Origin of the sequence: Mesorhizobium sp. B2-1-3 (genome assembly GCF_006442495.1) — a bacterium.
Taxonomy (GTDB): domain Bacteria; phylum Pseudomonadota; class Alphaproteobacteria; order Rhizobiales; family Rhizobiaceae; genus Mesorhizobium.
In genome coordinates, this window is record NZ_VFWL01000005.1 from 110,786 (window position 1) to 167,154 (window position 56,369).

The following is a 56,369-nucleotide window of genomic DNA, read 5'->3' on the forward strand; positions in this document are numbered from 1 at the left end:
GCGGATGATCTCCACCTCGTCGCCATTCTTCAGCTCCGTCATCAGCGGCATGATGCGGCCGTTGACCTTGGCGCCGACGCAGGTGTCGCCGACATCGGTGTGAACCGCATAGGCGAAGTCGATCGGCGTGGCACCTTTCGGCAGCGCGATCAGCATGCCCTTGGGGGTGAAGCAGAACACCTGATCCTGGAACAGTTCCAGCTTGGTGTTCTCGAGAAAATCCTCGGGATTGTCGCCCTCGGCGAGTTGTTCGATCGTGCGCCTCAGCCAGGCATAGGCATTGGTTTCCTTCGAGATCGAATGGGCCGTGCCGTTCGCCTTGCCGCCGGTATCCTTGTAGATCGAATGGGCGGCGACGCCATATTCGGCGATCTTGTTCATCTCGCGGGTGCGGATCTGAAGCTCGACGCGCTGACGCGACGGCCCGACGATGGTGGTGTGGATCGAGCGGTAATCGTTCTGCTTCGGTGTTGAGATGTAGTCCTTGAAACGGCCGGGCACCATCGACCAGGCGGTGTGGATGGCGCCAAGCGCGCGATAGCAGTCCTCGACATTGTCGACGACGACGCGAAAGCCGAAAATGTCGGACAATTGCTCGAAGGAGAGCGCCTTGGCCTCCATCTTGCGGAACACCGACCACGGCTTCTTCTGCCGGCTTTTGACGCCTGCATTGATCGCATGCTTCTCGAACAGAGCCGACAGCGCTTTCTCGATCTCGGACAGCACGCCCTTGTTGCGCTCGAAAATCTCGGCGAGCCTGGCGGTGACGGCGCGATAGGCTTCCGGATTGATGTAGCGGAAGGCGATCTCCTCCAGCTCCTCGCGCATGCCTTGCATGCCCATGCGCCCGGCCAGTGGCGCATAGATATCCATCGTCTCCTCGGCGATGCGCAGGCGCTTGGCTTCCGGCACATGGTCGAGGGTGCGCATATTGTGCAAGCGGTCGGCGAGCTTGACCAGAAGCACGCGCACGTCTTCCGAGATCGCCAGCAGAAGCTTGCGCAGGTTCTCGGCCTGCTCGGCCTTCTTGGAGACGAGGTCGAGCTTCTTCAGCTTGGTCAGACCCTCGACCAGCTTGCCCATTTCGGGCCCGAACAGTTCGTCGATCTCGGCCCTGGTCGCCGTGGTGTCCTCGATCGTGTCATGCAGCAGGGCGACGGCGATCGTCGCCTCGTCCATGTGCATTTCGGTGAGGATGGCGGCGACTTCGAGCGGATGCGAGAAATAGGGGTCGCCGGAAGCGCGCTTCTGGTGGCCATGCTTCTGCATGGCATAGACATAGGCCTTGTTGAGCAACGCCTCGTTGACGTCAGGCTTGTAGCGCTGGACGCGCTCGACAAGCTCATACTGACGCATCATGGGCGGAATCTCTCGGCGATGAAATGAATCATGCGCCGCACTGCTGCACGGCGCATGTCATAGATAGCCACGAAACTGCCGGGACGGAAGTGCCGGAAGATTGTTCCAGGCGCCTCCGCAAAGCAGTCTTAGTAGTCGTCGCTCTTTTCCGGCGGCACCAGGCCTTCGATGCCGGCCAGCAGGTCTTCCTCGGTCATGCGATCGAAGGCGATGTTGTCCTCGGCATCATCGGTATCGGCGGCCGTGACGGCGGCGCCGGTCTGATCGGCGATCGCCTCGCCATCGGCTTCGGGCTCGTCGACCTCGACATGCTTCTGCAGCGAATGGATCAGGTCTTCCTTGAGGTCGTCCGGCGACAACGTCTCATCGGCGATCTCGCGCAGTGCGATGACCGGGTTCTTGTCATTGTCGCGCGGGACGGTGATCTGCGCGCCCTGGCTGATCTGACGAGCACGGTGGCCGGCCAGAAGCACCAGTTCGAAGCGGTTGTCGACCTTGTCGATGCAGTCTTCAACGGTTACGCGGGCCATGGATTGCCCCTTTCATGCCTGGATTTAATGGAAAACAGGCGCGGTCAATAACCCGAACGCCGCGGAAATACAAGCATTATGGAATGCCGGGGCCGGAGAACGGACGATCTGTCATTGCTTTGTCGGATTTCCCCCGAAACCGGTTTCGGTCGAGCTCCGGTGCGCCCGGTACCAAGCCGGCGATCACAATTGCTTGCAGTGCGGCAACGAACCCTTGGATTGCCACAAAACTGGCGTTATTTCGAAAAGCGTAAGGTCAGCCGGTTTATTGCGAACCCTACTGATAGTCGCATTTCGTTTTGACGGCCGCTTATTTCGAAAAGGAATTTTTCCATGTTCGACCCCCGTGAAAAGATCGCCCTGTTCATCGACGGCGCCAATCTCTACGCCACGTCGCGCGCGCTCGGTTTCGACATCGATTATCGCAAGCTCCTGTCGAGCTTCCAGAAACGCGGTTACCTGCTGCGCGCCTACTATTACACCGCCCTGGTCGAGGATCAGGAATATTCCTCGATCCGGCCGCTGATCGACTGGCTCGACTATAACGGCTTCAAGGTCGTCACCAAACCGGCCAAGGAATTCACCGATTCGACCGGCCGCCGCAAGATCAAGGGCAACATGGACATCGAATTGACCGTCGATGCGCTGGAACTGGCCGATGTCGTCGACCACTATGTCATCTTCTCCGGGGACGGCGATTTCCGCACGCTGGTCGAGGCGCTGCAGCGGCGCGGGCGCAAGGTGTCGATCGTCTCGACCATGGCCTCGCAGCCGCCGATGATCTCCGACGATCTGCGTCGCCAGGCCGACCATTTCATCGACCTGATGACGTTGAAGAACGAGGTGGGCCGCGATCCCTCCGAAAGGCCGGTGCGCCGACCCGAACCGGCCGAGACGGAAGAGGACGAGTACTGAGGGCGGCTGCGTTGGCCGCACATCTGGCCGCCTCCCCGGAACCCGATCGCGATTGCCCGCTCTGTCCGCGGCTGCACGGTTTCATTGCCGAGTGGCGGCAACGCGAGCCATCGTGGTTCAACGCGCCGGTTCCGACCTTCCTGCCGCCCGAAGGCGACGATTCGGTCCGGCTGCTGATCGTCGGGCTTGCGCCCGGCCTGCGCGGAGCGAACCGCACGGGCCGGCCTTTCACGGGCGACTATGCCGGCGACCTGCTCTACGGCACGTTGATCGCGCACGGCTTGGCGCGCGGCGAGTTCAAGGCACGGCCTGACGATGGGTTGGAGCTCGTTGGAACGGCAATCACCAACGCCGTCCGCTGCGTGCCTCCCGAGAACAAGCCTGTGGGCGCCGAGATCGCCACCTGCCGGACTTTCCTTGTGCCGACGATCGCACGGTTTCCCAATTTGCGGGCCGTGCTGACACTTGGTTCGATCGCGCACCAGTCGACCGTGCGGGCACTGGGCCAGCGCGTCGCCGCCTATCCCTTCAAGCATGGCGGGCGGCAGGAGGCCGATGGCATTACGCTGTTTTCCAGCTATCACTGCTCGCGCTACAACACCAACACCGGCGTGCTGACCGAAGCGATGTTCGTCAGCGTTTTCAGGGAAATTGCGGCGTTCCTGGATTCGTAGGGTCTGGAATTGCCTTACAACGCCGGCGCGAACAACGCGGCCAGCGTCTCCTGACCGCCTTGCAGGACGTTCAGGTCGACGTCACCGACGATGCCCTCGACGCGGCCCCTGTTGTGGTACTGCCAGTAGACCCAATCGTCGCGACCCGGCTCGAGCAGCAGTGAGCGAAGCCAGAGCGGACGGGCGGCGATCTGTCCTGCATAGGCCGTTGCTGCATCGTCGGTCAGATAGATGATGGCTTTCTTGCCAAAGGCGGCTTCAACGGGACCGAGGAAGGCCTGGAGTTCGGTGTCGAGTTGTTCGGGCGAAGGACGCTGCGGGCAATTGCCGCCGAACTCGATGTCGACAACCGGCGGCAGCAAAGGCTGGTCGTGCGGCACCACGGCGATGAAATTCTTCGCCTGGTCGGCGCCCGGCCGGCAGAAGGTGAAAAAGTGATAGGCGCCGACAGCGAGCCCGGCAGCACGAGCCTCGCGCAGATTGGTAGCAAAGGCATCGTCGACATGATCGCCGCCCTCGGTCGCCTTGATGACCGCAAAGGCGATATCGGCGGCGGCAACGCGTCGCCAGTCGATCCGGCCCTGATGATGCGAAACGTCGATGCCCCTGACAGGATATTTGCCGCGATCCGGAGAAAACGCATGGAAATAGAAGAAGCCGCCAGCGACCATGAGCATTGCAAAAACCAGGCTGACCGATCCCCAGAGGATGATCCGGTTCTTCAAGACTGTCCCCTCCGGTATTCTGGCTCCTTGGCTAGAACCCTGAAAGCCAAACACTTATCCGCTTGGCTACCGCCTGATGGCTGTCACCCGCGCTCTTTCAAGAGCCTGCCCTTCTCACGCGACCAGTCGCGCTGCTTTTCCGTCTCGCGCTTGTCGTGCAGCTTCTTGCCGCGACCTACGGCGAGCAGCAGCTTGGCCCGGCCCTGGTCGTTGAAATAGATCTTCAGCGGCACCAGGGTCATGCCTTCGCGGTCGACGCTCTGCGACAGCCTGGCCATCTCGCGCTTGTTGAGCAGCAGTTTGCGGCGCCGGCGCGGCTCGTGGTTGAAGCGGTTGGCCTGCAGATATTCTGGTAGATAGGAGTTGATCAGCCAAATCTCGCCGCCCTCGACCGAGGCATAGCTGTCCTGGATGTTGGCCTGGCCCTGGCGCAGCGACTTGACCTCGGTGCCGGTCAGCACCAGGCCGGCCTCGATCGTGTCGAGCACCTCATAGGAAAACCGCGCCTTGCGGTTTTCCGCAACGGTCTTGTTGTTGGGATCGGCTTTTCTGACTTGATTCATAATGCGGAGAGGTGGCGCCTCATCCCTAATTTATCAAGCCGGCGTGCTTCATCGCCGCGTCGATCTTTTCGGCCGTCGATTGTTCGACCGTGACCAGCGGCGAGCGCAGCACGTTCTCGACCTTGCCGAGCTTTGAAAGCGCATATTTGGCGCCGGACACGCCGGGTTCGATAAAGATCGCCTTGTGCAGCGGCAGCAAGCGATCCTGCAATTCCAGCGCCTTGGCGCTGTCGCCGGACAGCGTCGCCTCCTGGAATTCGGCACAAAGCCGCGGCGCGACGTTGGCCGTCACCGAGATACAGCCGACACCGCCATGCGCGTTGAAGCCGAGCGCGGATGCATCTTCGCCGGAAAGCTGGATGAAATCCTTGCCGCAGGTCATACGCTGCTCGGAAACCCGTTCGACCTTGCCGGTCGCGTCCTTGACGCCGACGATATTCTTGAAGTCGTGCGCCAGCCGGCCCATCGTCTCCGGCATCATGTCGATGACCGAGCGCGGCGGGATGTTGTAGATGATGATCGGCAGCTTGGTTGCCCTGGCGACGGCGGCGAAGTGCTCATAGAGGCCGCGCTGCGTCGGCTTGTTGTAGTAGGGAGTGACGACAAGTGCAGCATCGGCGCCTGCCTGTTCGGCATATTGGACCAGGCCGATCGCTTCCGCGGTGTTGTTGGAGCCAGCGCCGGCGACGACCGGGGCGCGGCCCCTGGCCGCCTCGATGCAGACCTTGACCACCTGACGATGCTCGTCATGCGACAGCGTCGGCGACTCGCCGGTGGTGCCAACGGGAACAAGGCCTGTCGTGCCCTCCGCAAGTTGCCAGTCGACAAAGGCGCGAAAGGCTTTCTCGTCGAAACGCCCGCTCTTTTCGAACGGTGTCACGAGCGCGGTCAGCGAGCCTCTCAGCATGTTCGTCCAACTCCTTGGGACTTCTTGTTCACGCATATCGTTATCCCGAAACCGGTAGCCACTTCTGGGCGATATGCATGGGTGTTTTCGTCTCTGGTCTTAATGTCGCGCCTTCTAACCGAAAGCGAGGCGGCGCACCATAGTCTCGACATGGTTGCGCGGCAAGCATTGCCATGCTGCCAGCAAAGGCAATTCGAACGGCCTCGATAACCTTTTGTTAACTGGCCCTTCATGACCTAAGCTTACGGTCTGGTCCAGGTCGCGAAGCTTCCGCGCCTGCTGGTGATGTGTAAAGGCTGAACGATGCCGACTAGGCGGCCTCATCTTTTCGCGCTCCTGGGCGCGGTCGTCGCGCTGATGCCGGAGATGGCGATCGGCGGCAGCGTCGACGTGCAGTTGACATCGGCCATTCCGATACCCGGCATGCAAGGCTCGCAAGATGCGGGTCCACGCGATACGGCCCCCTCTCCCAGCATCGTGCAGTTGAAGAGCGGTCTGGACGCACTGGCGGCGGGCGACATTCCCGGTGCCCGCGCCGCACGCGATGCCCTTCCCGCCCGTTCGCTCGACCAGCACATCCTTGCCTGGGCAATCGCGCTTTATGGCGGCGACAAGGTGCCGAGCGGCGACATTGCGGCCGCAGCGAAAATGCTGCCCAACTGGCCGGGGACAACCGCGCTGCGCAAGAACAGCGAACGCGCACTCTATCGCGAGAACCCCGCCCCCGACATCGTTGTGCAAGCGTTCGACGGCAGCCAGCCGCAGACATTCGAAGGCGTGATGCTTCTTGCCCGCGCCTATGTGGCCCTGGGCAAGGCAGAGGCGGCGCGTTCGGTGCTGGTGCCGTTCTGGCGCACCGCGATCCTGGAGGCCAAGGACGAGACAGCGCTGATCAAGGAGTTCGGCGGGCTGATCCCGGCCACCGATCACCGATTCCGCATGGAGCGCATGTTCTACGCCGACCGGGTCGGCGCGGCGCAGCGCGTCGCCGGCCCGGCGCAAGCGCAGCAACTGGCCACCGCCTGGGCGGCGGCCGACAAGGGCGACAAGAACACCCCCAAGCTGCTCAAGGCGGTGCCGGCTTCACAGCGTTCGGCCGGCTATTTCTTCGCGAAAGCCGAATATCTGCGCAAGCAAGACAATATTGCCGACGCCGCCGCCATCGTGATGAAGGCGCCGACGGATCGCGAAGCGCTGGTCGACCCGGATGCCTGGTGGGTGGAGCGCCGGGTACTGTCGCGCGAGCTGGTCGACAAGGGTGACATGAAGGCTGCCTACAAGATCGTCGCCATGCATGCGGCCGAAAGCACCGCGAACGCCGCCGAAGCCGAATTCCATGCCGGCTGGTACGCTCTGCGCGGCCTGAACGATCCCAGGCTTGCGGCAACCCATTTCGCGCGCATCGCCGACCTTGCCCAGGGACCGATGACATTGTCGCGCGCCTATTACTGGCTCGGCCGCGCCGCCGAAGTTGGTGGCCCGGGTAACGCAAAGGATTATTTTGCGCGCGCGGCGGCCTACGGCACGACATTCTACGGCCAGCTCGCCGCCGAGCGCATTGGTCGCCCGGCGCTGAACATCGCCTATCCCACGCCGAGCGCCGCCGATCGCCAGAGTTTCGTCGGCCGCGAAGCCGTCGCCGCCATCAAGCGGTTGCAGGAGGCGGGCTACGACCGCTATGCCGAGACGCTCTATCGTGACCTTGCAGGACAGTTGACCAGCCCGGGCGAACTGGCGCTGCTGGCCGTGCTGGCGGAAAAGCAGGGCAACCACTTCATGTCGCTCAAGATCGGCAAGATCGCCGGCGCGCGTGGCATCGACGTCGGCGCGCTGTCGCATCCTTTGGGGGTCATCCCCGATAGCGCCGATATTTCCGGTTCGGGCAAGGCGCTGGCCTATGCCATCGCCCGCCAGGAAAGCGAATTCAACATCGCCGCCATATCGAGCGCCGGCGCGCGCGGGCTGCTGCAGCTGATGCCGGCAACCGCCAAGCAACTGGCGAAGAAGGCCGGGCTGCAATTCTCTCAGGCACGCCTGACCACCGATGCCGGCTACAATGCGACGCTGGGCTCAGCCTTCCTCGGCCAGCAGCTCGACCGCTTCAACGGCTCCTATGTGCTGACCTTCGCCGGCTACAATGCCGGCCCCAGCCGCGCTGCCCAATGGGTGGCGAAATACGGCGATCCGCGCGGCAAGGACATCGACGCTGTCGTCGACTGGATCGAACGGATTCCTTACACGGAAACAAGAAGTTACGTACAGCGCGTGATGGAGAACTACGAGGTCTACAAAATGCGCATTTCCGGCAAGTATGACATTGTGGGAGATCTTGTGAACGGGCGAAGTTGACGGCTTTCGTTTCCTTGCGAGAGGAGTTGGCCTCGCGCGGATCTACTCGCCTTGGCTGAGTGAAGGGCCTCGCCACCTTCGGCCCGCAAGAGGAGAAGTAACTGCTCCATTTGACCATCCCTTCCCTCGCCTGTAGCAGACGGACCATCCGGCGAGAGCAAGGGGCAGCATTCCAATGGCGAGCGAAGGTTTCTCCGATTTCTTCTACGCGGGACCCAATGGGCTGAAGCTCCATGCCCGGATCTATGGCGACGCAAATTCGCGACATTGGCCAGTCGTCTGTCTGCCCGGGCTCACCCGCAATGCACGCGACTTCCACGAACTCGCGCTCTATTTGGCCGGCAAAGCGGGAAGCCCACGCAAGGTCGTCGCCTTTGACTATCGCGGCCGCGGGCAGTCCGATTATGATCCCGATGTCAGCCGCTACAATGTCGGCGTCGAAGCCGGCGACATTCTTGCCGGACTGGCGGCATTGGGAATCGAGGAAGCCGCCTTCGTCGGCACCTCGCGCGGCGGCCTGATCATTCACGTCCTGGGTGCGCTGCGGCCGGCCATATTGAAAGCGATCGTGCTGAACGATATCGGACCGGTGATCGAGCCGGCCGGCCTTGCCCATATCCAGTCGTATCTCGAACGCAAACCGAAGCCGAAGACCTTCGCCGAAGCAGTGGCAGCCCAGCGCCGCGTTCACGGCCGGAATTTTTCAGCGCTCGCCGATGCGGACTGGGAGCGCATGGTGCTGGCGCTCTACCGCGAAACGGATCAGGGCCTGCTGCCGGATTTCGACCCGAAGCTGGTCGACACGGTTGCAAATCTCGACCTGACGCAGCCGCGGCCGGCGCTGTGGCCGCAATTCGACGCGCTGTCAGCCCTTCCCATGCTCGCCATACGCGGCGCCAATTCGAGTTTGCTGTCGGTGGGCACACAGCGGCAGATGCGGGAGCGCCATCCGGCAATGCAGACGATCACCGTCGAAGGCCAGGGTCACGCCCCTTTTCTCGAAACCGGAACCTTGCCGGGCGACATCGCCGCTTTCCTCGACAGAGCCGAGCGGCTGCCGACTCGCCTTTTTAAAAACCGTTGCCGGCGAGGCAAACGACAGTAGGGCGACCAAGGTAGGTTCCGAAGCCGGAATAGCATGCCTGAAATAACCCGCGGATCGGGGGGGATCCGCGGGATTGATTGTCCACAGCCTCTTCAAAGCGTGAACTTATCGGGACTTTGAGGCCTTCTTCATTGCCTTAGCCGTGGTCTTCACGGTTGCCGGCTGGTCTGCCGCACCGCGCGCGGCGGCGCGAGGGGACGGTTCGGGCGCTGCCTTCACGCTGTCGGCGCCGCCAGACCGGGGTACTTCCAGCACGGTGACGCAGCCGTCGAGGTCATTGGTGGCCAGATGCGCATAGCGCATCGTCATCGACAGGGTCTGGTGGCCGAGCCACATCTGCACGCGCCTGATGTCGATACCGCCCTGAACAAGACGCGAGGCGCAGGTATGGCGCAGAATGTGCGGCACCACCTGGTCGTCGGCGGCCAGACCGACTTCGGCCTTCGCATCGTTCCAGATGGCACGGTATTGAGCCTGGCTGAATGTAGTGAACGGGCCTTTCGGCCGACGGCCTTCGCCGGGAGGCAGCTTGATCACTTCCTTGACACGCTCGGTCATCGGAATGGTGCGGCTTCGGCCGGACTTGGTGATCCAGAAGGAGACGCGATGCTCCTGGATGTCGTTCCAGATCAGCCCGAGCGCCTCGCCAAGGCGGCAGCCAGTGTCGACCAGGAAGACGGAAAGCCGGTAGGCATCCTCGCTGCGGCTCCTGATGGCAGCAAACAGCCTGGCCTCCTCGTCCCTTTCAAGGAAACGAATCCGTCCCGACCGCTCCTTCTGGCGGCGGAACTCGGGCAGGCTGTGGATATCTCCCATCTTGTAGGCCTTGCGCAGCAGTTTGCTGAGGGCAGCCATCTTCCGATTGATGGTTGCGTTGCTGTTGCCGCGCTGGCGCAAGGTGCCGATAAGGTTGTCCAGGGTACTCTGGTCAAAGGCGCTGAAACGCTCCCCGAGCAGAATCTCGTCTATCTCGCCGATGAACGAGCTGACATTGTATTTATGTCGCCCATCATCCCACAATATATCTCGATATGCTGAAAAAAGATCTCCAACCCTATGCGATTTTACTTCTCGTATCCTATTGTAGGTGTAGTTAAACTTTGAGTTCTGAGAAGAAAACATCGAAAAATGATCGGAGGGCTCGCCCTCTTGAATCGCTTCGGTCGTCATCATTTGCCACACCCCCGAGTGGGATAGATTCAGCCCTATCCGCTTGGGAGCGTCCTTTCAAGAGATTTGAATCACGCAGTTGTGATTTCATCCGCCATCAGCGGATCCCACGAAACCATCCCACGGACTCTATTCAGCTACCGTTACCCCCTGTTCCTTCTGTTTGCCTTGATCCAGTCACGAAACAAAAACAGCCCGGGCGTTGATGCGCCCGGGCTGGATTTCACCTGTATGGAACCAGCCCTTAGAACGAGCGCTGGAAGCGGAGGATACCGCCGATGCTGCTCTTCTTGTCGGCGCCGGTCCAGTTCGAGAAGTCGGCGTCGTCGAACCTGCCTGCATTGAGGTAGTCGACTTCGGCCGTGACCGTGAAGCCCGGGACGACGTCGTAGGCGATGTTCGCCGCGATGCCCAGGTTCTTCCAATCGTCATACGACACCTGCGCGTTGAACGAGGTCTTCTCGTTGAACTTGTAGGTACCGCCGCCCCAGACAGCCCAGTTGCCGCCCCACTGCTTGTAGAAACCGCGACCATGAGCGTCGATAACATTGCCCGCGTCGTCGTTGAGGTTGTCATCAGTGCCGTAGCCGCCCATGACCCACAGCGACAGTGCGTCGTTGACGTTCACGTCCAAGCGAACCTTGCCGGCAACTTCTTCGTAGTTGCTGTCATAAGCGACGACACCGCTGATGGCGCCCCAGCCCTGCGTCCACTTCAGACCGCCGACGACATGCGGAACGTAGCTGTCGATCGTGCCGACAACGCCCGCGCCTTCTTCGAGCGAGACCACGGCCGAGAAGCCATTGCCCGCGTCGAAGTAGTACTGGACGACGTTGGTGTCGAAGTCACCATAAGGAACCAGCGTATCCTGGATGACGTTGCCGGCGTAGCCGACGAACGTATCGAAGGCCGATTCGTCCTTACCGACGCGCAGGCCACCGAGCTGGATCCAGGCGAAGTTCAGCGAGACGTCCTTGTTGTGGGCGGTGTTGGCGAACTCGATGGCGTTGTCGTTGCCGAAGTTGAAGCGGGTCTCGGTGTAGGTCTTCAAGGTGCCGAGCTCGGTTTCCTGGCCGGTCCAGGTCTTCAGCGTGAAGCGGGCATTTTTGTGCCAGGTGTCATTTACCGAGCCGTCCTGGTGGTCCGCAGTCTTCGAACCGTTGAACGTGCCGACGTCGCCGCCGCCGATGTCATAACGGATGTAGCCGCCGATGCGCAGGCAGGTCTCGGTGCCGGGGATGTAGAAGTAGCCAGCGCCGTAGACGTCGCAAATCTTGACGTATTCAGCGGGCTCCGGCTCGGCGACGACGACGGCGTCGGCGGCGCGCGCACCGGAAACTGCGATCAGGGCCGCAGCGGAGCCGAGAAGAAGGCTCTTGATGTTCATTTTCTGACCTCCAGTCAAAAGTTAAAAAACGGGTCTGGGTATTCTTTGCTGAAGGACAGCGTTCCCTGCCCCATCCCCACTACCGAAAAAGATGCGCACCGCGCCGCTCCTTCGAAATCGACATTACCCATGAGCAGACGGGGTTCAACCACGATCGTACCGGCGAAAGGGCTGTGCGGCTGCTATCCCCCAGCGTTGTTGCACAAATGACACGATTTGGCCTCACTCAGAAAGCTCTCATTAACCTTCGGCCCGCCCCAGCCCCTTGTTTACGGGCGAATCCGGCGATCGGCTGACGGAATCATGGCGAGGCCTTGAGCCGCCAGCCAGGGAATCGCCGCAGAACCGCCGCATCGCGGAAGGCCGCAGGCCGGTGCGTTCTTATTTTTCCGTATAATGGCTTCTTTTTCCGAGATATTGGCTGGGGCTTGTTGATTGTGCCGGCGCTTTTCTTTATCCAGCGGCGCAACGGAGAGGTGGCCGAGTGGTCGAAGGCGCTCCCCTGCTAAGGGAGTAGAGGTCAAAAGCTTCTCGTGGGTTCGAATCCCATCCTCTCCGCCATCCTGCTTCGCTCTTCGAGCTTCGCAGGACAAGCCCAGACCAGACCTCAGCGCGAAGCAGGATGCCCTCCGAAGCCTTGGCAAAGGAGGGCCGGTCGTGTGGTATGTATACCTGCTGGAAAGCAAGACTGCCGACGGTGAGCGTTATGTCGGCATCACGTCCGACTTGAAGCGACGGCTTGCCGAGCACAATCACGGAAAATCCAGTCACACATCCAAGTTCCTGCCATGGCAGATCGTCACCTATGTGGCGTTCTCGAATCAAGCCAAGGCGACTTCATTGAGCGTTATCTCAAATCCGGTTCCGGGCACGCCTTCGCCAGCAAACGTCTGTGGTGAATGCCCCTTCCTTGTGAAAAAACCCAGGGATTCCCGGAAAAACGCAGCAATACCAATTGTTTGCTGCAAAAACACGCACCACCAAAACGGTTGTTTCGTTCGATTCTGACTGGAGGTCAGAAAATGAACATCAAGAGCCTTCTTCTCGGCTCCGCTGCGGCCCTGATCGCAGTTTCCGGTGCGCGCGCCGCCGACGCCGTCGTCGTCGCCGAGCCGGAGCCCGCTGAATACGTCAAGATTTGCGACGTCTACGGCGCTGGCTACTTCTACATCCCCGGCACCGAGACCTGCCTGCGCGTCGGCGGCTATGTCCGTTACGACATCGGCGTGGGCGACACCGGCTCGTTCGACGGTGCGAAGGCTGCCGATCACCAGGATGGCGACGACCACAACACCTACTACAAGAACACGCGCTTCACGCTGAAGACCTGGACCGGCCAGGAAACCGAACTCGGCACGTTGAAGACCTACACCGAGACCCGCTTCAACTTCGGCGACGACAATGCCTTCGACGAGCCGATCAACGCCGCCCACAACCGGGACGTCTCGCTGAACTTCGCCTGGATCCAGCTCGGTGGTCTCCGGGTTGGTAAGGACGAATCGGCCTTCGATACGTTCGTCGGCTACGCCGGCAACGTCATCCAGGATACGCTGGTTCCTTACGGCGATTTCGACACCAACGTCGTCCAGTACTACTTCGACGCGGGCAATGGCTTCTCGGCCGTGGTCTCGCTCGAAGAAGGCACCGGTACCGACACGATCGACAGCTATGTTCCGCATGTCGTCGGCGGCGTGAAGTATACGCAGGGTTGGGGCGCCATCACCGGCGTCGTCGCTTATGACAGCAATTACGAGGAAGTCGCCGGCAAGGTTCGCTTGGACGTCAATGTCAGCGACGCACTGTCGCTGTTCATCATGGGCGGCTACGGCACCGATGACAACCTCAACGACGACGCCGGCAATTTTGTCGAAGCCCATGGTCGCGGCTTCTACAAGGCGTGGGGCGGCAACTGGGCAGTCTGGGGCGGCGGCACCTACAAGTTCAACGAGAAGACCTCGTTCAACCTTCAGGTGTCTGCTGACGACTGGAAGAACGTCGGCGTTGCGGCGAACGTTGCTTATGACGTCGTTCCCGGCTTCACCGTCACGGCCGAAGTCGACTACCTCCATGCCGGCCGGTTTGACGATGCTGGCTTCGTCAACCCATCGTTTACGCCTGCCGATAAGAAGAACAGCGTCGGCGGCATGCTCCGCTTCCAGCGCTCGTTCTAACAGCTATCGCTTCGAATATAGAAACCCGGCGGGCAACCGCCGGGTTTTTTCATTGGGAGTTTCGACTGCGCGATTCCGCAGCGGACGATGATTGCTCTGGGATGCATCAGGTGTTTGGATCAGGCGGGCGGCAACGATTGCTCATTGCGCGCAACTTGCACCCGCCTACTGACCGCGCTAGCAAGAAGCCCCTTCCCTCACGCGAGCTTTTGCCATGCGTCTGCGCCCTCCCCTTATGCCGCTCGTTGCAGCGCTTCCGTCGACCGTGCCGTTTGTCGGCCCCGAAGCGCAGGAGCGCGAGCGCGGGCGTGCATTCCGCGCCCGCATCGGCGCCAATGAGAGCAGCTTCGGACCCTCGCCGCGCGTCATCGCCCGGATGGCCGAGATCGCGCGCGACATGTGGATGTATTGCGATCCGGACAATCACGACCTGAAGGTGGCCGCGGCAGCGCATCATAATCTCAAGGTCGAGAACGTCGTGGTCGGCGAAGGCATCGATGGCCTGCTTGGTCTGGTGGCGCGCATGTATGTTGCGCCTGGCGATGCGGTGGTCACCTCGCTCGGCGCCTATCCCACCTTCAACTTCCACATTGCCGGTGTCGGCGGAAGGCTTGTCACCGTGCCCTATGCGAACGACCACGAGGATTTGGAAGGGCTGCTGGCTGCGGCCGCCAGGGAGAAAGCGCCGCTGGTCTATCTGTCCAATCCGGACAACCCCATGGGGAGCTGGTGGGAAGCGGCCGAGCTGACGCGCTTCATCGAAGCGCTGCCGGAAACCACCATGCTCGTGCTCGATGAAGCCTATGGAGAATTGGGGCCGGCCTCCGCACTGCCGCCCATCGACGTCTCGCGGCCGAACGTCATCCGCATGCGCACCTTTTCGAAAGCTTACGGGCTTGCCGGCATACGCTGCGGCTATGCGGTCGCCGAGGCCCAGGTGATCAGCGATTTCGAGAAGATCCGCAACCACTACGGCGTCAGCCGCATGGCGCAGGTGGCGGGCGTCGAGGCGCTCGCCGACCAGGATTATCTGGATTCAGTGGTGGCGCGGGTGGCGGCAGGGCGCCGGCGCATCGCGCAGATAGCCGAACAGAACGGGCTGACGCCCCTGCCGTCGGCGACCAATTTCGTCACCATCGATTGCTGCCGCGACGGCGCTTTCGCGCTGAAGATCCTGCAAGGCCTGTTGTCGCGCGACGTCTTCATCCGCAAGCCGATGGCGCCGGGGCTCGATCGTTGCATCCGCGTCAGCGTCGGACTGGACCACGAGCTTGACATTTTTGCCGAGGAACTGCCCGGCGCACTGGCCGCCGCCCGTGGAAACTAAACGAGCGTTGCCATCGCGGCGACACTTGCCGGCCGGTTAGAGATCGAGCTCCCAGTTCTGGCCGGTGAGTTCCTTGCCGAAACTGTGATGGCGCTCCTGTGAAACCAGTCTGAACCCGGCGCGCTCATAAATCGCGCGGGCGGCGACCAGAATGTCATTCGTCCACAGAACGAGCTTGATGTAGCCGCAGGCGCGCGCCTGGTTCACGCATTCCGCAACCAGGCGCTTGCCGATGCCCAACCCGCGCGCCGCAGCCTCGACATGCAGCAGCCGCAGTTTCGCGACCTCGTCGTCCTGGTGAACCAGAAACACCGCGCCAAGCGGGAGGCCGGCGCGTTCGGCGATCCAGCAGAAATCGCGCCCTGGCTTGAAATTGCGGATGAAGTCGGCTCCGATTTCGGCAACCAAGGCTTCGAACTCGATGCTCCAGCCATATTCCTCGGCATAGAGCTGGGCCTGACGCTGAACCACCCAGCCAATGTCGCCGACGCGATGCGGACGCAACGTCACGACGGGGGGCGCCGCCTGGCCTTCAGCCGCCGGATCGCCCAGCAGCTCCGCTGCCTTGCGCAAGGCGTCGCCGAGTTCGGCCAAGCGGTGGTCGGGCAGGTTCTCGATAAGCCGGGAAGTGTCGCGGTCCGCCGCGGCCTGCAGACCGGCAAGGGCGTCCCGCCCCCTTGCCGTCAGCGACAGGATACGCCTTCGCCGGTCGACCGGATCGGTCCGGGTCTCGGTCAGGCCTTCGCCGGCGAATTTTCGCAGGATCCGCGTCAGATAGGCCGCGTCGAGACGCAGTTGCCTGGCGATGTCGGAGGCGGCCGGGCCGACATCGATGTCGAATGTCTCCGAAAGGAAGCCTCGCTCGCCGGCGATTTCCGCCGCCGCCGGGCGATCCCGATGACCAAGCTCGAACAGGACGCGCGCCTCGGTGAGCGTGAACGGGCTCTGCGTCAAGGTCTCGTCGAGAAGGCCGACAGTGCGGGTGTAGAAACGGTTGAAGTGCCTGATATCGGCCACCAAAGCACTGCGTTGGTCCAGCATCTGCGTTCAGCCCTTGGGTGATGATAGCCACAGTGTTAGAAATTTAGTGGACTGAGTCAATTAAATTCGAGTTCGACTCGGGCCCCCTCCATCCTCGTTCGACCGGCCTGTTGCATTCCCCGTCGCCTGCGCCAGATTCCAGCAGACGAGCCTCGGGAGAGACGCAATGGCTGACGATCGCAAGGCAGTGCGTGTGCGGGCCCACGGCAAGGTGCAAGGCGTCGGCTACAGGATCTGGGTCCGAAGCCAGGCCGCCAGCCTTGGGCTTGCGGGCTGGGTGCGCAATGAAGCGGATGGCTCGGTGACCGCTGAGATTGCCGGCACAGGCGAAGCCGTCTCGACCATGATCGGCCGGCTTTGGAAAGGACCGCCGGGAGCGTCCGTTTCCGGGGTTGACGTCGAGGATGCGGTATCCAGCAATCCTGTTACCGGCTTCCGGATCGATGCCTGATGCGGCTTCGGCATACCTCTTGAATTAATTGAACGTTCGTTTTATTAATTCGCAACAAGGGAGGCTCTTTTGGCGCGCACGACAGGATCCGATGGCGGGAAGACCGAGGCGGCAGCCCGCGAGGCGGCGGTCAACCTGATCGCGCGGCTCGGCTATGAGGCGATGTCGATGCGCCAGCTGGCATCCGAAGTAGGCGTGCAGGCAGCCGCGCTTTACCGCTATTTCCCGACCAAGGAGGATTTGCTGTTCACGCTGATGCGCGAGCATATGGAAGAGCTGATCGCAGCCTGGAACGCCGCACGGCCCGCCGATGCCGATCCGGCAAGCCGGCTTTCGGCCTATGTCGAGAACCACATCGCCTTCCACATCGCCCGCCGCCATGCGACGCATGTTTCGAACATGGAGCTGCGCAGCCTGTCGCCCGAAAGACTGACCCAGATACTGCGGATGCGCACGGCCTATGAGAAGGAACTGCGCGCCATTCTGCGTGACGGCGCCGAGGCAGGCGTGTTCGTCGTCGAAGACACCGGCCTCACCGCCATGGCGCTGATCCAGATGATGACCGGTGTCATCGTCTGGTTCCGGCCGGGCGAGCGGCTGTCGATCGCAGAAGTCACAGCGACATATCTTTCGATGACGATGCGGCTCGTCGGCGCGAGGATCGACACGTACAGCGCCGCACGTCCGTTTGGACGCGCAAACGACGCCGTGGGATTTTAGTTTCGCGCATGATCTTTTCCGAAAATCCAAGTCGATTTTCGGGGGTCATGCGGCAGGAGGAACCGGATGTACACGAACACGCTCAGCTTCGGGCATGACGAGGATGTCGAGGCATTGCGCGAGCTGGTGCGGCGCTTCGCCCAGGACAGGATCGCGCCGATCGCGGCGGAAATCGACCGCTCGAACGAATTCCCGGCGCATCTGTGGGCGGAGCTCGGCAATCTCGGCCTCCTCGGCATCACCGCCGATCCGGAGTTCGGCGGCAGCGGCATGGGTTATCTCGCCCACGTGATCGCGGTCGAGGAGATCTCAAGGGCCTCGGCCTCGGTCGGCCTGTCCTACGGCGCCCACTCCAATCTCTGCGTCAACCAGATCAACCGCTGGGCAACGCCGGCGCAGAAGGAGAAATTCCTGCCGCCGCTTTGCTCGGGCGAGCGCGTCGGCGCGCTAGCCATGTCGGAGCCCGGCGCCGGCTCCGACGTCGTCTCGCTCAGGCTGCGCGCCGAAAAGCGCAACGACCGGTACGTGCTCAACGGCACCAAGATGTGGATCACCAACGGCCCGGACGCCGAGACGCTGGTGGTCTATGCCAAGACCGATCCGGAGCGCCATGCCCGCGGTATCACCGCCTTCATCGTCGAAAAGGCCTTTGCCGGATTTTCGGTCGCGCAAAAGCTCGACAAGCTCGGCATGCGCGGCTCCAACACCGGCGAACTGGTTTTCGATAATGTGGAGGTGCCGTTCGACAACGTGCTGCACGAGGAAGGGTGTGGCGTCGAGGTGCTGATGTCTGGTCTCGACTATGAGCGCACGGTGCTGGCCGGTGGCCCGATCGGCCTGATGGCCGCGTGTCTCGACGTCGCGGTGCCCTATGTGCATGAGCGCAAGCAGTTCGGCCAGGCGATCGGGGAATTCCAGTTGGTGCAAGGCAAGCTCGCCGACATGTACACGACGATGAACGCCGCGCGCGCCTATGTCTACGCGGTCGCCGCCGCCTGCGACCGCGGCCAGACCACCCGCAAGGACGCCGCAGGCTGCATTCTGTTTGCCGCCGAAAAAGCAACGCAGATGACGCTTGACGCACTCCAGCTTCTGGGTGGCAACGGATACATCAACGACTATCCGACCGGCCGGCTGCTACGCGACGCCAAGCTCTACGAAATCGGTGCCGGCACCAGCGAAATCCGGCGATGGCTGATCGGCCGCGAGATCATGGCGGAGGGGGTATAGCATGGCCGTCCTGCAGACCCAGATATCCTCCTCTTCCGATACCTTCCATGCCAATGCCGAACGCATGCGGGCGCTGGTCGCCGATATCGCGGAAAAGGCCGCGACCGTCGAGCGCGGTGGCTCGGAGGAGGCGCGCGAGCGGCACGCCGCGCGCGGCAAGCTATTGCCACGCGAGCGGCTGGCGCAATTGCTCGACACCGGCTCGCCCTTCCTCGAGATCGGCCAATTCGCCGCATGGTCGATGTATGGCGAGGACATTCCCTCCGCCGGCATCATCGCCGGTATCGGGCGCGTCGAAGGCACGGAAGTGATGGTCGTCGTCAATGACGCCACGGTGAAGGGCGGCACCTATTACCCGATGACGGTGAAGAAGCATCTGCGCGCGCAGGAGATCGCGCTGCAGAACAATCTGCCTTGCGTCTACCTGGTCGACAGCGGCGGCGCCAACCTGCCCAACCAGGACGAGGTGTTTCCCGACCGCGAGCATTTCGGGCGCATATTCTACAACCAGGCCAACATGTCCGCCTCAGGCATCCCGCAGATCGCCTGCGTCATGGGTTCGTGTACGGCGGGCGGCGCCTATGTGCCGGCAATGTCGGACGAGACGATCATGGTGCGCAACCAGGCGACCATCTTCCTCGGCGGTCCCCCGCTGGTGAAGGCCGCCACCGGCGAGGACGTCAGCGCCGAGGATCTCGGCGGCGCCGACGTCCATACACGGCTCTCCGGCGTCGCCGACCACTACGCGCTCGACGACGAGCATGCGCTGGCCATCTGCCGGCGCATCATCAAGAACCTCAATCGGAACAAGACCGTAAGCCTTGCCGTCCAGAAACCGATTCCGCCGCTTCATCCGGCAGATGAGATCTACGGCATCGTGCCGACGGATCTGCGCCAGCCCTATGACGTGCGCGAGGTGATCGCGCGCCTCGTCGACGGTTCGGAGTTCGATGAGTTCAAGCAGAATTACGGCACCACGCTCGTCACCGGCTTTGCCCATCTCCACGGCATGCCGGTCGGCATCATCGCCAACAATGGCGTGCTGTTTTCCGAAAGCGCGCTGAAGGGCGCGCATTTCATCGAACTGTGCTGCCAACGCAAGATTCCACTGGTGTTCCTGCAGAACATCACCGGCTTCATGGTGGGGCGCAAATATGAGGCAGGCGGCATCGCCAAGGACGGCGCCAAGCTGGTGATGGCAGTCGCCACCGCCCGCGTGCCCAAGGTCACCGTGATCATCGGCGGCTCGTTCGGCGCCGGCAACTACGGCATGTGCGGGCGCGCCTACTCGCCCCGCTTCCTGTGGATGTGGCCGAACGCCCGCATTTCGGTGATGGGCGGCGAGCAGGCGGCGACGGTGCTGGCCATGGTCAAGCGCGAGGGTATCGAGCGCAAGGGCGGCGAATGGAGCGCTGAGGAAGAAGCGAAGTTCAGGAAGCCGATCCTGATGAAATACGAGCATGAAGGCCACCCGCTCTATTCCTCCGCAAGGCTATGGGACGACGGCATCATCGATCCGGCCAAGACGCGCGAGGTGCTGGCGCTCAGCCTCTCGGCCGCGCTCAACGCGGAGATCGAGGAAACGCGCTTCGGCGTGTTCAGGATGTGAAATGGGCGAGGTGCAGGACAGGATCCGCATTAACGTCGGCGACATCACCAAGTTGGATGTCGACGCCATTGTCAACGCGGCCAATTCCTCGCTGCTCGGCGGCGGCGGGGTCGACGGCGCCATTCACCGGGCGGCGGGGCCGGAACTCCTCGCCGAATGCCGCACGCTCAACGGCTGCAAGACCGGCGATGCAAAGTTGACCAAGGGCTATCGGCTGCCGGCCCGCTACGTCATCCATACGGTCGGTCCAGTCTGGCAGGGCGGCGGCAAGGGCGAGGCGGAGTTGCTCGCCTCCTGCTATCGGCGTTCGCTCGAAATCGCCGCCGAGAAGGAATGCCGCTCGGTCGCCTTTCCGGCGATCTCGACGGGCATCTACCGCTATCCGAGGGATGAGGCGGCAGCAATTGCAGTCGGCGCCGTAAATAGCTTCTTGAGCGGAAATACGACGCCGCAGACCGTCATCTTCTGCTGCTTCGACGAACAAATGGCCGAACTATACCGTGAGGCCGTTGCTTCCTCGAGGCGAACGCAGTCTACGGAGGTTTCATGTTCACAAAGATCCTGATCGCCAACCGAGGCGAGATCGCATGCCGGGTGATCCGCACGGCGCGCAGGATGGGGGTGCGCACGGTTGCCGTCTATTCCGATGCCGATGCGAAATCCCTGCATGTCGAGATGGCCGACGAGGCGGTACATATCGGTGCCTCGCCTGTCAGCGACAGCTATCTGCGCGGCGACAAGATCGTCGCGGCCGCCTTGGCGACAGGCTCGCAAGCCGTTCATCCCGGCTATGGCTTCCTGTCGGAAAATCCTGATTTCGTCGACCAGGTGGCGGCCGCGGGGCTCACCTTCATCGGCCCGTCGGCGGCCTCTATCCGCGCCATGGGGCTGAAGGATGCCGCCAAACGGCTGATGGAAAAGGCCGGCGTGCCCGTCGTGCCGGGCTACCATGGCGAGGCACAGGAGATCGTGGTCCTGGCCTCTAAGGCACGCGAAATCGGCTACCCCGTGCTGATCAAGGCGCGGGCCGGCGGCGGTGGCAAGGGCATGCGCCGGGTCGAGCACCCCGACGAGTTTTCCGAAGCGCTGTCGAGCGCACGACGCGAGGCGAAATCCGCTTTTGGCGACGACCGTGTACTGGTGGAAAAATATATCGACAAACCGCGCCACATCGAGGTGCAGGTTTTCGGCGACAATTTCGGCAATGCCGTCCATCTGTTCGAACGCGACTGCTCGGTGCAGCGACGCCATCAGAAGGTTATCGAGGAAGCCCCCGCCCCCGGCATGACGGAGGCGTTACGCAAGGCGATGACCGAGGCGGCGGTGAAGGCCGCCAAGGCGATCAGCTACTGCGGTGCCGGGACCATCGAATTCATCGTCGATGCCTCGCAAGGCCTGACGCCTGACCGCTTCTGGTTCATGGAGATGAACACGAGGTTGCAGGTCGAGCACCCGGTCACCGAGATGGTCACCGGCACTGATCTGGTAGAATGGCAGTTGCGGGTCGCATCCGGCGAGAAGCTGCCGAAAACGCAAGGCGAGATAAAGCTAGCCGGCCACGCCTTCGAGGCGCGCCTCTATGCCGAGGATGCCGCAAGGGAGTTTCTGCCTGCGACCGGCACGCTGCATCATCTGAAATTTCCCGACATGGTTCCCCAAGGGGCCGCCATGCGTGTCGAAACCGGGGTGCGGGCCGGCGACGCCATTTCTCCCTATTATGATCCGATGATCGCCAAGCTGGTGGTGCATGGCGGGGACAGGCCGGCTGCGCTGGAGGCACTCGGCGCGGCGCTTGCGCGAACCGAAATCGCCGGTTCGATCGTCAATACCGCCTTCCTCGCCGCGCTGGTGACCGATCCGGACTTTTCGGCGGGCGACGTCGATACCGGCCTGATAGGCCGCCACCAGCAGGCGCTGACCGAGATTGCGCCGCCGAGCGGCGAAACGGTCGCGGCCGCGGCCATAGCGGCCTCCGGGGCGGGCGCGCTGCCGGCATCGGATGATCCATGGTCGTCGCTTGCCGGCTACACGCATTTCCATGGCATGGCACGACAGATCCGGCTGAAGTTTGGCGAGGACGATATTCTGGCAAGGGTTTCGGTACGACCAGACCGGCGTTCCCAGGTGACGCTCCATGCACCCTATGACAGCGCCAATTCGCATGACCTTCGCGCCGTTCCTCGCCTCGCCCGCTGGCCAGGCCACATCACGATATTCGAAGGCGCGGCCGGCTATACGTTCGCGGTGCCGGACCCGTTGGCCAGAGGCGATGATGCGGCGGCGGCGTCAGGCAGTTTGCGCGCGCCGATGCCGGGACTGGTCAAGCTTGTGCGGGCGACAAAGGGCGATACGGTGATGAAGGGGCAACCGCTGCTTATTCTCGAGGCGATGAAGATGGAGCACACCATCGCCGCGCCCCATGATGGCGTGATCGCCGAGATCGCCACCGAGGGCGCGCAGGTTACCGACGGCACTGTGCTGGTGCGGTTCGAGGATATGCAAGGCTGACAGCCTCGCTGCCGGACGCCAAGCGTCCCTGTCCTGCCGGACAGAGAGAGGCGCCGTAGAATGTCGACCGCCGTTATATGTCCATGGCAAGACACACAGGCAGAAATGAAATGGCCGGGACGAGCCCGGCCATTTCATCGATATAGGCAGCGATTACGGCTGGATCGGCGCATACTTGCCGTCGTGCCACTGGTTGATGTCGTAGCTGGCGTTCTTGAGGTCGCCCTTCTCGTCGAAGGTGACATTGCCGACAACCGTGCTGATTGGCTGCCCGTTCTTCAGCGCCTCGGCGACCTTGGCCGGATCATCGCTGCCGGCACGCTTGATGCCTTCCGCAAAGGCCTGGATCGTGGCGTAGGAGAATAGCGTGAAGCCTTCCGGCACGAAACCGCCGGCTTTGATCTTCTCGACGGCTGCCTTGGCTTCCGGCTTTGCCTGAGGATCCGACGGGAAGACGAACATGGTCCCTTCGCCGGCCGGGCCGGCAACCTGCCAGAATTCCGGCGAGGCTATCGAATCCGGCATGATCAGCTGGAACTTGATGCCCTGTTCCGCCGACTGGCGCAGGATCAGGCCAGCCTCCGGGTGGTAACCGCCGAAATAGACAACGTCGGCCTTGAGGTCCTTGAGCTTGGTGACGAGCGCCGAATAGTCCTTTTCGCCGGCATTGATGCCTTCATAGTCCACTTCCTTCAGGCCGCCGGCATTCATCGTGGCCTTGACCGCATCGGCAACGCCCTGACCGTAGGCACTCTTGTCATGCAGGATGACGACGTTCTTGCCGGCATACTTCTTCGCGATCCAGGGGCCGATGAAGGCACCCTGCGCATCGTCACGCGTATAGAGGCGCATGATCGTCGGCCAGCCGGCCTTCGCTGCGGCGTCGGTCAGCACCGGGTTCGAGGAGGCCGGGCTCATCATCAGGGCACCGGCTTCGGCATAGACGGCGGAAGCCGGAATGCTCGAACCCGAGCAAGCGTGGCCGTCGATGAACTTGACGCCATTGGCGACGATACGGTTGGCGACCGAAACCGCCTGCTTCGGGTCGCACTGGTCATCCTCGATATCGAGCTTGATCTGGCGACCGTCGACACCGCCGGCAGCATTGATCGCGTCGGCGGCAGCCTGCGCGCCCTGCTTGAACTGATCGCCAATGGTGGCGAGCTGTCCGGTCATCGGACCGACCACCGAAAAGGTGATGTCGTCGGCATAGGCGACCGGCGCGCTCATCATCAGGCCGAAAATGGCCGCGTTCAAAATACTTAATTTTTTCATTGCGGTATGACTCCTCCACTCACGCGCGGCCGCCCCGGCCACGCTTCTTCCAGAGAGGCCGGACAATTTCATCCTTCGTGTGGCCTGTCTAGGCGCATTGGCGGCGCTCGATTAGGCCTGCGGAGCATCTCTGGAGCAAAAAGGCAAAAGCCGCGCCGGCCTTGTTCCGGCCGGTCGCGGCTTTGCCTGTCGAGCTGTTTCTCAAGCGCCCCCGCACTCGAACCCAACTCGCCTTCCCTGTCTTCCTGCTGGCCCTGATCTTTCCGAAACCGGATCATGGCCGCCGCGCCGCTGGCCCTGTCGGGCGTGCCGCGTTCTTGGTTTTGTCACGTGGCCGTCTTACCGCGGCCTTGTCCTTGCCTGGCGGACCAGAAGGCCGCCCTGCCTTATCTCTAAATTCAGTGCATCGTCATCCATTCGCGGGCTTCGCGCAGCGCCTTGGCGATCTCGACCTTCGACATCGCAGCCGACAGTTCCGAACGCAATTCCGCAGCGCGGGCCGAACCCTTGATCGCGGCGATGTTGAACCATTTGTGGGCGGCGACGACATCGGTCTCGCAATCGCGGCCCGTCGCATACATCATCCCCAGTTCGAAAAGAATGTCGGCCTGGGCAGTTGCCCCCATGGCGCCGAAGCCTGCTTCAAGCATTTCAAAACGTGCCATTTTCAATCCTCTCTTCCGGCCCTGTCTGGCTCCCGAGAGCTGCCTCCGTTTGTCTGCCCGGGCTGCTCTTTCGATGCTTTCGAGAATGCCGCGCAGGCTTGAATCCGTCGTTAAATGGCGTGCTTAATTTGAGGAAAACAAAGCTAAAACAATAGGTAAACGTGGAAATTCGTTAAGGATACAAAGCCAGCGATTCAGCCGGATAGCGCCAAATTTGACGAAAATTTTCGCGAGCGGAATCAACACTCCGCTAACCACGCGAAACAAACGCCGCGCATGCATACATTCATTTCCCTGCCGATATTGCTTCCGTCGGCGCTTCTGAATTGCCAAAGCTTCCGCTGCGGCACCGCTTTTGTTTTGCAGGGAGCTGGATTAGCTTACGTTTGCGTAAGCGGCAGACCGGCGAGGCGGAGCCTCCTGCCGGGTATCCAAGGGAGGAAAGATGTTTCGAAAAGCAAGCCTGGCCCTGGCGGCCACTTTGATCCTGACCGGTGTGGCCTGGGCCGATCCGATCGAGGGAAACTGGAAGACGCAGGCCGGCGATACCGCGGCCATCGGGGGCTCGGGTTCATTTTCCATCACGCTGAAGTCCGGCAAATATGCCGGCAAGACCATCGGTTCGCTCAAGGCGTCCGGCGACAACAAATACGCCGGCAGCATAACCGACCCGGCAAACGACAAGACCTATTCCGGCAAGGCGACACTGTCGGGCACCTCGCTGAAAATGAGCGGTTGCGTGCTCGGCGGACTGATCTGCAAGAGCCAGACCTGGCACAAGCTCTGATCGACCCCATCCTTGCGACATGAAAACGGGGCCGGCAGGCCCCGTTTTCGTTTCATGATCCTGGCATGCTGTGCCGGCAGCCATGCTCCTTATGGCCAGCGCCGCCTCAAAATCCATCAACCGATTTGAACGGCAGATGAACGTCGGCATCAGAGCCGGTTCAGTCGTGCCCGGGCATTCTCCTGCGTATTGAAGGAGACACGACCAATGCTCGCCCGCCGCTTCACCATCGTCTGCCTGCTGGTGAGCCTGTTTGGAATGTTCTTCGCCATCCTCGTCGCCGAAGCGGGCCGTTCGGCCCGTTCCTGGGACGAGGCCAGTTCCAGAACCTGCCGCCTCGCCTGCCCGACCACCCTTCGCCCCTGAGACAGAAACCAAAGACCTGACCAACCACAAGACCTCGAAAGAAAAGCAAAGACCATGAACCGCATCGCCGCCAATCTCTTCAAAACCGTTCGGCTTCTGCCGCGGGCGGCGCTCATCCTGGCGTTTCTTGCCGCACCGGTCCTGGCCGTGCCGATGATGCGTACCGATGCCGGGTCCACGATCGACGCGCCAGCACTGAAGAAATCCGGCGTCGGTTTCGTGCTGCTGGTCAGCCTGCAGCGCGGATAAATTGCGCCTTCGATCGGGACACCCCTCCCAACCGCCTATCCAAATCTCTATATTGAGCCATGGAAAAGCGAATCTACCCCCAAGCCATCGAATCTGTCGTCATGCCCGAGCCTTTTGGCCGGCAAAGCTTTGACACCGCCGAAAAGGCGGTCGCGGCGCTGCAAGCCCTTTATGACCGCAACACCAAGTTCCTGCGCGACTCCTTCGCGGCGCTTGCCGCCGGCGGCGACAGCAGCAAGCGCTACCGCGCCTTCTACCCGGAGATCGGCGTCACAACGAACTCGTTCACCCAGATCGATTCACGCCAAGCCTATGGCCACATGCCGACGCCGGGGCATTTTTCCACCACCATCACCCAGCCGAGCCTGTTCGAAAGCTATCTGGTCGAGCAATTGCGTCTGATCATGCGCAACCACGGGGTCGCGGTCACGGTCTCGGAATCGACAACGCCGATCCCGCTGCATTTCGCCTTTCTCGAAGGCACCCATGTCGACGGAACCGCGGCCGAGCGTATCCAGCGGCCTATCCGAGACCTGTTCGACGTGCCAGATCTCGACGGTACAGATGACCAGATCGCCAACGGCACGTTCGAAGTGGCGTTCGGAGAACCAAGGCCGCTGGCGCCCTTCACCGCGCAGCGGATCGACTATTCGCTCCACCGCCTGTCGCACTATACCGCGACCACGCCGCAGCATTTCCAGAATTTCGTGCTGTTCACCAACTATCAGTTCTATATCGACGAGTTCGTGGCGCGCGCTCGTGACCTGATGGAGAATGGCGGCGGCGGATATGCCGAATTCATCGAACCGGGCAACGTGGTCACCAAAGCCGGGCAGAGCGCCCCGAGCGAAGGGGTGGCGCCGCAGCGCCTGCCGCAGATGCCGGCCTACCACTTGAAGAAGCCGAACCATGGCGGCATCACCATGGTCAATATCGGTGTCGGACCCTCCAACGCCAAGACGATCACCGATCATATCGCTGTGCTAAGGCCTCATGCCTGGGTGATGCTCGGCCATTGCGCGGGCCTGCGCAATACGCAGGCGCTGGGCGATTATGTGCTGGCGCATGCCTATGTGCGCGAGGATCACGTGCTGGACGACGACCTGCCGGTCTGGGTGCCGATCCCGCCGCTGGCCGAAATCCAGGTGGCATTGCAGGAAGCGGTGGCCGAAGTCACCGGCCTGTCCGGGTACGATCTCAAGCGCATCATGCGCACCGGCACTGTAGCCACCATTGACAACCGCAACTGGGAACTGCGCGACCAGCGCGGACCGGTGCAGCGGCTTTCGCAGTCGAGGGCGATCGCACTTGACATGGAATCGGCAACGATCGCGGCCAATGGCTTCCGCTTCCGCGTGCCTTACGGCACGCTCTTGTGTGTCTCCGACAAGCCGCTGCATGGCGAACTGAAGCTGCCCGGTATGGCGACCGAATTCTACAAGCGGCAGGTGGCGCAGCACCTCACCATCGGCATCAGGGCGATGGAAAAGCTTTCGGAAATGCCGATGGAGCGGCTGCATTCGCGCAAGCTCAGAAGTTTTTCGGAAACGGCCTTCCAGTAGCCGATCTGCGCGCCGCCAGAGCCATTCGCCGTCTTGCCGGCGATTCGCCATCTTGCCGGCAATTCGCTATCTTGATTGAGCCGCATTTTTGCCGATAACCGGGCGGGGACCATCGCAGGCAACTCATGCAGATCTGATCCGATGAAACGCAGTCAAGACATGGCGGCTTCACTGGTATTCATCGTGATGATGACGCTCTCGGTCGCGCTGGTGGCCGGCTTCTTAGGCGCGTTGCACCCGGCGCTCGATTCCTTTTCGCATTTCCGCATTCACCTCGCCGTGCTGATGGCGCTTTGCGCGCTGCCGCTGCTGGCGACATCGTTTCGCGTGCAAGCGGCCGCGGCCCTGGTTTTTGCCGTGGCCGCTCTTGCCACCGCTTCGACCGCCTTGCCCCGGCCGTGGCCGGTTCAGGCGGTCGCCAAACCCACCGACCAGGTAGTCTACAGCCTGCTGCAGATGAATCTGCGCTACGACAACCCGACGCCGAAAAAAGTGCTGTCACTGATCGGCCGGACCAATCCCGACGTCATCACCCTGGACGAGGTGTCGGCGATGTGGGCGACGGAGCTTGGCTACATCGCCAGCGCCTATCCATACCGGATCCTCTGTCCCTATCCCAACGGCGTATTCGGCGTCGCGCTGCTCTCGCGGCGGCCCTTTCTCGCCGGCACCGCGCCACATTGCGAGCGCCGGGGCGCAATGGCCGTTGCGACCATCGATTTCGGCGGCAGGAGCGCCGACGTCGCCGCCATCCATCTCAGCTGGCCGTGGCCGCGGGAACAGTATTGGCAGATCGGCGAACTCTCGGAGCAGCTTTCATCGCTCGGCCAAACCGCCATCATGGCCGGCGATTGCAACGCGGTGCCATGGAGCGCTGCGGTGCGGCGCGTCGCCGCTCTCGGCGGACTGACGGTCATGCCGTCGGCCGGGTCGACCTGGATTCACCGGAAGCTGCCCGACTTCCTGCGCCGCTATGCAGGCCTCCCGATCGACCAGGCGTTCAGCAAGGGCGGCGTGACCATTCTGTCGTCAACGCGACTGGAAGATACCGGCTCCGACCATCTTCCCGTATTCGTGGAGTTCTCGCTTCGCCCCGACGACAGGCTGCCCCATGACGAGCATGAGAGCGCGCTCGCGGCGAGCGACCTTGAAAACAATCCGCGCGGTTGATGCTTCGGCATTCTCAGGGTTTGGTCAACGCTTCGACAAGGTGCTCGACAGGCCCGCCGCCGCGATGCTCGCGCGCATCGAAAGCGTTCTGCCTGGCTTCGTATTCGACATAGATGGTCTTGATTCGGCGCCGCGCCTCGAGGTGCGTGCCGGTGCAGAACCAGTTGTCCGGGCGCCGCAGTCCGGCAAGCGCGGTCTCGGTGGCCCGCATCATCCGCCTCGCGATACCGCCATGCGTCTGCTCGTGCTTGCGAACGCCGACCATGAAACGGTCCCAACGCTCGCGCAGGACTGCGCTTGCCGACGAGAGCCGCGGGAAAGTGTAGGTCAGGTTGAGCGTCCCGTAGGCCTGCCGCAGATGGCAGGCTCCATCCTCCCGGACAATATCGAGATCCCAATGCACGGCGTAACCGGTTTCGGCGATGGCGCGCGTCATATAGCCGTGCTTGGGTCCCAGCCGGTCCATCGCCTCGACAAGGGCGGCTCCGGTATTTCCAGCGACATCGTAGGTGCGGATGTGAACGGTGAGCTTTGTGCCCGCCGACGCGGCTGATGCGCAAAGCAGCATGAAGACCATGGCGAGCATCGTGGGGCTGGTCAGGCGCATGTCCGCCTCCTTTGTCGGAGCCGAGCAGACCACACTCGGCGGAAGGCTTCAACGGGCTTGATCGAGGCAGGCGGTCGACGGCGACAGACAAGTCCGCCGCTGCTCGCATGTTCTTCGTGACGGCTTGGCCCGGCACGGCTCACATGTTCTGATAGACCGGGCCTTCGCCACCTTGCGGCGGCACCCAGTCGATATTCTGGTTCGGATCCTTGATGTCGCAGGTCTTGCAGTGGACGCAGTTCTGCGCGTTGATGACGAAGCGCACGTCCTTGGCCGCCGGATCGGCAGCGGCATTGCCGTCCTTGTCGACCCATTCGTAGACGCCTGCAGGGCAGTAGCGCGTCGAAGGTCCGGCAAAGACGTCATGCTCGGAACGCTTCTGCAGCTCCATGTCCGCCACCAGCAGATGCACCGGCTCGTTTTCCTCGTGGTTGGTGTTGGACAGGAACACCGAGGACAAGCGGTCGAAGGTCAGCACGCCATCGGCCTTGGGATAGTTTATTTTCTTGTGCTTCGGGGCGGGCTCTAGCGTGGCGTAGTCGGCCTTGCCATGCTTCAGCGTGCCGAAGGGCGAGAAGCCGAACAAAGTGTTCAGCCACATGTCCAGGCCGCCGATGGCGACGCCGGCGATGGTGCCGAAGCGCGACCACAGCGGCTTGACGTTGCGCACCTTCTTCAGATCCTTGCCGATGTCTGTCGCCCGCCACGCGGCTTCGTAAGCGGAGAGCTCGTCATTGGCGCGGCCGGCGGCGATTGCCTCGGCGACATGCTCGGCCGCCAGCATTCCCGACAACACGGCATTGTGCGAGCCCTTGATGCGCGGGACGTTTACGAGCCCGGCGGCGCAGCCCATCAACGCGCCACCCGGGAAGCACAGTTTCGGCACCGACTGCCAACCGCCTTCGGTAATCGCGCGCGCGCCATAGCCCAACCGCCTGGCGCCCTCGAAAGTACCGCTGATCGCCGGGTGGGTCTTGAAGCGCTGGAACTCCTCGAACGGCGACAGCCAGGGGTTCTTGTAATTGAGGTGGACGACGAAGCCCACCGCCACCTGATTGTCGTCCAGATGATAGAGGAAAGAGCCGCCGCCGGTCTTGAGATCGAGCGGCCAGCCGAAGGAGTGCTGGACGAGACCCGGCCTGTGCTTCTCCGGCTTGACCTGCCACAGTTCCTTGAGGCCGATGCCGTATTTGCCCGGCTCGCGGCCCTCGGAAAGCCTGAACCTGGCGATCAACTGCTTGGCGAGCGAGCCGCGCGCGCCCTCTCCGATCAGCACATATTTGCCCATCAGCGCCATGCCCGGCGCGAAACCCGGGCCGTGTGTGCCATCCTTTTCGACGCCCATGTCGCCGGTGACAACACCGGTGACGGCGCCTTCCTCGTTATAGAGCAGGCCGGCCGCGGCGAACCCCGGATAGATTTCCACGCCGAGCGCCTCGGCCTTGGCGGCCAGCCAGCGGCAGACATTGCCAAGCGAGACGATGTAGTTGCCGTGATTGTTCATCAGAGGCGGCATCATCATGTTGGGCAGGCGGAAAGAGCCGGCGGGGCCAAGCACCAGGAAATGGTCCGCCGTGACCGGCGTTTTGAATGGATGGTCTTGTTCGTCGCGCCAGCCCGGCAGCAACCGGTCGATGCCGATTGGATCGACGACGGCTCCTGACAAGATGTGGGCGCCAACCTCACCGCCCTTTTCCAGCACGACCACGGAAAGCTCGGGATTGACTTGCTTCAGGCGGATGGCGGCGGCGAGGCCGGCCGGGCCCGCACCGACGATCACCACGTCGAATTCCATGCTTTCGCGTTCGATATCGCTCATCAACCCCTCCGCACTGGCTTGTCGCTATTGCGCGTATCTTGCTGGCTCATGCGCTGCATAGCGCATCAAGTCGCGACAGGAAACCGGCGCGTCTGTGACAACGCGGATTTGGCCAAAAAGTCGCGCATCGTGCCGAAGGACACCCGTTTTGCGCCGGCCTGCCCGCAACGCGTACGTTTTTAATTGTTCGACGGCTTGCTTATCGGCCATACTTCGCACCATGCGCATTCCTGGGCCAGCCGGCTTCTCATCAACGCGCTTCCCATCGACGCCCGGCAGGGCCTGCCGGGCGTTCCTTTCGGCCCTCCCCCTGCTGGCGCCGGTCCATGCCTTTGCAGACGAGGTGAAGGTCTGGGCCACCGGTGCCTACTCCTTCTCCGACGAGCTTGGCGGGTTCGAAATCACCGGCGCTTCCGGCACCGGCACCAAGGACGATCCGCTCGTCATCACCGAAGAGCTGAATTCAGCGACGCCGGTGACGTTGACCATCCGTGCAACCAAGCCGATCCAGGCGTTCGGCAAGGCGGGCGAGTTCGCCAACGGCATCATGTATTTGCGCTTGGACGTGCTCAACAACAGCGGCCAGGCCTGGATCGAATTCCAGTTCGAGCTTCAGGAGGTCCTGAATCAGCCGAGCGTCTTCGGCGACGGGCTTTCGTTCGACCAGCGCAACAAGACGCCTGACAATATCTGGTCGAGCAATTTTGCCGATTTCGACCGCGATTTTGAACCGTATGACCGTCTGCTGTTCAAGAACGGCAAGGTCGACCCGCTAAAGACCGCCAGGTTCGAATTCCTGATCACCGACTATACGCCGCGCTGGACCTTTTATCTGGTGCAGGACCCGCGCATACCGACGGGTTAGGTTGCGGTGAGCGTATGACGCTGCCACAGACAGGCCGTCATTGCCCGGTTGTGCCAATGTCCCCAATCACCAACTTGCAATATGCGACCAGTCGAACGATGGTGGCGCCATGACTGCCGCTTCCCCAAACAGCCGACCTGATATCGCCGAGCTGCTCGCCTTCTATGCCAGCGCGGGCGTCGACGAGGCGTTGGAGGACGCGCCGGTGAACCGCTTCGCGGAAGCCGCGCCCAAGCCGGCGGAGCGGATGCCGGCTGCCGCGCCGAGCGATAGCAGAGCACCGGAGCGGCCCGCCCAACCGCGTCTCGATGCGAGCGCCGTGCCTAACGCTCCGCCGGCGCGCCCGCCCATTTCGGCGGTACCCGACGAGGCGCAGGCGGCGCTGGCGCGTGAATTGGCCTCGGCTGCCTCGGCGCTGGACGAGCTTCGCCAGCACATGTCGACTTTTGACGGCTGCAACCTGAAGTTCACCGCCAAGAACCTGGTCTTTGCCGACGGCAACCCGGATGCATCGGTGATGCTGGTCGGCGAGGCGCCCGGCCGTGACGAGGATATAGAAGGCCTGCCCTTCGTCGGCCGCTCCGGCCGGCTGCTCGACCGCATGTTGGCCGCGATCGGGCTAGACCGGACATCCGTCTACATCGCCAATGTCATCCCCTGGCGGCCGCCGGGAAACCGCACGCCGACGCCGCACGAAACCGAGATCTGCCGGCCGTTCATCGAAAGGCAGATCGAACTGGTCAAGCCGAAGGTGCTGGTCAATCTCGGCGGGCCCTCGGCCAAAACCCTTCTGAATACGAGCGAAGGCATCTTGCGGCTGCGCGGCAACTGGCGCGCCCACACGACAGCGTCCGGCGTCGTTATTCCGGCGATGCCGACGCTGCACCCGGCCTATCTACTGAGGACGCCGGCGCACAAGAAGCTGGCTTGGCGGGATTTTCTCGAGGTGAAGGCGAAGCTAAGAGCGCTCACCTCTCCATGACCTCGCGGGTAATTGAAATGCGCCTGCCGTCGCCCTAACCATGCCCTCATGATATCTCCTCAAACCTCCGCCGGCAGCCTCATCCGTGAATGGCGCACGCGACGCCGGATGAGCCAGCTCGACCTCGCCACGGAAGCCGATATCTCGCAGCGGCATCTGAGCTTCGTCGAGAGCGGGCGGGCCGCGCCGTCGCGCGACATGGTGCTACACCTGGCCGAGCAGCTTTCGATCCCGCTTCGCCAGCGCAACCAGCTCTTGCTGGCGGCGGGCTTTGCGCCGAGCTTCAGCGAAAGGCCGCTGACCGACATTTCGCTGGCACCGGCCATGGCGGCGGTCGAGACGGTGCTTCGAGGGCACGAGCCGTTCCCGGCGCTCGCGGTGGACCGGCACTGGAACCTCGTTTCGGCAAACACTGCCATTGGGCCGTTCCTGGCCGACGTTTCCGAGCCCTCGCTGCTCAAGCCGCCAGTCAACGTGCTGCGGCTCAGCCTGCACCCTGGAGGTGTCGCGCCGCGCATCGTCAATCTCGCGGAGTGGCGGGCGCACCTGCTGGAACGCCTGAAGCACCAGAACGACGCGTCAGGCGATCCGGTGCTGATCGAACTGGAGCGTGAGTTGCGCGGTTATCCCTCCGGCCCGAAGAGTAGGCGGCCGGCGCGGGTCGAGCCGAGCGGCATCGTGCATCCGCTGCGGCTTGCCCATGGGGATCAGGTGCTGTCGTTCATCAGCACCATCACCGTGTTCGGCACGCCGCTGGACGTGACGCTGTCGGAGCTGGCGATCGAGTCCTTCTTTCCGGCCGACGAGCAGACGCGGACGGCGCTGGTAAGATTGGCGAAAGAGCGGGCCTAACGGTGCTGATCACCCCTGCGGCGGGGCGGCCTTGCGCGTGCGGGTGCGTTCCAGGCCGAGTTGACGTTCGCGCCAGATGATGAAGATGCCGGCGGCAACGACGATCAGACCGCCGGTCAGCGTGTTCAGCGTGGCGACATCGCCGAAGACGAGATAGCCGACCAAGACGCCGAGGATCATCGAGGTGTATTCGAACGGCGCCACCACCGATGCCTCGGCATGGCGGTAAGCCGAGGTCATCAGGATCTGGCCAAGGCCGCCGCAGAAGCCGGCGGCGACAAGAAGGACCGCCTGCCCCGGCGTCAGCGCCTGCCACCCAAACGGCAGCGACAGCAGCGCCATGACGCTCGCGGTGACCGAAAACCAAAGCACGATCGTGGCGGTGCGCTCGCTTTGCACGAGATTGCGCACGAGCAGCATGGCGACGGCCGAAATCGCCGCCGCTATCAATGCGGCGATGACGCCGAGCACCTCCTGGTCGTCGAGCGCCTCGCCGGAACTCAGGAGCGTCAGCTCCGGCCAGGAGATGATCAGCACACCGACGAGGCCGACGGCGACCGCGCTCCAGCGATAGACACGAATGGCTTCGCCGAGGAAAATCGAGCTGAACACCACCACCAACAGTGGCTGGGCGTAATTCAGCGTGATTGCTTCTGGCAGCGGCAACCGCGTCAGCGCGAAGAAGCCGAGCCCCATGGCGCAGACGCCGACGACGCCGCGCGCGATGTGGTTGAACGGACGGCTCGTACTGAAAGCCGTGCCGAGATTTCCCTTGAAAGCCAGAAAGGCAATGATCGGAAAGATAGCGAAGAAGGAGCGGAAGAAGACGATCTGTCCCGCCGGCACAGTGCCCGCCGCCTTGATGCAGGTCGACATGCCGACGAAGACCGCCACCGAGACGATCTTCAGCATAATGCCGGTGAGCGTGTTGTGCCCTACGGTATTGTCACTGTTGTCGCGGCCTGCTGTCACGCTCCCGCCGCTTCCCGCGTGGTTGCCCAGGTGCGCGCCGGCGTTGCCGGTCTCTCGATATGCCTGACGTCGTAGACGGCGGCCATGACTGCCTCGCGATGCTGGAAGGAAGGTCTGAATAGACCTTGTCGCAGTTTTGTCGAGCCGCCGGTTCGTGTAAAGAGCGCGGACTTCAAAATTTTGGACGGGCAGGACAGGCCCGGAAAGACAGGAACCAAGGAATGCGCACCGACACTGGCCAGGTCTTCAAACTCGAAGACTATCGCCCCAGCGACTATCTCATTCCGGAAACGAACCTTGAATTCCGTCTTTCGCCAGGCGCGACGATCGTCACGGCAATTTTGACCGTCGAGCGCCGGGATGGCGTCGCGGCCTCTACGCCGCTTGTGCTGGATGGCGACGGGCTGACGCTCAGGCGCGTCGAGATCGACGGCAGGAAAGCCAAGCCGACGGATTTTGCCGTGACGCCCGACCGACTGACCATCCTCAGGCCCCCGGCGGCGCGTCGCTTTCGGCTGTCGATCGAGACCGAGCTGGCGCCGTCGGGCAATGAAGCGCTGATGGGCCTCTACCGCTCAAGCAACGTCTATTGCACGCAATGCGAAGCAGAGGGCTTCCGCCGCATCACCTATTTCCTCGACCGCCCCGACATCCTTTCCGTCTACACCGTGCGGATCGAAGCCCGCCGCGACGAGGCGCCGCTGCTTCTGTCCAACGGAAACCGGGTCGACAAGGGCGATCTCGGCGATGGCTGGCACTATGCCATTTGGCACGATCCCTTCCCCAAGCCATCGTATCTGTTCGCGCTGGTCGCCGGCAATCTCGGCCGGGTCGCCGACAGTTTCGTCACCATGTCCGGCCGCACGGTCGAGCTCGGCATCTATGTCGAGCCCGGCAAGGAGAAGCTCGCCGGCTACGCCATGGATGCCTTGAAGCGATCGATGCAATGGGACGAGGAGGCATTCGGCCGCGAATACGACCTCGATGTCTTCAACATCGTCGCCGTGTCCGACTTCAACATGGGCGCGATGGAGAACAAGGGCCTCAACGTCTTCAACGACAAATATGTGCTGGCCGACCGGGAGACCGCGACGGACGCCGATTTCGCCAACATCGAGGCGATCATCGCGCATGAGTATTTCCACAATTGGACAGGCAACAGAATCACTTGCCGCGACTGGTTCCAGCTTTGCCTGAAGGAAGGGCTGACCGTTTATCGCGACCACGAATTCTCCGCCGACCAACGTTCGCGTGCGGTCAAGCGCATCGCCGAGGTGCGCACGCTGCGCGCGCATCAATTCCCCGAGGACCAGGGGCCGCTGGCGCATCCGGTCAGGCCGCGCCGCTATCGCGAGATCAACAATTTCTACACGGCGACCGTCTACGAAAAAGGCTCGGAGGTGGTGCGCATGATCCGTACCATCCTCGGGCCTGATAGCTTCCGCGCCGGCATGGACCTCTATTTCGAGCGGCACGACGGCACGGCGGCGACGATCGAGGATTTCCTGGCAGTGTTCGAGGAGGTGTCCGGCCGCGACTTGTCGCAATTCGCGCTCTGGTACCATCAGGCCGGCACCCCTAACCTGGCGGTGAGCTCGACCTATAACCGGGCGGAGCGGGAATTCACTCTGGAAATCGAGCAATCGGTGCCGCCGACCCCGTCGGAAAGCCGCAAACGACTGATGCACATACCGCTCGCCTTCGGTCTGATTGGCGCCGGTGGCGAGCCGGTCGCCTATGACACGGTCGACGGCGCCAGCGTCGAGGACGGCATCATCCACATCCGCAAGCGCCGGCATGTGGTGCGCTTCTCAGGCGTCGCCGAGCGTCCGGCGGTTTCGCTGAACCGTGGCTTCTCGGCGCCGATAACGCTTGCCGTCGAGCAGAAGACCGATGACCAATTCTTCCTTGCCGGCCACGACAGCGACAGCTTCTCGCGCTGGCAGACCTTCAACACGCTGCTTACGGATGCATTGATCTTGGCCTTCCGCCAGATTCTCGACGGCGCCGAGCCTGGCTTCACCGCGCGGCTGACCGAGCTTGCCGGCAGGATCGCGAGCGACGAGACGCTGGAGCCGGCCTACCGGGCGCTGGCGCTTTCGCTTCCGGGCGAGACCGACATAGCGCGCGACATCGGCAAAAACATCGAACCCAACGCCATCTTCGCTGCGCGCGAGGCGCTGGCGCTGGCAATCGCCAGGGCTAACCGCGACGCGTTCGCCGGCCTCTACGAGCGGCTTGCCGACGCCGGCCCGTTCAGCCCGGACGCAGCTTCCGCCGGACGGCGGGCGCTGCGCAACGTCATGCTCGATTATCTCTCGCTGCTGTCAGATGGCGCCGGGCTTGCGGCGGAGCACTTCCGGTCGGCCACCAATATGACTGACCGCGCGGCGGCACTGACCGTGCTCGCGCACCGCCACCATGGTTCGCCGGAGGCAAACAAGGCACTAGCGGCTTTCGAAGCGACATATGCGTCCGACCCGCTTGTGATGGACAAATGGTTCCAGATTCAGGCCAGCGTACCCGGTCCGCAGGCGGTGGAGACGGTTCGCGCCCTGACCACGCATCCGGCCTTCTCGATGGCCAATCCGAACCGGGTGCGCTCGTTAATCGGCACATTCTCCAGTGCCAACCAGACCGGATTCCACCGCGCCGACGGCGAAGGCTACCGATTCTTCACGCAGACCGTGCTCGAGGTCGAAAAACGCAATCCGCAGGTGGCGGCAAGGTTGGCAACGGCGCTCCGGTCGTGGCGTTCGCTCGAACCTGGCCGGCAGGCCAAGGCCAGGGAAGCGCTGCTTTCGATTGCCAATGCCGAAAACCTGTCGGCGGATTTAAGCGATATCGTCGAGCGTACGCTGGCGTGAGCCAGACCCGAGCGGCCACCATGGTGGTCGGCGGCAATGCCAAGGCAACGCCACCGGCCCGTCAGGCTGTGCTTCTGCTGCTCGAACGGATTCCCGCCTCCCTACGCGGGTATCAACATGGCGATGCGATGCACGCCGACCTCGGCGCTCGTATTCGTCGCCTCGTCGGTCTTGCCCTTGGCGCAAGTGTATATGTCGCCTTCCTTGAGCTTGAACTCCTTGTCGGCCTTCTTGATCGTGAATTCGCCCGCAGTGATGGTGCATACCATGTCGTTGTCCATCACCATCGCCGGCGCATGTGTGCCGGGCTGAAACACGACATCGACGATTGAGATGCTTTTGTAGGCAGGAATGTCTGAGTTTCCCGTGCCTACCTCCACCACTCTGATGCCGGGCGCAATCTCCTTGCCCTCCTTCGGGCCGTATGTCCTCGTTTTTACCGACGCCGCCAGGGCGAACAAAGGCGTTACCGCTGCCGCTGACACGCCGAGAGCAATTGCAGTTCTGCGATTCATGCTTTCCTCCCGATGTGCAATCCCGCACGGAATATGCGTGATTTCTAATATTATTCCCTTTCCACGGTAATCGCCATCGCATGCCTCTGCTCGGTTGGCGGAAAAGCCGCTATTTTAGTCGATTTTTAATCTTTTTTCGCCGGACCACTGGACAAGGCGAATCACCTTTGATTCTTTAATGGCGATTCGGAAGTGCGGCGTTTACCGGATCATCAAGCATAGGCAAATCGGGGAGTGCCATTTATGGCGAAGGCGGACGCGTGGGGCGCGCCCGGAGGGATAGCTTTTGCGCGTCGCGAGACGCCGCGAGGCGACGGCCTTGCCGGGAATACGCGGCTCATCGCCGAACCGGCCTACAAGCGGCTTCTGGCGGCGGAGCCATTGCTGCGCCGATCGATACCGGCTCTCATCGTCATCTTCCTGATCGCGATCGCGGCGCTGCGCGTCCTGTCGCTGATGAACGAACGCGACGATATCGAGCGCAACGCCAAGGCGATCCTGATGCTGGCGTCCGGTCAACTGGCGAGTTCGCTGGCCACCACGTCCGACACCGCGCCGGGCGCCATCCAGGACCTGTTGGAAACGACCAGCCGCCAGGGCGCGATAAGCCGCGGCCACGTTCTTGTCATCACCGACAGCGCCTTCAAGATCACCGCGGTGACGCCGCGCTCGATGTCCTGGCAAGGCCGTTCGCTGGATAGCCTCGCCCAGGGCGGCCAGCCTCTGTTCATGTTCGGCGACCGCGCCGGAGTGATGGAGGTCGATGTTGGCGGGCAGGACTGGTATGCAGCGGTCAGCCTGACGAACGGTCGCAAAGGCGCGGCAGCGGCGCTGGTGCCGCAGGACGCGGTTTTCGACGCCTGGCGCAAGACAGTCTCGCTGAATGTGACGCTGTTCGTACTGACGGCCGGCGTGCTGATCATCATCCTCTATGCCTATTTCGGCCAGGCGGCGCGCGCGCAGGCGGCCGACCGCATCTATCTCGAAGCGCATCAACGCATCGACATGGCGCTGGTACGCGGCCGCTGCGGCTTGTGGGACTGGGACATGGTGCGCGGCAAGATGTATTGGTCGCGCTCGATGTACGACATGCTGGGCTACGAGCCATGCGACACGATGCTGTCCTTCGGCGAGGTCGACGAGATCATCCATCCCGATGATGGCGACTTGTTCCAGCTCGCCAACAAGATCGTCGCGCGCGAGATCGATCATATCGATCAGGTGTTCCGGATGCGGCATGCCGACGGGCAGTGGGTATGGATGCGCGCAAGGGCGCAGGTCATGGATCCGGAAGCACCCGAAATCCAGTTGATCGGCATCGCCGTCGACGTCACCGAGCAGCGTCACCTGGCGCTTCGTTCCGAGGCAGCCGATTTGCGCCTGAGGACGGCGATCGAGAACATCAACGAGTCCTTCGTGCTGTGGGATGCCGCCGAGCGGCTGATCATGTGCAATTCCAAATACCAGAAGGACAATGGCCTTTCGGACCGTGACGTGATGCCAGGCGCCGTGCGCGCCACGCTGGAAGAGCGCATGCTCGCTTTCGCTTCCGATCGGCGGCTTGCCAACAGCAATGGACCGCAGGGCGGCGCGACGTTCGAACGGCAGCTGGCCGACGGCCGCTGGTTGCAGGTCAACGAACTCAGAACCCGCGACGGCGGCATTGTCTCGGTCGGATCCGACATCACCCAGATCAAGCTGCATCAAGAAAAGCTGGTCGACAGCGAGCGCCGGCTGATGGCGACCATACACGATCTCAGCCTCGCCCGCCGGGCCGAAGAGGAGCGCGCGCGCGAACTGGTCGAGCTCAACCGCAAATACATGAAGGAAACCGAGCGCGCCGAAGCGGCGAACCGGGCCAAGTCCGAATTCCTGGCCAACATGTCGCATGAACTGCGCACGCCCTTGAACGCCATCATCGGCTTCTCCGAGCTGATGGAACAGGGGCTGTTCGGCCCGCTGGGATCGGAGCGCTACGAGGAATACGCCACCGACATCAACAGCAGTGGCAAATATCTCCTGGGCGTCATCAACGACATTCTCGACATGTCGAAAATCGAGGCCGGCCAATTCTCGCTCGACCGCGAAGAGATCGATCTCGGCCCGCTGATCAGCGAGACGGTCAGGGTCGTCTCGCTGCAGGCCGCACAGAAGGCGATCACCGTGGAGACCCGCATCGCCGACGCGCTGACGCTGTTTGCCGACCGCCGAGCGATCAAGCAGATCGTCATCAACCTTTTGTCCAACGCAGTGAAATTCACCGGCCAGGGCGGCCACATATCGGTCAGGGCCCGCAATACCTCAGGGGCGCTGGTGCTGACGATCGAGGATAATGGCTGCGGCATCCCGAAGGAGGCGCTCGGCAAGCTCGGACGGCCCTTCGAACAGGTGCAGAACCAGTTCTCCAAGAGCCATGCCGGGTCCGGCCTCGGCCTCGCCATCTCGCGCTCTCTGGCCGAACTGCAAGGCGGTGCCCTGAAAATCCGCTCAACCGAAGGTGTCGGCACGATCGTGTCGGTGCGCATTCCGGTGAAGAAGGCGACGCCCGTGGTCAAGGTCGCGGCTTAAGCAACGGGCTCCGGCGATGTCGCCGAAGCCCGTGCCGGAAGGCGTTATTGCATGCTGCCGTCGTCGCCTTCGTCATCCCACTGACGGTGTAAGCCAAAGCGGCCGCCCTTTGGCAGTTCGCCCTTCTTGATCTTTCCGTCGTTGTTCTTGTCGAGCAGGGCAAAGAGCTTCTTGTCGCGACTGGCGATGTCGTCCGTCGTCAGCGTACCGTCGCCGTTGTTGTCGTAACGCGCGATGATGCGCCTGGCCATGTGCTCGAAGCGGGCCTTTTCCAGCGCTGCGGTGAGCTGCTCCACCGTGAGCTTGCCACCATTGTCGGCGACCAGCTTCTTCAACCGCGAATCCATGACGCTTGAGAACTGGTCGAAGCTGATGGTGCCGTCATTGTCCTTCATCGCCTTGTTGAGGCGCATCATCGTGCGCTCACGCATGTTTGCGCTGTCGATGTTCTCGGCATAGGCCGCAGTGCCGACGGCTCCTGCCAACGCGATGAAGGCGAACGCGAGCTTGGTTGTCTTTCTCATGGTCTTCTCCTGTTGCATCGTCACCCCCGATGCGATCCGCACGGCCGTTGATCACGGCCGCCCGGCACGAAGCAGAAGGTTGAAATCCTTCCTGACCTTCCGCGACGTCTCCTTGAGATGTGCTTCCAGCACACCGAAATCCGGCAAGTCGGTGACCGCCAGAAGCAGATCCGAAAGCCCCGGCGGCACATCGTCCCGCTCGAACTGGCCGGTGAGGCAAAGCCTGATCATCTGGGTCAGCGCCAGATAGAGGCGGTAGGCCTCGCTAAGCTCCTCCCTGACATCGGCGGCTGCGAATTGTGGCGCAAGGCGCGACAATACCTCCGCGGTTGCCGTGACCCTGCGGCCGGACTCGACATTGCCCGTGACGACGGCCACCTGGGCGATGAATTCGAGATCGATCAGGCCGCCGGCAATGAGTTTGATGTCCCAGAGGTCGCGCGGCGGCTTTTCCTTTTCGATCATGGCGCGCATGTCGGACGCTTCCGCTTTCACCTTTGCTGCGTCGCGCAATTGCCCGAGCACCGCCGCAACGTCGGCTTCGACCTCGGCACAGAGCCTGGCATCTCCGGCAATGGCGCGCGCCCGCGACAGCGCCATGTGCTCCCAGGTCCAGGCCTCCTGGCGCTGGTATTTCTTGAAGGCGTCGACGTGGGTGGCCACTGGCCCCTTGTTGCCGGACGGCCGCAGCCGCAGGTCGAGTTCATAGAGCACGCCTTCCGCGGTCGGCGCGGAAACGGCCGAGATGAGGCGCTGCGTCATCCTGGTGTAGTAATGCGAGGGCGCCAGCGGTTTTTCACCGTCGGATTCCTCGGCGTCCGCATCGTGATCGTAGAGCAGGATGAGGTCGACATCCGACCCCGCCGTCAATTCACGGCTGCCGAGCTTGCCCATGCCGAGCAGCGAAACCACGCCACCGGCGATTGTGCCATGGCGCGCCTCGAATTCGGCCATAACAGCGCGCAACGCGGCCTCGATGGTGAGGTCGGCCAGGTCAGAAAAGGCGCGGCCTGCGCGGGCCGGATCGATCGAGCCGGCGAGCAGCCGCACGCCGATCAGGAATTTCTGCTCGGAGGCAAAGATGCGCAAACGATCGAGAACGTCCTCATAGGCGCGGTCGCCTTCGAGGAAAGCGGTAAGCCGTGCCGATAGATATCCACGATCCGGCAATTCGGTGAGAAGAGCGGGATCGAGCAGGCCATCGAACACATGTGGCCGACGCGTGATGATCGCGGCCAGTCGTGGCGCGGCGCCCATGATCGTCGCCATAAGCTTCAGCAACGCCGGATTGGACTGGAGCAGCGAGAAGAGCTGGATGCCTGCAGGCAGGCCGGCGAGGAACTCGTCGAAACGGATCAACGCCTCATCGGCCCGACGCGTCTGGCCGAAAGCCTTGAGCAGCGCCGGCGTCAGTTCCGTCAGTCGCTCGCGCGCCTCAGCCGACTGGGTGACGCGGTAGCGACCGAAATGCCAGCCACGGATCACGCGGCAGATGTCGCTCGTTCGCTGGAAGCCGAGACCGTGCAACGTCTGCAGTGTATCGGGGTCGTCGACGTCGCCGGTGAAGACCAGATTGCCGATGCCTGCCGAAAGCTCCGGTGCGGTTTCGAACAGCGCCGCGTAGTGACGTTCGACCTGCTGCAGCGAGGCTCGGAAGCCCAGGGAAAAAGCAGCCGCATCGGCAAAGCCCAGCATGCGCGCGATTCGATCGAGCCCTTCATCATCCTCCGGCAGGGTGTGCGTCTGCTCGTCGGCCACCATCTGGATGGCATGCTCGACCCTGCGCAGGAACCAATATTGCCGGGCCAGTGCGTCGCGTGCCTCGGCGGTGATCCAGCCGCGCGCGGCCAGCTCGCCGAGCATCGGCACGGTCTCGCGGCCACGCAGTTCCGGGAAGCGGCCGCCGGCGATGAGCTGCTGCGTCTGGACGAAGAACTCGATCTCGCGGATGCCGCCGCGCCCGAGCTTGACGTTGTGGCCCTTGACCGCGATTTCGCCATGCCCCTTGTGGGCGTGGATCTGGCGTTTGATCGAATGGACGTCGGCGATCGCGGCATAGTCCATGTATTTGCGCCAGATGTAGGGTTGGAGCTCCTTGAGGAAAGCGGTGCCGGCGTCCAGATCGCCGGCCACAGGACGCGCCTTGATCATGGCAGCGCGCTCCCAGTTCTGGCCGCGCGCCTCGTAGTAGCGCAGCGCCGCCTCTACCGGGATCGCCAGCGGGGTCGAACCGGGATCGGGACGCAGCCTGAGGTCGGTGCGGAAGACATAGCCATGTTCGGTGCGGTCCTGCAGGATGCGCACCAGACGGCGCGTCAGCCGCGAAAACAGCTCCGTCGCATCGAGCGGATCGACGACGGCCGACGCTTCCGGGTCGAAGAAGACCACGAGGTCGATATCGGAGGAAAAATTGAGCTCATGCGCGCCAAGCTTGCCCATGCCGAGCAGGATCCAGCCCGACCGGTTCGAGGGATTGGCGGGATCCGGCAACTTCAGCTTGCCCTGGCCATGCGCGTCGCGCAGCAGAAAATCGACGGCGGCGCGCGTGCACGCATCGGCAAGGTCGCTCAACCGCCGCACCGTAAGCGAGGTCTCGGCCTCGGCGGCCAGATCGGCCAGCGCGATCAGGAAATGCGCATCGGCCTTCCATTGCCGCAGTTCCATCATCAATCTGGATTCGGAGATCGTCTCGGAGAACGATGCCCGGTCGATCGCCACGATGATCGCCTTCAGCCGGGCCTCGACCGGCTGGTCGAAAAGCCCATCCAATATCTGCGGCCGGCGACGCGCCATGTCACGCAGGAACGGCGACAGGTCGAAGACAGCGGCCAGGAAGTCCTGCGCCTCACCCGTTCCAGCCAGGAATTTCGCCAGCCGTGTCAATCCTTCTTCGCGTGCCAAGGTGGCGATCTCGGCCAGCTCCTGCCGGGCCCGGCTGTCGTCCAGAGGAGCAAGCCTTGCCGCGGGCTTCAACAGCCAGTCCTTCGCCGTCCGCTTTGCAGCCGCCGTCATCAATGATCCTCCCGCGCGGGAAAACTCATGACCACGGATAATCCGGGATTACCAGGCAACAGATCAAGCCGGCCATAGTGGAATGTCATGACCGCCTTTGCGAGGCTGAGGCCAAGCCCGGAACCTGGCTGGGAACGGCTCTTCTCGAGCCGCACGAACCGTTCGGTCGCCCGGGCGCGATCGGCATCGTCCGGAATGCCCTGGCCGTTGTCGGCGACGACAAGCCTGATTTCGCCATGCGTGCGTTCGAGCGTCACGCGGACAGTCGGCTTGGAGGTGGAATCGGTCGAGTACTTGATCGCATTGTCGACGATGTTGGACAGCGCCTGGCCGATCAGCTCGCGGTTGCCGTCGACAAGGAATGCGCCATCGACCGCGGCTTCGAGCGAAACGCCAGCCTCTTCCGCCACCGGCTCGTAGAGTTCGACCACATCGCGCACGGCTGCGGCCAGATCGACGCGACTGGTGCTTTCGGAGGAATAACCCGCCTCCAGCCGGGAGATCATCAGGATGGCGTTGAAGGTCTTAATGAGCTGGTCGGACTCGGCGATGGTGCCTTCCAGCGCCTGGCGGTAGTCCGACGTCTTGTGCTTACCCGAAAGCGTCGCCTCGGCGCGGTTGCGCAGCCGGGTCAGCGGCGTCTTCAGATCATGCGCGATGTTGTCGGAAACCTGCTTCAGCCCCTCGTTGAGCATGGCGATCCTAGCCAGCATGGCATTGAGGTTCTCGGAAAGCCGGTCGAATTCGTCACCGGCGCCGGTCACCGGCAGCCGGCCCGAAAGATCGCCGCCCATGATGCGGCGGCTGGCTTCCGAAACGCCATCGATGCGCTTCAGCGCGGCGCGGCCGACGAAAAACCAGATCAACAGCCCGCCCAGCCCCATCATGCCGAGCGCCAGCATCAGGGAGCGGCGGATGACGGCGCGGAACCGCTCAGGTTCGCCCAGATCGCGGCCGACCAGCATGATCATCTGGTTCGGCAGGCGCAGCACCAGGGCGATCGCATTGTGGCCCTTCTCGCCTTCGGATCGGACCGCCGTATCGCCGGCCTGCGGCGTGGCCTGATCGGAAGGTGTGCTGCGCTGCCGGTCGAGTTCGCCTTCGCCGAAACGACGGTAGGAGAACGGCTCGGTCGTCCAGCCTTCGGTTTCGATGACCCCCGGCTCCAGGCTCTGGACATTGCCGGTCAGGATCTGGCCGTTGGCGTCGGCGATCAAATAGAGATTGGCGCCGGGCTGGCGCGAGCGCTGCTCCACCACGCGCACCAGGACCGGCAGGCCGCCGCGCTGGTAGGCGCGGGCAAGGCCGAGCACCTCGTCGTTGATGGTCTCCTGCGTCTGCGCGGTCAGCATGCGCGCCGAAAGCGAGGTCATGTAGAGGACAAGCAGTACGGCGCAGAGCGCGAAGAGCAAGAGATAGAGCGCCGAAAGCCGCGCAGCCGTCGTCTTCATGATGGCAGGCACGGAAAGGGCCATGCCGCCGCCTAACCGGCCCTAAGCATGTAACCGGCGCCGCGAATCGTATGCAGGATGGGCTTGTCGAAGCCTTTTTCGATCTTGCCGCGCAGTCGCGAGACATGGACGTCGATGACGTTGGTCTGCGGATCGAAATGATAATCCCAGACATTTTCGAGCAGCATGGTGCGCGTCACCACCTGACCGGCATGGCGCATCAGATATTCAAGCAGGCGGAACTCGCGTGGCTGCAGCGTGATCTCGCGTCCGGCGCGCCTGACCGAATGCGAAAGCCGGTCAAGTTCGAGATCGCCGACGCGGTAGACGGTTTCGGCTTCCTTGGCGCTGGCCCGGCGGTTCAGCACCTCGACGCGGGCGAGCAGCTCGGAAAAGGCATAGGGCTTGGTCAGATAATCGTCGCCGCCGGCGCGTAGGCCGGTGACCCGATCGTCGACCTCGCCCAGCGCCGACAGGATCAGCACCGGCGTGGCGTTCCCCCTGGAGCGCAGGCCGGCGATGACCGAAAGGCCGTCCCGGCGCGGCATCATCCGGTCGATGACCATCACGTCGTAGTCGCCGGCATCGGCGAGCGCGAAGCCGGTCTCGCCGTCACCCGCGACATGCGCGGTGTGCCCGGCCTCGGTAAAGGCTTTCTGCAGATAATCCGCAGCCTCGCGATCGTCTTCTATGACGAGAATCTTCATAGGACCGTTATACGCGATTTCGCTGGAAGATTGAGTAGCCGGCATCTGCATTTTAGCCTTCGCCAAAGCGCATCGCGATCAAGATGATCCAGGCCGCGCGCGATAAAGTCTTGGTTCTCTGGTGTTACTGGCCCAGACATGCTGCCGGCATGCCGTTGCCACCAAAGCGCTCCGCTTGTTCACTCAGCCTGAGCGCATGGTCCGCGGGCGGAGTGCGGCAGCGGGCGATGGGAAGCCCGCTGCCGCCGGAGGGGAGCACGATGACTGACTAACGTGCTCGGCTCCATACTTCCCGTGCGGCGGCTCGGGGGTGTTTGAAACCACCGCACTGGAAAAGTCGTTGTCAGCCCTTGGCGACGGGCAGCGCCACGAAGCGGTTGTTGTCGTCGCGGGTAATCTGCATCAGGACGGCCTTGCGCCCGGATTTCACCGCTTCGTCCATGGCCTTGGTGACGTCGTCGGTGCCGTTGACTTCCATCGAATTGACCGCGGTGATGATGTCGCCCGGCTGGATGCCACGGTCGGCGGCATCGCTGTCAGGATCGACATCGGTCACCACCAAACCCTTGCCGTTCTCGGATTTGGTGACGGTCAGACCGAGATCGGCGAGCGTATCGGCCTTGGCCGGAGCCGCAGGCTTATCGTCGGCCGAGGCCTGCTTGTCGCTTGAAGGCAGCTTGCCGAGCTCGACCTTGACGCTCTGGCTCTTGCCGTCGCGCCAGACCGTGACGTCAACCGACTTGCCCGGCGAATAGGCGCCAATCAGGCGGGCGAGTTCCTTCGGCGAAGCAACATCCTTGCCGTCGACCTGGGTGATCACGTCACCGGCGGTGATGCCGCTCTTCTTGCCGGGGCCGTCGTCCTGAGCGCTGGATACCAATGCGCCGTTGTTGGACTTCAGGCCGAGCGATTCGGCGATGTCTGATGTGACCGGCTGGATCTCGACGCCGAGCCAGCCGCGCTGCACGGCACCGCTCTTCATCAGATCCTCGACGACCTGCTTGGCGGTCGAGGCAGGAATGTCGAAGGCGATGCCGACGCTGCCGCCGGAAGGCGAGAAGATAGCGGTGTTGATGCCGACCACCTGACCGCTGAGGTTGAAGGTCGGGCCGCCAGAATTGCCGCGGTTGACCGAGGCGTCGATCTGGATGAAATCATCATAGGGACCGGCGCCGATGTCACGGCCCCGCGCCGAGACAATGCCGGCGGTGACGGTGCCGCCGAGACCGAAGGGGTTGCCGACGGCCACGACCCAATCGCCGACCCGAACCTTGGAGTCGTCGGCGAAGTCGACATAGGTAAATTTGCCGCCACCCTCGACCTTGAGCACCGCGAGGTCGGTGCGCGGGTCGGTACCGACCAGCTTGGCGTCGAGTTCCTTGCCGTCATTGGTCACCACGGTGAAGGCGGTGCCCTCTTCGACGACATGGTTGTTGGTGACGAGATAGCCATCCTCGGAGATGAAGAAGCCCGACCCTTGAGCCACCGGGCGCGGCTCGCCATTACCGCGGTCACGATGCCCGAACCGGCGGTGGCCATCGTCGTTCTGGCCGCCCTGATCGCCAAAGCCGCGGAATTCCTTGAAAAAGCGGCGCAGCTGCGGATTGTTGGGCAAATTGTCGAAACCGTCCTGGTCGTCGGAGCCGTCATCGGCGGTGGGCTGGACCTTGGCCTTGACCTTGACGCTGACAACGGCGGGCGAAACGCGCTCGACGACATCGGCGAAGCTGGGGACCTGCGGCGCCTCGACGCGCACGGCATCGGCCAGAACGGGGCTGGTTCCGCTGGTCAACGCGCCAACGCCGATCGCGCCGGCAACGGCGACGGAAGCGACGGCAGCCAGGAGACGCTTGCGGGTGCGGGAATATGAATTGGGGGCAATATTCATGGGGTCTCGTATCCTCTTTTCGAAGGGACGCGCCTTGTCGGCATCCTGAGGAAGAGAATTAGAGCGGCGTACATTACGACGCCATTTCCGACGCATGAAACTTTGGTAATGTTGGCGAACGATCGCCGCCTGCCCTCAATCGCGGCGCAGGATCGCCTCCAGTGCCGCCCGCTCGTCGGCGGAGAGGGATTTTGTCGCCAGTGTCCGGCGCGATCTCGCGCTGATCACGACGAACAGGCCACCGGCCAAAAGCAGGATCACCGGCGTGCCCCAAAGCAGAGCGTTGCGCAGGTCGAAGCGCGGCTTCAGCAGCACGAACTCGCCGTAGCGCGAAACCACATAGTCCATCACCTGCTTGTCGGTATCGCCAGCGACCAGGCGCTGGCGCACCAGAACGCGCAGGTCACGGGCAAGGTCGGCATCGGATTCGTCGATCGACTGGTTCTGGCAGACCATGCAGCGCAGCCCTTCCGACAGCGCTCGCGCCCTCGCTTCCAGCGTCGGATCGGCAAGCATCTCGTCGGGCTTCACCGCCAGCGCCGTGCCGGCAAAGGACAGCGCCAGCACCATCACGAGCGACGCGATGGACAACTTCGCCTTCATGGCAGGCCCGCGGGGCTCATGGCGCCGGCCTGCTTGCGGCGGCGCGAGGGTGCGCCGACGCGCAGGCGCCTGTCCATCAGCGACATGGCCGCACCAACCATCATGACCAGGCCGCCGCCCCAGATCAGCGTCACCAGCGGTTTCCACCACAGGCGCACCACGACCGATCCGTCATTGCCCTCGTCGCCGAGCGAAATGTAAAGCTGCGAAAGGCCCATCGTCCTGATGCCTGATTCCGTCGTCGTCGTCTGGCGTACCGGATAGAAGCGCTTGGCCGAGCTGATTTCGCCAACCGGACTGCCGCCGACGCCGATCAGTTGGAAGCGACCGCGATCCTCGCTGTAATTCGGTCCCTGCGCCGGATGGAGCCCGACGAAACGCAGAGTGTGGCCGGACAATTCGACGGTTTGCCCGGCATGCATCGACAGTATCTTCTCGGTGCCGAAGCAAAGCGTGCCGACGATGCCAAGCGTGGTCAGGCCAAGACCGAGGTGGGCAAGCGCTGTGCCGAAGACCGAGCGCGGCAGGCCGAGCAGGCGCCTGACCATGACCCTCGCAGCCACATTGCCGAACCCCGCCTTGACGGCGAGGTCGGTGAGAGCGCCGAGGATCAGCCAGACGGCAAGACCCACGCCAAGGGCTGCGAATACCGAAGCGCCGTTGATGAACAGGGCGGTGACCAGCGTTGTCAGAAGCGCCGCCGCGAAAGCTGCCATCAGGCGCTGCGCGACGGCGAAGACGTCGCCGCGCTTCCAGGCCAGCAGCGGCCCGAACGGAACCATGGCCAGCAACGGCACCATGAGCGGTCCGAAGGTGAGGTCGAAGAACGGCGCGCCGACCGAAATCTTGTCGGCCAAAAGGGCCTCGACGGCCAACGGATAGAGCGTACCGACGAGTACGGTGGCGGTGGCCGTGGTCAGGAACAAATTGTTCAGCACCAGCGCGCCTTCGCGCGAAACCGGATGAAAGAGGCCGCCGGCCGTCAGCCTCGAGGCCCGCAGTGCAAACAGCGTCAATGATCCACCGATGAACAGCGTCAGTATGCACAGGATGAAGATGCCGCGCGTCGGATCGGTGGCGAAGGCATGCACCGAGGTCAGGACGCCCGAACGCACCAGGAAGGTGCCGAGCAACGACAGTGAAAAGGTCAGGATGGCGAGCAGCAGCGTCCAGATCTTCAGCGCCGAACGCTTTTCCATGACGATGGCCGAATGGAGCAGCGCGGTGCCCGCGAGCCAGGGCATGAAGGAGGCGTTCTCGACCGGATCCCAGAACCAGAAGCCGCCCCAGCCGAGCTCGTAATAAGCCCAGTACGAGCCCATGGCGATGCCGCCGGTCAGGAACATCCAGGCGACCAGGGTCCACGGCCGCACCCATCGCGCCCAGGACGCATCGATGCGTCCGTCGATGAGCGCGGCTACCGAGAAGGAGAAACAGATCGAGAAGCCGACATAGCCGAGATAGAGCAGTGGCGGGTGCACTGCGAGGCCGAGATCCTGCAGGATGGGATTGAGATCGCGCCCTTCGATGGGCGCCGGTGAAAGCCTGGCGAAGGGATTGGATGTTGCCAGTATAAACAGGAAGAATGTCGCGCCGATCGCACCCTGCACGGCAAGCACGTTGGCGCGTAGCGTCGCCGGCAGGTTGGAGCCGAAGGCGGCGACCAGCGCACCGAAGAAGGTCAGGATCAACACCCAGAGCAGCATCGAGCCTTCGTGATTGCCCCAGGTTCCAGTGATCTTATAGATCATCGGCTGCAGCGAATGGGAATTTTCCCAGACGCTGGCGACCGAGAAATCGGAGCTCGCATAGGCGCTGACCAGTGCGGCGAAGGACAGCGCCGTCAGGGCAAAGCCGGTGATCGCGACGGGAGCGCCGACCGCCATCAGGCGCTGATTGTTGGTGCGGGCGCCAAACAGCGGCACCACCGTCTGCACCAGCGCCAGCGCGAAGGCCAGGACCAGCGCGAAATGTCCGGTCTCAACCATGATCGCCAACCCGGCTATATCGAGCCTGCCTATTCACTCTTGCTCTCCTGCCAAACGCCCTTGGCCTTCAGCCCATCGGCCACTTCCTTGGGCATGTAGCGCTCGTCGTGCTTGGCCAGAACGCTGTCGGCCACAAAGACGCCATCCGGGCCGAACGTGCCCTCGGTGATGACCCCCTGCTCCTCGCGAAATAGGTCAGGCAGGATGCCTGTATAGGTGACCTTGACCGATTTATGGGTGTCGGTCACCGAGAACGCCACTGTCGCCCCCTGCCCGCGCTGGATCGTGCCTTTTTCCACCAGGCCGCCCAGCCTGATGCGCTGGCCCGGCTGCACCGTCGCCGTGGCCAGATCGGCGGGCATGTAGAAATAGGACGCCTTCTGGCCGAGCGCATAGAATGTCAGGCCGGTGGCGGCGCCGAGGAAGGCCAGGCCGCCCGCGATCACCGACAATCGTTTCTGTTTGCGTGTCATTGTCCGGTCCAGCCCTATTGCGTCGCCGTCAGGCCGAGCGAAGCGGCAAAAGCGGTGAATTTCCTGGCTTCGTCACTGTCGGCTCCAAAGACGGCAATAGCTCGGCTCAGCGCCTCGCGCGCCTGGTCGGCCTTGCCCAGCACGATGTAGGAACGAACGAGCCGCATCCATCCTTCCGGGTCGCGCGGATTCTGCCGCAGCTTCTCGTCGAGCCCGGCGACCATGGTGTTGATCATGGCTTCCCTGTCCTGCGGCGACATCGATGAAGCGGCATCGATATCGCCCGCGGTCGGTCCGTTTGCCGGCTCGCTCGAAGCGATGCCTGCATTGCCGGCGCCGGAACTATCGGACTTGGCCAGCGCCTGCTCGATCGCGCCGCGCCATGGCGAATCCTTCGGCAGCGTGCCCAGCATCGCCTGCCAGGCCGCGGCCGCCTCCTTGCTGCGGCCCTCCTGCGCCAAGGCCATAGCCAGGTAGAAGCCGGCCTTGGCATTGGCCGGGTCAAGTTTCAGGGCCGCCTCGAAGGCCTCCTGGGCATCCGCCGAAACGATGCCGCCGGCCGCGCTGGCGATCGCCTCGCCGAGACCGGCCCGGCGAACAGCGCTGTCGCCGTCGAGGCGAATGGCGTTGCGATAGGCGGCGACCGCGTCGGAAAAGCGCTGCATGCGCAGATAGACCGGCGCCAGCACGTCCCATCCTCTGCCGTCGGACGGATTGGCGGCAAGATGGGCTTCGGCGCGAGCCACAAGTTCGTCGACCGAGCTGTCGGCCGGATTCTTGGCCAGCCGCTCGCTGAGCGGCTGCGAGGGCAGATCGGGCGAGCCTATGTTGATGTAGAGGCCCCAACTGACCAGCGGCACCGCCAGCACGGCCGCGGTGGCGACAAGCCGCGTCGCGACGGATGTACGTCCGACGGATGCGCTGCCGGTCTGGTCCGCATTGTCGAGACGAAGGATGCGCCGGGCGATCTCGGCGCGCGCCTCATCGGCTTCGGCAGGCTTGATCAGGCCACGGGCGGCGTCGCGGTCGAGTTCGGACAGTTGGTCGCGATAAACTTCCAGATCGTGCTCGCCGCTCGAAGACGCGCTTCTGGCGCCACCGGCCAGCGGCAGCAGCACCGCCAGGCTGGCGCCCAGCGTTAGGATTGCGGCTATGACCCAGAACAGCATGGTTCTTCCAATAACGGCAGAGCCTTGCCCTGCCAACACAAGCATACTGCGACGCTTTGACGGCGGGCGCGCCGCATATCCTTCATCGACATCAACCGGCCGGGTCCGAAATGGACCGGCTAGCCTGTCAGGTGAGCGGCGTCCAACTGCCATCGGCGTTGCGGCAAGCCGTTCCACGCGCCGTGACGCCTGCCCCGCCGGTAAAGACGGTCTGCGTGTACTGGCGGCAGTCCTGTGAGCCGACGCGGTAGGGCTGAGCCGGAACCACTTCGCCATAACGGGACGCCTGGGTGCCCTTCCACGTCACCTTCTGGCCGCTCGTGGTGTATTCGAGCGCCTTGTATTCAGCCTCGAGCGCGCTGCGCTTTTCGGCGTCGCTAAGCCCGCTGCCGATCGACCCGCCAATGAGGCCGCCGCCCATCGCAGAGATAATCGTCGTGGCGACTTTGCCGCCGCCGGATGGCGTCGAGGCCGGCGTCGCAGCGATGGTGGGAGCCTTGCCGCCCAAGGTGGTGCAGCCAGAAACGGCCATCAATGCGGAAACAAGCGCGACGCGAATCTTCATGCCAACAACCGGTTTTCTTGAGCTGGAGCCTGTCATGGATGAGCCGGGGGCCGCGTCATCGGAGAAGTCGGCGAGCCTATAATGTTGATATTTGTCGGAAATTTGGCCGTTGGGCCCGCTACGGAGCCAATCGGTGCCCCGCCATAACATGCCCAGCCCGTCAATGTCGATCGGCCGGGGAAAGGCATCACTGAAGGCTCCGCAATCGCACTACCGCCTTCAATCCGCCCATGCCGGACCGTTCGAGCAGCAGTATGCCTCCATACTCGTTGACGAGGTCGGCGACAATGGCCAAGCCGAGACCCGTGCCCGGCTTGGTCTCGTCCAGGCGTCGTCCGCGTTTCAACGCTTCGCGCGCTTTTTCCTCGGGTATGCCCGGTCCGTCGTCTTCGATGGCGATCTCGAACATGTTGTCGTCCTTGTCACCCACGGGAACGACGGAAATCGAAACCGCGCTCTTCGCCCATTTCATCGCGTTTTCGAGCAGATTGCCGAGCAACTCCTCGAGGTCCTCGCGCTCGCCGGCAAAGACGATCTCGATCGGCGGCAGCGACAACGACAGGTTGGTCTGCGGATTGAGCTTCTGCAAGACCCTGACCATGCGCTGCACCAACGGCGCTATCGGCGTGCGATAGACGACGCTGTCGCGCTGCGCCGCGACGCGGGCGCGCTGGAGATAGTGATCGACCTGCTTCTGCATGGAAGCGGCCTGTTCGGCGATCAGTTGCCCCTTGGCGCCACCAAGCGCCCGCCCCTCGTTGAGCAGCACCGCCAGCGGTGTCTTCAGGGAATGGGCGAGATTGCCGACCTGAGTCCGCGAGCGCTCGACGATACGCCGGTTGTTCTCGATCAAGGCATTGGTTTCGTTGGCAAGCGGTTCAATCTCGGCTGGAAACTGGCCGTCAAGTCTTTGCGCGGTGCCTTCGCGCACCATGGCGAGCGCGTTCCTGACCCTTCGCAGCGGTTGCAGGCCGAGCAGGATGGCGATGGCGTTGATGGCGATCATGCCGACGCCGAACAGGGAAAGGTAGGTCAGGAGGCGGCGCTGGAAGGTGGCGATCTCCTGTTCCAGTTCGGTCTTGTTGCCCATGACGCGAAAGCGGGCGGCGCGGTTCTTGGCATCGAGAACGAATTCGCTCTCGAACACGACCAACTCCTCGCCATCGATGCCTTGCGCCGCGTAGCTGCGCTGGAAATTGGCGTTGAAGGGAACGTCCGCCACATCGGGCGACGGGATCGTCTTGGTCATCGACGATGAGTGGAGATTGCCGTGCACCCCTTCCGAGGCGGGTTCGACGGACCAGTACCAGCCCGAATTCGGTTCCGAGAAGCGGAGGTCGCCGAGATCCGGAGCGCCGGTGAGCGCGCCGGTGTCGGAAATGCCGATGGAGCCGATCAGGTTGAACAGATGCGCAGAAAGCAGGCTGTCGAAACCGCGCTCGCTGGCCTGGCGGTAGAGCGTGGTAATGAGGGTGAAAATGACGATGAGGGTCAGGATCGCCCAGACCGTGGAAAAGGCGATGACGCGGAACGTCAGCGAGCGCGGCCACAAGCGCAGCGAGAGCCGCTTGCTCACGGTTGGGTTGGTAGGGAGCGGTTCCGCCTTACGCCTCCGGCTCACGCATGCGATAACCCATGCCGCGCACGGTTTCGATCATGTCGATGCCCATTTTCTTGCGGAGCCGTCCGACAAACACCTCGATCGTGTTGGAATCGCGGTCGAAATCCTGGTCGTAGAGATGCTCTACCAGTTCGGTCCGCGAGACGACCTCGCCCATGTGATGCATCAGGTAGGCAAGCAGGCGGAACTCATGCGATGTCAGCTTCAACGGCACGCCGGCGACATCGGCCTTCGAGGCCTTGGTGTCGAGGCGTAGCGGCCCGCAGGTCAGTTCGGATGAGGCGTGGCCGGCGGCGCGGCGGATCAGCGCCCTGACCCGCGCCAGGACCTCCTCGATGTGGAACGGCTTGGTGACATAGTCGTCCGCGCCGGCGTCGATGCCGGAGACCTTGTCGCTCCAGCGGTCGCGGGCGGTCAGGATCAGCACCCGCATCTTGCGGCCGCCGCGCCGCCAGCGCTCGACCACGCTGATGCCGTCCATTTGCGGCAGGCCGATGTCGAGCACGACCGCGTCGTAGGGCTCGGTGTCACCGAGAAAATGGCCCTCCTCGCCGTCATATGCCCGGTCGACGACATAGCCGGCGTCGACCAGCGCATCCGATATCTGCCGGTTGAGATCCTTGTCATCCTCGACGACCAGTACGCGCATGCGAAGACCACTGCCTGTTGACCGATTGCTTCAGCTATAGGCCGATTCCGCCGGCCTGGGAAACGACGGGGGGTCAGTTCTGCGGGACGACGATCTCGGAGCGGCGCGGACGCTGCCCGTTCTTGCCCGGAACGAGCACGACGATGACGCAGACCGGCTGCCCGCCTCGCGTCGACTGCGAGGCCTTGGCAAGCGTCCCGCCATTCTGCTCGGCCACCTGCTGGCCGATCGCGTAGCAGTCGGCCGCCGCCACGACAATCGATTCATCCTGCGCGGCTGCCGGCGCAACGCTTGCCGGCACCGCAAGCAGCCCCGCGCAGAGCGCCAGGGTCGCGGTTCGGAAATGGGAGCGAAGCGTTCTCATGGCCAGCGTTGTAACGCATCGGCGCTGAACGTGAAATGAACGGTGATCGCCGCTGAAACCATGCTCGCCACCCCTGCAATGCGAGACAAACAAATTGAGATTTCACCGCCCAACCCGATGAAACCCATGAAGTTCCAGTCTAGACTCCGTTTCGTTCATATTGAAAGCGCGCGTCAGGCGTTTTCCTGGGTCAGCGCCCGAAAACGCAGCAGGCCGTGATGGACAAGCAGTTCCTCGTCATACCGCGCCTCGCTGAATTCGAGCGACAGGCGTGTCTGGCCGCGAGCGCCGACCTCCAGCACCGCGTCGGCAAGGCGCGCCTCGATGGCATCCATGATGGCCCGCGTTTCGGCTTCGCCATGGGCCTTCGACCAGACATGCAGCGTAATAAGTTGATCGTCGCGGTTCTCGGCCCCGGTGTCCCAGTCAAAGGCGCAGGTCTGGCCGCATGTCACATAGGGAAAGGCGACGTTGTCGGTTGGTTGTTCGCGCA

50 protein-coding genes, 1 tRNA gene and 1 pseudogene (2 of these 52 running past the window's edge) are annotated in these 56,369 nt (G+C 62.9%); 24 read left to right on the top strand and 28 right to left on the bottom strand.

Annotated elements, in window-relative coordinates; genetic code table 11:
* Positions 1 to 1,359 carry the 5' portion of a bifunctional (p)ppGpp synthetase/guanosine-3',5'-bis(diphosphate) 3'-pyrophosphohydrolase gene (locus FJ973_RS11280; protein WP_140517800.1) on the bottom strand. The gene continues 870 nt to the left of window position 1, outside the view, so the window shows 1,359 of its 2,229 coding nt (coding positions 1–1,359); the start codon lies at positions 1,357 to 1,359; the stop codon falls past the left edge of the window.
* 128 nt (positions 1,360 to 1,487) lie between these two features.
* Entirely contained in the window at positions 1,488 to 1,889 is a 402-nt protein-coding gene (gene rpoZ, locus FJ973_RS11285; protein WP_140494610.1) for a DNA-directed RNA polymerase subunit omega, read from the bottom strand.
* A 333-nt stretch (positions 1,890 to 2,222) separates the two neighbouring features.
* Here rpoZ and FJ973_RS11290 point away from each other — a divergent pair, with 333 nt between their 5' ends.
* The gene (locus FJ973_RS11290; protein ID WP_140494612.1) at positions 2,223 to 2,804 is read left to right on the top strand and encodes an NYN domain-containing protein; all 582 of its coding nucleotides are present in this window, start codon (positions 2,223 to 2,225) and stop codon (positions 2,802 to 2,804) included.
* A gap of 11 nt (positions 2,805 to 2,815) precedes the next feature.
* A complete protein-coding gene (locus FJ973_RS11295) occupies positions 2,816 to 3,478 on the top strand; it encodes a uracil-DNA glycosylase (protein ID WP_224519207.1) in 663 nt (220 codons plus the stop codon).
* 14 nt (positions 3,479 to 3,492) lie between these two features.
* Here FJ973_RS11295 and FJ973_RS11300 read toward each other — a convergent pair whose 3' ends face one another.
* The 3 genes from FJ973_RS11300 to dapA form a co-directional block, all read right to left on the bottom strand.
* The gene (locus tag FJ973_RS11300) at positions 3,493 to 4,203 is read right to left on the bottom strand and encodes a GH25 family lysozyme (RefSeq protein ID WP_140555809.1); all 711 of its coding nucleotides are present in this window, start codon (positions 4,201 to 4,203) and stop codon (positions 3,493 to 3,495) included.
* An 83-nt stretch (positions 4,204 to 4,286) separates the two neighbouring features.
* On the bottom strand, positions 4,287 to 4,766 hold the full coding sequence (smpB, locus tag FJ973_RS11305) for an SsrA-binding protein SmpB (protein ID WP_140494616.1): 480 nt from the start codon (positions 4,764 to 4,766) through the stop codon (positions 4,287 to 4,289).
* Between the two features lie 25 nt (positions 4,767 to 4,791).
* On the bottom strand, positions 4,792 to 5,673 hold the full coding sequence (gene dapA / locus FJ973_RS11310) for a 4-hydroxy-tetrahydrodipicolinate synthase (protein WP_140494617.1): 882 nt from the start codon (positions 5,671 to 5,673) through the stop codon (positions 4,792 to 4,794).
* A gap of 303 nt (positions 5,674 to 5,976) precedes the next feature.
* On the opposite strand from dapA, the gene FJ973_RS11315 reads away from it, so the two are divergent.
* Entirely contained in the window at positions 5,977 to 8,022 is a 2,046-nt protein-coding gene (locus FJ973_RS11315) for a lytic transglycosylase domain-containing protein (protein ID WP_140555811.1), read from the top strand.
* A 175-nt stretch (positions 8,023 to 8,197) separates the two neighbouring features.
* Positions 8,198 to 9,127, top strand: coding sequence for an alpha/beta hydrolase (locus FJ973_RS11320; protein ID WP_140555813.1), 930 nt, complete (start codon positions 8,198 to 8,200; stop codon positions 9,125 to 9,127).
* A 105-nt stretch (positions 9,128 to 9,232) separates the two neighbouring features.
* On the opposite strand, the gene FJ973_RS11325 is transcribed toward FJ973_RS11320, so the two are convergent.
* Together FJ973_RS11325 and FJ973_RS11330 are read right to left on the bottom strand one after the other, a co-directional pair.
* Complete coding sequence (locus tag FJ973_RS11325) at positions 9,233 to 10,300, bottom strand: site-specific integrase (RefSeq protein ID WP_140555814.1); 1,068 nt, start codon at positions 10,298 to 10,300, stop codon at positions 9,233 to 9,235.
* Positions 10,301 to 10,541: 241 nt separating this feature from the next.
* The gene (locus FJ973_RS11330; RefSeq protein ID WP_140520695.1) at positions 10,542 to 11,684 is read right to left on the bottom strand and encodes a porin; all 1,143 of its coding nucleotides are present in this window, start codon (positions 11,682 to 11,684) and stop codon (positions 10,542 to 10,544) included.
* Between the two features lie 470 nt (positions 11,685 to 12,154).
* On the opposite strand from FJ973_RS11330, the gene FJ973_RS11335 reads away from it, so the two are divergent.
* The 4 genes and pseudogenes from FJ973_RS11335 to FJ973_RS11350 all read left to right on the top strand — a co-directional run bounded on the left by FJ973_RS11335 (position 12,155) and on the right by FJ973_RS11350 (position 15,182).
* Positions 12,155 to 12,245 (top strand) — tRNA-Ser (locus FJ973_RS11335).
* 96 nt (positions 12,246 to 12,341) lie between these two features.
* A pseudogene (locus FJ973_RS11340) lies at positions 12,342 to 12,583 on the top strand (GIY-YIG nuclease family protein).
* A 123-nt stretch (positions 12,584 to 12,706) separates the two neighbouring features.
* Positions 12,707 to 13,855, top strand: coding sequence for a porin (locus tag FJ973_RS11345; protein WP_140520696.1), 1,149 nt, complete (start codon positions 12,707 to 12,709; stop codon positions 13,853 to 13,855).
* A gap of 214 nt (positions 13,856 to 14,069) precedes the next feature.
* Positions 14,070 to 15,182: a pyridoxal phosphate-dependent aminotransferase gene (locus FJ973_RS11350; RefSeq protein WP_140520697.1), complete on the top strand. Its 1,113-nt coding sequence runs from the start codon at positions 14,070 to 14,072 to the stop codon at positions 15,180 to 15,182.
* Positions 15,183 to 15,218: 36 nt separating this feature from the next.
* Here FJ973_RS11350 and FJ973_RS11355 read toward each other — a convergent pair whose 3' ends face one another.
* On the bottom strand, positions 15,219 to 16,223 hold the full coding sequence (locus FJ973_RS11355; RefSeq protein WP_140520698.1) for a bifunctional helix-turn-helix transcriptional regulator/GNAT family N-acetyltransferase: 1,005 nt from the start codon (positions 16,221 to 16,223) through the stop codon (positions 15,219 to 15,221).
* A 166-nt stretch (positions 16,224 to 16,389) separates the two neighbouring features.
* Between FJ973_RS11355 and FJ973_RS11360 the strand changes: the two genes are divergently transcribed.
* From FJ973_RS11360 to FJ973_RS11385, 6 genes are all read left to right on the top strand, one after another.
* Complete coding sequence (locus FJ973_RS11360; RefSeq protein ID WP_140494632.1) at positions 16,390 to 16,674, top strand: acylphosphatase; 285 nt, start codon at positions 16,390 to 16,392, stop codon at positions 16,672 to 16,674.
* A 69-nt stretch (positions 16,675 to 16,743) separates the two neighbouring features.
* Entirely contained in the window at positions 16,744 to 17,394 is a 651-nt protein-coding gene (locus tag FJ973_RS11365; RefSeq protein WP_140555816.1) for a TetR/AcrR family transcriptional regulator, read from the top strand.
* Positions 17,395 to 17,460: 66 nt separating this feature from the next.
* Complete coding sequence (locus FJ973_RS11370) at positions 17,461 to 18,624, top strand: isovaleryl-CoA dehydrogenase (RefSeq protein WP_140555818.1); 1,164 nt, start codon at positions 17,461 to 17,463, stop codon at positions 18,622 to 18,624.
* A 1-nt stretch (position 18,625) separates the two neighbouring features.
* Positions 18,626 to 20,233, top strand: a complete 1,608-nt coding sequence (locus FJ973_RS11375; RefSeq protein WP_140555820.1) for a carboxyl transferase domain-containing protein — start codon at positions 18,626 to 18,628, stop codon at positions 20,231 to 20,233.
* Position 20,234: 1 nt separating this feature from the next.
* Positions 20,235 to 20,798, top strand: coding sequence for an O-acetyl-ADP-ribose deacetylase (locus tag FJ973_RS11380; protein ID WP_140517990.1), 564 nt, complete (start codon positions 20,235 to 20,237; stop codon positions 20,796 to 20,798).
* Positions 20,780 to 22,741, top strand: a complete 1,962-nt coding sequence (locus FJ973_RS11385) for an acetyl/propionyl/methylcrotonyl-CoA carboxylase subunit alpha (protein ID WP_140555822.1) — start codon at positions 20,780 to 20,782, stop codon at positions 22,739 to 22,741. The genes FJ973_RS11380 and FJ973_RS11385 overlap by 19 nt, the downstream gene beginning before the upstream one ends.
* A 153-nt stretch (positions 22,742 to 22,894) precedes the next feature.
* On the opposite strand, the gene FJ973_RS11390 is transcribed toward FJ973_RS11385, so the two are convergent.
* Complete coding sequence (locus FJ973_RS11390; protein ID WP_140494645.1) at positions 22,895 to 24,016, bottom strand: branched-chain amino acid ABC transporter substrate-binding protein; 1,122 nt, start codon at positions 24,014 to 24,016, stop codon at positions 22,895 to 22,897.
* Between the two features lie 398 nt (positions 24,017 to 24,414).
* Entirely contained in the window at positions 24,415 to 24,681 is a 267-nt protein-coding gene (locus tag FJ973_RS11395) for a sel1 repeat family protein (RefSeq protein ID WP_010915070.1), read from the bottom strand.
* Between the two features lie 445 nt (positions 24,682 to 25,126).
* On the opposite strand from FJ973_RS11395, the gene FJ973_RS11400 reads away from it, so the two are divergent.
* The 5 genes from FJ973_RS11400 to FJ973_RS11415 all read left to right on the top strand — a co-directional run bounded on the left by FJ973_RS11400 (position 25,127) and on the right by FJ973_RS11415 (position 28,815).
* The gene (locus FJ973_RS11400) at positions 25,127 to 25,468 is read left to right on the top strand and encodes a DUF2147 domain-containing protein (RefSeq protein WP_140555823.1); all 342 of its coding nucleotides are present in this window, start codon (positions 25,127 to 25,129) and stop codon (positions 25,466 to 25,468) included.
* A gap of 207 nt (positions 25,469 to 25,675) precedes the next feature.
* On the top strand, positions 25,676 to 25,834 hold the full coding sequence (locus FJ973_RS30875; RefSeq protein WP_181165140.1) for a hypothetical protein: 159 nt from the start codon (positions 25,676 to 25,678) through the stop codon (positions 25,832 to 25,834).
* Positions 25,835 to 25,888: 54 nt separating this feature from the next.
* On the top strand, positions 25,889 to 26,083 hold the full coding sequence (locus FJ973_RS11405; protein WP_140517987.1) for a hypothetical protein: 195 nt from the start codon (positions 25,889 to 25,891) through the stop codon (positions 26,081 to 26,083).
* Between the two features lie 101 nt (positions 26,084 to 26,184).
* Entirely contained in the window at positions 26,185 to 27,645 is a 1,461-nt protein-coding gene (locus tag FJ973_RS11410; RefSeq protein WP_224617604.1) for an AMP nucleosidase, read from the top strand.
* A gap of 141 nt (positions 27,646 to 27,786) precedes the next feature.
* A complete protein-coding gene (locus tag FJ973_RS11415; RefSeq protein WP_140555825.1) occupies positions 27,787 to 28,815 on the top strand; it encodes an endonuclease/exonuclease/phosphatase family protein in 1,029 nt (342 codons plus the stop codon).
* A gap of 13 nt (positions 28,816 to 28,828) precedes the next feature.
* Here the strand turns inward: FJ973_RS11415 and FJ973_RS11420 are convergent, their stop codons facing one another.
* Together FJ973_RS11420 and FJ973_RS11425 are read right to left on the bottom strand one after the other, a co-directional pair.
* Positions 28,829 to 29,422 (bottom strand): DUF922 domain-containing protein, encoded by a 594-nt coding sequence (locus FJ973_RS11420; protein ID WP_140555827.1) that lies wholly within the window; start codon positions 29,420 to 29,422, stop codon positions 28,829 to 28,831.
* Positions 29,423 to 29,561: 139 nt separating this feature from the next.
* Complete coding sequence (locus tag FJ973_RS11425; RefSeq protein ID WP_140555829.1) at positions 29,562 to 31,241, bottom strand: electron transfer flavoprotein-ubiquinone oxidoreductase; 1,680 nt, start codon at positions 31,239 to 31,241, stop codon at positions 29,562 to 29,564.
* A gap of 220 nt (positions 31,242 to 31,461) precedes the next feature.
* Between FJ973_RS11425 and FJ973_RS11430 the strand changes: the two genes are divergently transcribed.
* The 3 genes from FJ973_RS11430 to FJ973_RS11440 all read left to right on the top strand — a co-directional run bounded on the left by FJ973_RS11430 (position 31,462) and on the right by FJ973_RS11440 (position 33,940).
* Positions 31,462 to 32,106: a hypothetical protein gene (locus FJ973_RS11430; protein WP_140517982.1), complete on the top strand. Its 645-nt coding sequence runs from the start codon at positions 31,462 to 31,464 to the stop codon at positions 32,104 to 32,106.
* A 109-nt stretch (positions 32,107 to 32,215) separates the two neighbouring features.
* On the top strand, positions 32,216 to 33,088 hold the full coding sequence (locus FJ973_RS11435; RefSeq protein ID WP_140555831.1) for a uracil-DNA glycosylase: 873 nt from the start codon (positions 32,216 to 32,218) through the stop codon (positions 33,086 to 33,088).
* Positions 33,089 to 33,136: 48 nt separating this feature from the next.
* Positions 33,137 to 33,940: a helix-turn-helix transcriptional regulator gene (locus FJ973_RS11440; RefSeq protein WP_140555832.1), complete on the top strand. Its 804-nt coding sequence runs from the start codon at positions 33,137 to 33,139 to the stop codon at positions 33,938 to 33,940.
* A 9-nt stretch (positions 33,941 to 33,949) separates the two neighbouring features.
* Here FJ973_RS11440 and FJ973_RS11445 read toward each other — a convergent pair whose 3' ends face one another.
* Positions 33,950 to 34,852 carry a DMT family transporter gene (locus tag FJ973_RS11445; RefSeq protein ID WP_224617863.1) on the bottom strand — a complete coding sequence of 301 codons (903 nt, stop codon included), beginning with the start codon at positions 34,850 to 34,852 and terminating at the stop codon, positions 33,950 to 33,952.
* Positions 34,853 to 35,133: 281 nt separating this feature from the next.
* On the opposite strand from FJ973_RS11445, the gene pepN reads away from it, so the two are divergent.
* Positions 35,134 to 37,779: an aminopeptidase N gene (gene pepN, locus FJ973_RS11450; RefSeq protein WP_140555834.1), complete on the top strand. Its 2,646-nt coding sequence runs from the start codon at positions 35,134 to 35,136 to the stop codon at positions 37,777 to 37,779.
* A 101-nt stretch (positions 37,780 to 37,880) separates the two neighbouring features.
* Here the strand turns inward: pepN and FJ973_RS11455 are convergent, their stop codons facing one another.
* Positions 37,881 to 38,294: a hypothetical protein gene (locus FJ973_RS11455; protein ID WP_140520712.1), complete on the bottom strand. Its 414-nt coding sequence runs from the start codon at positions 38,292 to 38,294 to the stop codon at positions 37,881 to 37,883.
* 243 nt (positions 38,295 to 38,537) lie between these two features.
* Here FJ973_RS11455 and FJ973_RS11460 point away from each other — a divergent pair, with 243 nt between their 5' ends.
* On the top strand, positions 38,538 to 40,862 hold the full coding sequence (locus FJ973_RS11460) for a PAS domain-containing sensor histidine kinase (protein WP_140555836.1): 2,325 nt from the start codon (positions 38,538 to 38,540) through the stop codon (positions 40,860 to 40,862).
* A gap of 44 nt (positions 40,863 to 40,906) precedes the next feature.
* Here FJ973_RS11460 and FJ973_RS11465 read toward each other — a convergent pair whose 3' ends face one another.
* The 14 genes from FJ973_RS11465 to FJ973_RS11530 form a co-directional block, all read right to left on the bottom strand.
* On the bottom strand, positions 40,907 to 41,386 hold the full coding sequence (locus FJ973_RS11465) for a hypothetical protein (RefSeq protein ID WP_140555838.1): 480 nt from the start codon (positions 41,384 to 41,386) through the stop codon (positions 40,907 to 40,909).
* A 51-nt stretch (positions 41,387 to 41,437) separates the two neighbouring features.
* Complete coding sequence (locus FJ973_RS11470) at positions 41,438 to 44,398, bottom strand: bifunctional [glutamine synthetase] adenylyltransferase/[glutamine synthetase]-adenylyl-L-tyrosine phosphorylase (protein ID WP_140555839.1); 2,961 nt, start codon at positions 44,396 to 44,398, stop codon at positions 41,438 to 41,440.
* Entirely contained in the window at positions 44,398 to 45,873 is a 1,476-nt protein-coding gene (locus tag FJ973_RS11475) for a HAMP domain-containing sensor histidine kinase (protein ID WP_140517975.1), read from the bottom strand. Before FJ973_RS11475 ends, FJ973_RS11470 begins: the two co-directional genes overlap by 1 nt.
* An 8-nt stretch (positions 45,874 to 45,881) precedes the next feature.
* On the bottom strand, positions 45,882 to 46,556 hold the full coding sequence (locus FJ973_RS11480; RefSeq protein ID WP_181165141.1) for a response regulator transcription factor: 675 nt from the start codon (positions 46,554 to 46,556) through the stop codon (positions 45,882 to 45,884).
* A gap of 343 nt (positions 46,557 to 46,899) precedes the next feature.
* The gene (locus FJ973_RS11485; RefSeq protein WP_140494686.1) at positions 46,900 to 48,444 is read right to left on the bottom strand and encodes a Do family serine endopeptidase; all 1,545 of its coding nucleotides are present in this window, start codon (positions 48,442 to 48,444) and stop codon (positions 46,900 to 46,902) included.
* Positions 48,445 to 48,579: 135 nt separating this feature from the next.
* On the bottom strand, positions 48,580 to 49,047 hold the full coding sequence (locus FJ973_RS11490) for a cytochrome c-type biogenesis protein (RefSeq protein ID WP_140517973.1): 468 nt from the start codon (positions 49,045 to 49,047) through the stop codon (positions 48,580 to 48,582).
* A complete protein-coding gene (locus tag FJ973_RS11495) occupies positions 49,044 to 51,035 on the bottom strand; it encodes a heme lyase CcmF/NrfE family subunit (protein WP_140555841.1) in 1,992 nt (663 codons plus the stop codon). The genes FJ973_RS11490 and FJ973_RS11495 overlap by 4 nt, the downstream gene beginning before the upstream one ends.
* A 29-nt stretch (positions 51,036 to 51,064) precedes the next feature.
* The gene (gene ccmE / locus FJ973_RS11500; RefSeq protein WP_140494692.1) at positions 51,065 to 51,508 is read right to left on the bottom strand and encodes a cytochrome c maturation protein CcmE; all 444 of its coding nucleotides are present in this window, start codon (positions 51,506 to 51,508) and stop codon (positions 51,065 to 51,067) included.
* A gap of 14 nt (positions 51,509 to 51,522) precedes the next feature.
* Complete coding sequence (gene ccmI, locus FJ973_RS11505) at positions 51,523 to 52,677, bottom strand: c-type cytochrome biogenesis protein CcmI (RefSeq protein ID WP_140555843.1); 1,155 nt, start codon at positions 52,675 to 52,677, stop codon at positions 51,523 to 51,525.
* Positions 52,678 to 52,804: 127 nt separating this feature from the next.
* Positions 52,805 to 53,242, bottom strand: coding sequence for a hypothetical protein (locus FJ973_RS11510; RefSeq protein ID WP_140517972.1), 438 nt, complete (start codon positions 53,240 to 53,242; stop codon positions 52,805 to 52,807).
* 187 nt (positions 53,243 to 53,429) lie between these two features.
* Positions 53,430 to 54,818: an ATP-binding protein gene (locus tag FJ973_RS11515; RefSeq protein WP_281405892.1), complete on the bottom strand. Its 1,389-nt coding sequence runs from the start codon at positions 54,816 to 54,818 to the stop codon at positions 53,430 to 53,432.
* Positions 54,819 to 54,846: 28 nt separating this feature from the next.
* The gene (locus FJ973_RS11520) at positions 54,847 to 55,512 is read right to left on the bottom strand and encodes a response regulator transcription factor (RefSeq protein ID WP_140555846.1); all 666 of its coding nucleotides are present in this window, start codon (positions 55,510 to 55,512) and stop codon (positions 54,847 to 54,849) included.
* Between the two features lie 73 nt (positions 55,513 to 55,585).
* A complete protein-coding gene (locus FJ973_RS11525) occupies positions 55,586 to 55,876 on the bottom strand; it encodes a hypothetical protein (protein ID WP_140494702.1) in 291 nt (96 codons plus the stop codon).
* Between the two features lie 173 nt (positions 55,877 to 56,049).
* Positions 56,050 to 56,369, bottom strand: the 3' portion of a protein-coding gene (locus tag FJ973_RS11530; protein ID WP_140494704.1) for a DUF3168 domain-containing protein. Its footprint extends 88 nt past the window's final position; only the last 320 of its 408 coding nucleotides appear in the window; its start codon lies beyond the right edge, outside the window; it ends in the stop codon at positions 56,050 to 56,052.

What these genes read in the sequence shown, in the direction of transcription:
- rpoZ (WP_140494610.1), bottom strand. Translation starts at nt 1,889, where the DNA reads ATGGCCCGCGTAACCGTTGAAGACTGCATCGACAAGGTCGACAACCGC.
- FJ973_RS11290 (WP_140494612.1), top strand. Translation starts at nt 2,223, where the DNA reads ATGTTCGACCCCCGTGAAAAGATCGCCCTGTTCATCGACGGCGCCAAT.
- smpB (WP_140494616.1), bottom strand. Translation starts at nt 4,766, where the DNA reads ATGAATCAAGTCAGAAAAGCCGATCCCAACAACAAGACCGTTGCGGAA.
- dapA (WP_140494617.1), bottom strand. Translation starts at nt 5,673, where the DNA reads ATGCTGAGAGGCTCGCTGACCGCGCTCGTGACACCGTTCGAAAAGAGC.
- FJ973_RS11315 (WP_140555811.1), top strand. Translation starts at nt 5,977, where the DNA reads ATGCCGACTAGGCGGCCTCATCTTTTCGCGCTCCTGGGCGCGGTCGTC.
- FJ973_RS11320 (WP_140555813.1), top strand. Translation starts at nt 8,198, where the DNA reads ATGGCGAGCGAAGGTTTCTCCGATTTCTTCTACGCGGGACCCAATGGG.
- FJ973_RS11325 (WP_140555814.1), bottom strand. Translation starts at nt 10,300, where the DNA reads ATGATGACGACCGAAGCGATTCAAGAGGGCGAGCCCTCCGATCATTTT.
- FJ973_RS11330 (WP_140520695.1), bottom strand. Translation starts at nt 11,684, where the DNA reads ATGAACATCAAGAGCCTTCTTCTCGGCTCCGCTGCGGCCCTGATCGCA.
- FJ973_RS11345 (WP_140520696.1), top strand. Translation starts at nt 12,707, where the DNA reads ATGAACATCAAGAGCCTTCTTCTCGGCTCCGCTGCGGCCCTGATCGCA.
- FJ973_RS11350 (WP_140520697.1), top strand. Translation starts at nt 14,070, where the DNA reads ATGCGTCTGCGCCCTCCCCTTATGCCGCTCGTTGCAGCGCTTCCGTCG.
- FJ973_RS11355 (WP_140520698.1), bottom strand. Translation starts at nt 16,223, where the DNA reads ATGCTGGACCAACGCAGTGCTTTGGTGGCCGATATCAGGCACTTCAAC.
- FJ973_RS11360 (WP_140494632.1), top strand. Translation starts at nt 16,390, where the DNA reads ATGGCTGACGATCGCAAGGCAGTGCGTGTGCGGGCCCACGGCAAGGTG.
- FJ973_RS11370 (WP_140555818.1), top strand. Translation starts at nt 17,461, where the DNA reads ATGTACACGAACACGCTCAGCTTCGGGCATGACGAGGATGTCGAGGCA.
- FJ973_RS11375 (WP_140555820.1), top strand. Translation starts at nt 18,626, where the DNA reads ATGGCCGTCCTGCAGACCCAGATATCCTCCTCTTCCGATACCTTCCAT.
- FJ973_RS11380 (WP_140517990.1), top strand. Translation starts at nt 20,235, where the DNA reads ATGGGCGAGGTGCAGGACAGGATCCGCATTAACGTCGGCGACATCACC.
- FJ973_RS11385 (WP_140555822.1), top strand. Translation starts at nt 20,780, where the DNA reads ATGTTCACAAAGATCCTGATCGCCAACCGAGGCGAGATCGCATGCCGG.
- FJ973_RS11390 (WP_140494645.1), bottom strand. Translation starts at nt 24,016, where the DNA reads ATGAAAAAATTAAGTATTTTGAACGCGGCCATTTTCGGCCTGATGATG.
- FJ973_RS11395 (WP_010915070.1), bottom strand. Translation starts at nt 24,681, where the DNA reads ATGGCACGTTTTGAAATGCTTGAAGCAGGCTTCGGCGCCATGGGGGCA.
- FJ973_RS11400 (WP_140555823.1), top strand. Translation starts at nt 25,127, where the DNA reads ATGTTTCGAAAAGCAAGCCTGGCCCTGGCGGCCACTTTGATCCTGACC.
- FJ973_RS30875 (WP_181165140.1), top strand. Translation starts at nt 25,676, where the DNA reads ATGCTCGCCCGCCGCTTCACCATCGTCTGCCTGCTGGTGAGCCTGTTT.
- FJ973_RS11405 (WP_140517987.1), top strand. Translation starts at nt 25,889, where the DNA reads ATGAACCGCATCGCCGCCAATCTCTTCAAAACCGTTCGGCTTCTGCCG.
- FJ973_RS11410 (WP_224617604.1), top strand. Translation starts at nt 26,185, where the DNA reads ATGCCCGAGCCTTTTGGCCGGCAAAGCTTTGACACCGCCGAAAAGGCG.
- FJ973_RS11415 (WP_140555825.1), top strand. Translation starts at nt 27,787, where the DNA reads ATGAAACGCAGTCAAGACATGGCGGCTTCACTGGTATTCATCGTGATG.
- FJ973_RS11420 (WP_140555827.1), bottom strand. Translation starts at nt 29,422, where the DNA reads ATGCGCCTGACCAGCCCCACGATGCTCGCCATGGTCTTCATGCTGCTT.
- FJ973_RS11425 (WP_140555829.1), bottom strand. Translation starts at nt 31,241, where the DNA reads ATGAGCGATATCGAACGCGAAAGCATGGAATTCGACGTGGTGATCGTC.
- FJ973_RS11430 (WP_140517982.1), top strand. Translation starts at nt 31,462, where the DNA reads ATGCGCATTCCTGGGCCAGCCGGCTTCTCATCAACGCGCTTCCCATCG.
- FJ973_RS11435 (WP_140555831.1), top strand. Translation starts at nt 32,216, where the DNA reads ATGACTGCCGCTTCCCCAAACAGCCGACCTGATATCGCCGAGCTGCTC.
- FJ973_RS11440 (WP_140555832.1), top strand. Translation starts at nt 33,137, where the DNA reads ATGATATCTCCTCAAACCTCCGCCGGCAGCCTCATCCGTGAATGGCGC.
- FJ973_RS11445 (WP_224617863.1), bottom strand. Translation starts at nt 34,852, where the DNA reads ATGCTGAAGATCGTCTCGGTGGCGGTCTTCGTCGGCATGTCGACCTGC.
- pepN (WP_140555834.1), top strand. Translation starts at nt 35,134, where the DNA reads ATGCGCACCGACACTGGCCAGGTCTTCAAACTCGAAGACTATCGCCCC.
- FJ973_RS11455 (WP_140520712.1), bottom strand. Translation starts at nt 38,294, where the DNA reads ATGAATCGCAGAACTGCAATTGCTCTCGGCGTGTCAGCGGCAGCGGTA.
- FJ973_RS11460 (WP_140555836.1), top strand. Translation starts at nt 38,538, where the DNA reads ATGGCGAAGGCGGACGCGTGGGGCGCGCCCGGAGGGATAGCTTTTGCG.
- FJ973_RS11465 (WP_140555838.1), bottom strand. Translation starts at nt 41,386, where the DNA reads ATGAGAAAGACAACCAAGCTCGCGTTCGCCTTCATCGCGTTGGCAGGA.
- FJ973_RS11470 (WP_140555839.1), bottom strand. Translation starts at nt 44,398, where the DNA reads ATGACGGCGGCTGCAAAGCGGACGGCGAAGGACTGGCTGTTGAAGCCC.
- FJ973_RS11475 (WP_140517975.1), bottom strand. Translation starts at nt 45,873, where the DNA reads ATGGCCCTTTCCGTGCCTGCCATCATGAAGACGACGGCTGCGCGGCTT.
- FJ973_RS11480 (WP_181165141.1), bottom strand. Translation starts at nt 46,556, where the DNA reads ATGAAGATTCTCGTCATAGAAGACGATCGCGAGGCTGCGGATTATCTG.
- FJ973_RS11485 (WP_140494686.1), bottom strand. Translation starts at nt 48,444, where the DNA reads ATGAATATTGCCCCCAATTCATATTCCCGCACCCGCAAGCGTCTCCTG.
- FJ973_RS11490 (WP_140517973.1), bottom strand. Translation starts at nt 49,047, where the DNA reads ATGAAGGCGAAGTTGTCCATCGCGTCGCTCGTGATGGTGCTGGCGCTG.
- FJ973_RS11495 (WP_140555841.1), bottom strand. Translation starts at nt 51,035, where the DNA reads ATGGTTGAGACCGGACATTTCGCGCTGGTCCTGGCCTTCGCGCTGGCG.
- ccmE (WP_140494692.1), bottom strand. Translation starts at nt 51,508, where the DNA reads ATGACACGCAAACAGAAACGATTGTCGGTGATCGCGGGCGGCCTGGCC.
- ccmI (WP_140555843.1), bottom strand. Translation starts at nt 52,677, where the DNA reads ATGCTGTTCTGGGTCATAGCCGCAATCCTAACGCTGGGCGCCAGCCTG.
- FJ973_RS11510 (WP_140517972.1), bottom strand. Translation starts at nt 53,242, where the DNA reads ATGAAGATTCGCGTCGCGCTTGTTTCCGCATTGATGGCCGTTTCTGGC.
- FJ973_RS11520 (WP_140555846.1), bottom strand. Translation starts at nt 55,512, where the DNA reads ATGCGCGTACTGGTCGTCGAGGATGACAAGGATCTCAACCGGCAGATA.
- FJ973_RS11525 (WP_140494702.1), bottom strand. Translation starts at nt 55,876, where the DNA reads ATGAGAACGCTTCGCTCCCATTTCCGAACCGCGACCCTGGCGCTCTGC.